The following is a 56,041-nucleotide window of genomic DNA, read 5'->3' on the forward strand; positions in this document are numbered from 1 at the left end:
ATTTAGGCAGAAACACAATCACCATTTCTGAAGTTAATGAAGAAGAATGGGCGACAGCTTGGAAAAAGTATTATCATCCGGTGAAAATTTCTGAAAAATTCACGATCGTACCCACATGGGAAACGTACACACCCGTGAATACCGATGAACTGATTATCGAAATGGATCCGGGCATGGCATTCGGAACGGGAACGCATCCGACAACCGTTCTGTGCATTCAGGCGCTTGAGCGTATCGTTCAAAAAGGCGACCGTGTCATTGATGTCGGCACCGGTTCAGGAATTTTAAGCATCGCGGCCGCCATGCTTGAGGCCGAATCGGTTCATGCGTATGACCTTGATCCGGTCGCTGTTGAAAGCGCGCGTCTGAATCTAAAATTGAACAAAGTGAGTGATACGGCCGAAGTGAAGCAGAACAATTTGTTAGACGGCATCACGGGCGAACATGATGTCATTGTCGCAAATATTCTGGCGGAAGTGATTCTCCGCTTTACATCACAGGCGTATGACCTGCTCAAAGACGGAGGCCATTTTATTACTTCAGGCATTATCGGCCAGAAAAAACAGGAAGTAAAAGAAGCGTTGGAAAAAGCCGGCTTTACCATCACAGAAATTCTGTCTATGGAAGATTGGGTCAGCATCATCGCGAAAAAATAACAGTTAGTAGGTGTCACAGCGTATGCAACGATATTTTATCGAGCTCACGAAGCAGGAGATGGACGAAACTCCCGATTTTCAAATTACGGGGGAAGACGTCCACCATATAGCGAACGTCATGAGAATGAGTGCGGGAGACCGGATAATCTGCTGTTCGAAAGACGGCCATGAAGCGTTATGCCTGCTCAAAGCGGTTTCTAAAGATCATATATCATGCAGCATTGCTGAATGGACGGGTGAAAACCGTGAACTGCCGTTAAAAATCAGGATTGCCAGCGGCCTTCCGAAAGGCGATAAGCTTGAATGGATTATCCAAAAAGGGACCGAGCTGGGGGCTAGTATGTTCATCCCCTTTCAGGGCGCCAGATCCGTCGTTAAGCTAGACGACAAAAAGGCAAAGAAAAAGCGGGAGAGATGGGCGAAAATCGCGAAGGAAGCGGCGGAGCAATCGTACCGCAATGAAATTCCCGAAGTGAAAACCGTTCATACGTTCCGGCAGCTGCTTGAAATGGCGGAGAATGTCGATAAATGTGTCGTTGCATACGAGGAGTCATCAAAGCAGGGAGAAACGGGCGCTTTCGCCGCGGAGCTTAAAAGCCTTCCGCAAGGTTCGTCTCTTTTAATCGTATTCGGCCCTGAAGGCGGTCTGACTGAGTCTGAAGTTCATCAGCTTTCAGAAAAAGGCGCCGTCTTATGCGGCCTCGGACCGAGAATTTTACGGACTGAAACTGCGCCTCTTTACGCGTTAAGCGCAGTTTCCTATCATACAGAGTTATTAAGAGGTGATCAGTAATGGCAACTGTTGCTTTTCATACCCTTGGCTGCAAGGTCAATCATTATGAAACAGAAGCAATCTGGCAGCTGTTTAAAGATGCGGGTTATGAACGAAAAGAATTCGAACAGACAGCAGATGTATATGTCATTAATACATGTACGGTAACAAACACGGGAGATAAAAAAAGCCGTCAAGTCATCAGACGGGCGATCCGCCAAAATCCTGACGGCGTCATCTGCGTAACAGGGTGCTATGCGCAAACCTCTCCGGCAGAAATTATGGCCATCCCGGGTGTTGACATCGTCGTCGGCACGCAGGATCGTGAAAAAATGCTCGGTTACATTGAGCAGTACAGGGAAGAGCGTCAGCCGATCAACGGCGTCGGCAATATTATGAAAGCACGCGTGTTTGAAGAGCTGGATGTTCCCGCTTTTACTGACCGCACAAGAGCGTCGTTAAAAATCCAAGAGGGCTGCAACAACTTCTGTACGTTCTGCATTATCCCTTGGGCGCGCGGCCTGCTTCGTTCCCGCGATCCGGAAGAAGTCATTAAACAGGCGCAGCAGCTGGTGGATGCCGGCTATAAAGAAATCGTCCTGACGGGGATTCATACGGGCGGCTACGGCGAAGATATGAAAGATTATAATTTCGCCAAGCTTCTCCGCGAGCTTGATACACGTGTAGAAGGACTGAAGCGGATCAGAATTTCATCTATTGAAGCAAGTCAAATCACTGATGAAGTGATTGAAGTGCTGGATGCGTCTGATAAAATCGTCCGCCACCTTCATATCCCGATTCAGTCAGGATCAAACACCGTTCTGAAACGGATGAGACGCAAATATACGATGGAATTTTTCGCGGACCGTTTAAATAAGCTGAAAGAAGCGCTGCCGGGTCTTGCCGTCACATCTGATGTCATCGTCGGTTTCCCGGGTGAAACGGAAGAAGAATTTATGGAAACATACCGGTTCATTAAAGAACATAAGTTTTCAGAGCTTCACGTATTCCCTTACAGCAAACGCACCGGAACACCTGCGGCCAGAATGGAAGACCAGGTTGACGAAAACGTGAAAAACGAACGGGTGCATAAGCTGATTGCGCTGTCTGACCAGCTTGCCAAAGAATACGCCTCCGATTATGAAGGAGAGGTTCTGGAAATCATTCCGGAAGAGGCGTTTAAAGAGTCTGATGAGGACGGCATGTTCGTCGGCTATACGGACAATTACATGAAAGTCGTCTTCAAAGGCACGGAAGATGTAATCGGCAAACTTGTCAAAGTCAAAATTCAAAAAGCGGGCTATCCGTATAACGAAGGACAATTCGTCCGCGTCGTTGAGGATGAAATGACCCGAAACATGCGCATGTCTTCATAACAGATAAAAAAACCGGTGCCTTCCCGCATCGGTTTTTTTACGGTTTCGGAGGAATCAGCCTGTCAATCAGCCGGTAAAACAAATGTGTGAACGGCAGAAACAATAAGGCGGTGACTACGTTAAATAACAGGCTGAAATGCGCAATCATCTGCGCGGGATCATCAGACAGGCGCTCCGTAATACCTGCTGATGCAGACAGGAAGGGAAAGACGAGCAGCACGCCGAGAATATTAAACACTACGTGAGCACCGGCGGTCTGTCTGGCGGCATAACCGCCTGAAACAGCAGCCATGACGGCCGTGACGCATGTCCCGATATTAGATCCCAGAACGACGCTGACCGCTTGTTCAATGCCGATCACCCCTTCGTTCATAAAACTCATCAAAATGCCGATGCAGACGGAGCTTGAATGAATGATTGCCGTCAATATCATGCCGATAAAAAGAGCGGACCAGCTCGAATCATTCACATGGCGCAAAACCTCCGCCCCCGCCTTCATTTCTGTCAGCGGAACGGCAAGCCGGCTGAAGCATGTGATGCAAAAAAAGATGATGCCGAGACCGAGGAAGCTTATACCGATCTGCCTGAACGGATATTTACGGATGAGGATAAACACAAGGCCTCCGATAAAAAGCACCCAAATGAGCACATCCATCTTTATGGCTAAAAACTCCGTCGTAAACGTGGAGCCGACATTCGTGCCGAGAATCATCGGAATGGTCCGTTTAAAAGATAAAGCGCCTGCGCTGACAAAGCCGATGACAATGACCATGAAGGCTGAGCTGCTCTGAAGAAAACCGGTGAATACGATGCTTATGAGAAAAGCTTTCAAAGGGTGGTCGGTAAATAAGAGCAGGCTTTTCTCAATTTTTGAATACGTTAATGCGATCAGGCCCTGCCTGAGCAGGCTCATTCCGAGTAAAAAAACCAGGATAAGTGCGGTAAAGAGAATCAGTATTATCAAACGAAACACCCCTTTCCATCATTATATAGACAAGCAGCCTTATTCATGACGGAAAAGTGAGCTCGCTTAGTTGACCTGACTGATGGCTTATATTATAATGTCAAAGTACATGTTTATATATGTATCTTTTTAAAGGTAGTCGATTGGTGTATTCGGAGGGAGGGAAAGAGAATGTCAAAAACGGTCGTTAGAAAAAACGAATCGCTTGAAGATGCTCTTCGTCGCTTCAAACGCAGTGTATCAAAGACAGGTACTTTGCAAGAAGCAAGAAAGCGCGAATTTTATGAAAAACCTAGCGTAAAGCGCAAGAAAAAGTCAGAAGCTGCTAGAAAACGCAAATTCTAAAAGAGGGTGGATTTATGAGTCTTCTTGAGCGACTTAACCAAGATATGAAGCTGTATATGAAAAGCCGTGAGAAAGACAAACTGACTGTCGTTCGAATGGTGAAAGCTTCACTTCAAAACGAAGCAATTAAGCTTAAGAAAGACAGTTTGACCGAGGATGAGGAACTTACTGTCCTATCTCGTGAACTTAAGCAACGTAAAGACTCCCTCCATGAATTTTCAAACGCTGATCGTTTAGATTTAGTAGATAAAGTTCAAAAAGAGCTGGACATTTTAGAAATTTATTTACCGAAGCAGCTTTCTGAAGAAGAGCTGCAGACAATTGTAAATGAAACCATCGCTGAAGTCGGTGCGAGCTCCAAAGCGGACATGGGCAAAGTGATGAGTGCTATTATGCCTAAAGTAAAAGGTAAAGCTGACGGCAGTGTAATTAACAGACTTGTCAGCAGTCAATTATCTTAATTGACAAGAAAAAAGACATCTTTCCTAGAGAGATGTCTTTTTTTATACATAAAAAAATGAAACTAAAGTACATTTGTTACGTATATAAAGAAGAACGAAACGGGAAGGAGGGTATATTTGCCTTGTTCCGAAAAAAAAACGGAATTGCTGTTGCTCTATTGGGCTTATTTGTATTATCTTTATTAGGGGTTCAATTGAACGCGAAAGCTGATCACCCATCGGTTTATGTCATCCCGGTTGAGAAAAATGTCGAACAGGGGCTCGCCTCGTTTTTATCGCGTTCTTTCAAAGAAGCGAAGGAGTCCGGCGCGTCACACATTATTCTTGACATCAATACACCGGGAGGCGCCGTTCAATCAGCCTTGGATATTGCGGATATCATCGGCCGCGCGGATGTGCCTGTTACCGCTTACGTTAATAAACGGGCGCTTTCTGCCGGAGCGTATATAGCGCTTCAGGCAGATGAAATCTATATGGCGCCGGGCGGAAAAATGGGTGCCGCAGCCATCATCGACGGAAAAGGAAACGCGGCGGACAAAAAGGCTCAATCACTGTGGCATGCAGAAATGGAGGACGCAGCGGTTAAAAACAACCGAAATCCGAAATACGCCCTGGCCATGGCAGATCCCGCCATCAATGCAAAGGAAGCGGGCGCCCCAAAGGGAAAACTGCTGACACTGACAGCTGAAAAAGCCAAGGAAGTCGGATATTCGGAGGGCACGGTTTCAGACCTTGATGCTTTATATACAAAGCTCGGTTTTGACAAAGCGGATGTTCACCATGCAAAAGAAGGTTTTGTCGGCAAATTGGGCAGATGGCTGACAAATCCGTTTGTTGTCCCCGTCTTATTAACGCTTGCTTTGCTTGGTTTGACCATTGAATTGTTCTCGCCGGGCCTCGGAATACCGGGTGCCGTCGGACTGACGGCCATGCTGCTGTTTTTCACCGGGCATATCGCTGCCGGATTCGCCGGCTATGACAGCGTATTCTTATTTTGCGCGGGCTTGGTTTTTATCCTTTTAGAGATATTTCTGCCCGGAGGCATAATCGGTCTTATCGGTATTGCAGGCGTCATCGCGAGCCTCTTTCTCGCTGCGGGCAGCTTTACCGTAATGGCGGCTTCTCTCTTGATCGCCATTGCTGTGTCTATTACAGCCTTTATCATATTAACAAGGGTGTTGGGGAAACGAATGAAATTCTTTAAAAAATTAATATTAACTGATTCAACAAGCACGGAGAGCGGTTATGTTTCAAATCAGAACCGGACGGAGCTGTTGGGGAAAGTCGGCATTACCGCTACAGCCCTCAGACCGTCAGGCACCGTCATTATTGATGATGAACGTCTGGATGTCGTCTCGGAAGGATCATTCACTGAAAAAGACAGACAGGTGAAAGTAGTGAAAGCGGAAGGCTCACGCATTGTCGTGAGAGAAATATAGATGATAACCTTGAGGAGGAATTAGATGGAACTGTCAAGTTTGGCGATTTTAGCAATAGTTGCAGCTGCCATAATCGTGTTAGCCATATTCTTCACCTTTGTACCGGTGATGCTATGGATTTCGGCGCTTGCGGCAGGAGTCAGAATCAGCATTTTCACTTTGGTCGGAATGAGGCTGCGGCGCGTCATACCAAGTCGCGTTGTCAATCCGTTAATTAAAGCGCACAAAGCCGGCCTATCCGCAACAACAAATCAGCTCGAAAGCCATTATCTGGCCGGTGGTAATGTTGACAGGGTGGTCAATGCCCTGATTGCGGCACAGCGCGCCAATATTGAGCTGACATTTGAACGCTGCGCAGCCATTGACCTGGCCGGGCGTGACGTATTGGAAGCCGTGCAGATGAGCGTCAATCCGAAGGTCATTGAAACACCGTTTATCGCGGGTGTCGCCATGGACGGAATTGAAGTAAAAGCAAAAGCCAGAATCACCGTAAGAGCCAATATCGAGCGCCTTGTCGGAGGAGCGGGAGAAGAGACGGTTGTCGCCCGTGTCGGAGAAGGGATTGTCTCGACAATCGGTTCCTCGGGTAATCATAAAAAAGTGCTTGAAAACCCTGATATGATTTCGCAGACCGTACTTGGCAAAGGGCTGGATTCAGGCACCGCCTTTGAAATTCTTTCGATTGACATCGCCGACGTTGATATCGGCAAAAACATCGGAGCGATTCTTCAAACGGATCAAGCAGAAGCAGACAAAAACATTGCGCAGGCCAAAGCCGAAGAGCGCCGCGCCATGGCGGTCGCCCAAGAGCAGGAAATGCGCGCTCGCGTAGAAGAAATGCGTGCAAAAGTCGTGGAAGCAGAAGCCGAAGTGCCGCTTGCGATGGCAGAAGCGCTGCGTGAAGGAAACATCGGCGTCATGGACTATATGAACATAAAAAATATCGACGCGGATACGGACATGAGGGATTCTATCGGCAAGCTGACGAATGACCAGCAAGATGAAGACCAACAATAACCTCTCTATTAAGGAGGGAGCCGCTATATGCACGAGATTCTGACAAATCCGCTCGTCATTGCCGCCGTCATCGGCATTATATCGGCAATATTCGGCAAGAAAAACAAAGATGAAAAACGGCCGCCGGGTACACGCCCCGAAAATCAGACAAAAAAGCAGGATCAAAAACAGCCGCAGAAAGAGCATAAGCCGGAAGCGGAAGAATTGCCTGCCGTTTCAGAAGAGAACCCTTTTGAGCAAAAAAGAAGGGAAGCTGAAAAGCGCCTAGCGGAGACGGAGCAGATGTTTAACGGGCTTGAACATAAGCTGACATCTCAACGCGCACGAAACGCGTCTCTGAAGAAATCAGCCCTCAAAATAAATAAAGAAACTGCGGTTCAAGGCATTATATTCAGTGAGGTTTTGGGTCCGCCCCGTGCAAAAAAACCGCACCGGACCATGCGGAGCATCGGTAAAAAATAAAGTGTTAGAACCCCTTTTCAAATCATACATATGAGATGAAAGGGGGTTCTTTTTTTATGGGGCAAAGAAAGAATCGTGTAAAGGCATGGCTGACAAGAGCATTGGAAATTCCCCCGGACGTTATGATGGATCTGCCTCGGATTACGATGGTCGGCAGACTTCATATCTACATAGAGAATCACAGAGGCCTCCTGCTGTTCAGCGAAGAAGAAGTCAGGCTGATGCTCAAGCAGGGGCAATGTATCATATCAGGAAAAAACTTGGTCATTAAGGCAATCCTTCCTGAAGAAATTCTTTTGGAAGGCACGATAGATCACGTACGATATGTCGATTCATAAAGCCGGGGGGAAATAATGTGAAAAACAAATGGCTGTCATTTTTTTCGGGTAAAGTCCAAATGGAAGTCAAAGGAAAAGGGATTGAACGGCTGCTGAATGAATGCACGAGAAACGGAATCGCCATCTTTGCGGTGAAAAAAAAGCAAGACTGTGTTCTGCTGATGATTCAGCTTCAAGATGTACATGCTTTCAGAAGAGTCATCAGAAAACATGAATGCAAAGCAAGCTTTACAAAAAGAAAGGGTCTTCCCTTTCTGCTTCTCAAATCAAAATTAAACCTGGGCTTCACTGCGGGATTTGTGATGTTTTTCGTTATATTGTTTCTTTTGTCCAACATGATTTGGGACATTGATATTAAAGGGGCCAAGCCCGAAACCGAGCATCAGATGGTAAAGCACCTTGAAGAAATCGGTGTGAAAAAAGGACGTTTGCAATTTTTAATGATGACGCCGGAGAAAATTCAAAAATCATTAACAAACGGCATTGATAATATTACGTGGGTCGGTGTGGAATTGAACGGGACAGCCCTTCATATGAAAGTGGTCGAAAAAAACGAACCGACAAAAGAAAAGTACGTGAGCCCCCGCCATATCGTTGCCAAAAAGAAGGCGGTCATCAAAAGGATGTTCGTGCAAAAGGGGCAGCCGATGGCTTTTGTGAACGATCATGTTGACAAAGGACAGCTTCTCGTCTCAGGACTGATCGGAAATGAAGATCGGAAAGTCGCCTCAAAAGCGGAAATTTACGGAGAAACATGGTACAAGTCAGAAGTAACCGTGCCTCTTGAAACATCATTTACGCTATATACGGGTAAAGTAAGGACGAAGCACAAGCTGTCTTTCGGATCATGGGGCGTGCCTTTTTGGGGCTTTGAATTTAATGAGGAGCCGCTGAAACATCCGAAAACAGAGGAAGAAAAGCACCCGTTTCAATTTCTGGGGATGAAGCTTCCGATTTCTTACGTTCAAGAACAGACAAGAGAAAGTGAAACAACCGTGCGGACTTATACGAAAGGCGAAGCGGTTCAGGCCGGTATCAAAATGGGAAGACAAGATGTAGAAAAGCGATTAAACGGCAGCGGAGAGGTGGAAAGTGAAAAAGTTTTGCACCAATCCGTTGAGAATGGTAAAGTAAAGTTGATTATTCTCTACCAAGTTATAGAAGATATCGTTCAAACCACACCTATTGTTCAGGGAGACTAAAGAATGGCAGAACATTTACTTGCGATTAATCACAAACTGAAAAGCCCGGACGAAGCACTTTCTTTGTTCGGCAGCCAAGATGCCTTTTTACATTTAATGGAGAAGGATCTGGGCATTAGCCTCATCACGCGCGGTGAAACCATTTACGTTTCCGGGAATGATGAAACATTTGAGATCGCTGACAGATTATTGGGCTCGCTCCTTACTTTAATTCGCAAGGGGATCGAGATTTCGGAACGTGATGTGCTGTATGCCGTGAAAATGGCAAAAAAAGATGAACTGGACTATTTTGAAAGCATGTATGAAGAGGAAATAACGAAAACGGCAAAAGGCAAACCGATCCGTGTCAAAACCCTCGGCCAAAGAGAATATGTGGCGGCGATGAAGAAAAACGACATGGTGTTCGGCATCGGGCCGGCGGGAACCGGCAAAACTTATTTGGCGGTCGTAAAAGCGGTGCATGCTTTAAAAAACGGCCACATTAAAAAAATCATTTTAACAAGACCCGCTGTGGAAGCCGGCGAGAGCCTCGGCTTTCTGCCCGGAGATTTAAAGGAAAAAGTAGATCCTTATCTGCGCCCGCTGTATGACGCGCTCCATGATGTGCTCGGAAGCGACCATACGGAGCGTCTTATGGAAAGAGGGGTTATTGAAATCGCCCCGCTTGCCTATATGAGAGGGCGGACGCTTGACGACGCGTATGTGATTCTTGATGAAGCCCAGAATACCACTCCCGCTCAAATGAAAATGTTTTTGACGAGATTGGGTTTTGGCTCTAAAATGATCATTACGGGCGACGTAAGCCAAATTGACCTGCCGAAAGGCGTCACATCGGGACTTGCAGTAGCGAAGGATATGCTGAAGGACATAAACGGCATCTCCGTGATTGAACTTGACCAGACAGATGTGGTCAGGCATCCGCTTGTTGCAAAAATTATTGAAGCTTATGATAAGCAAAAGTAATGCAAAAATGACCCGATCTCCCGTTATCGGGTCATTTTTATATGATGTGTTCCTGATGTTTCAGGGAGGAGGTTCTTGTTTTGAAAAAGAAGGAAAAGGGCAAAAGCGCCCGGGAACGGTTCCGCAGTTTCAGACATGCCCGCTCAGCCCATGTGCTGCTGTACCTGCTGCTTTCAGCGATCATGTTTGGTTTGCTCTTTATTCATGTAAAACCTGAATCACTTAATTTGGATTTGTTTTCAGTCAGTGATAAGACGATTTACGCGCCCGCCACAGTGGAAGATCAGCAGGCGACGGAATCGAAAAAACAGGCGGCCGAAGATGCGGTGGAAGATCAATACACCCTGAAAAAAGGCTATACCGACAACCGGCTTGACCTGATCACTTCCATTTTTGACAGCATCGGCGAAGTGAAAAAAGATGCGGAAAAAGACAAAAAGTCACCTTCGGAAAAATCATTGGTCAAATCGGTGAAAAACAAGCTGACACAGGATGTCAATGAATCCGTCTCGGAAGATGCCATTAAATCGCTTCTCCATGCAAACAATGAAGATTTCTCATTTGTGAGGGATTCCGTCATTACCGCGGTGAATACGGTGATGAGCAGTGAAATTCCTTCTGAAAAGCTTGCCGAAGCGAAGGATAAGGTCGCAAAAGAGCTGAAAAGCGCTTCTGTGCCGTCAAAATATTTAGCGGCTGCGACTGAAATCGGAAAATACGCGGTCATTCCGAATTACGTATTTGATCCGAAAGCGACGGATGAAAAACGCCAGGAAGCGTCAGACAGCGTCCAGCCGGTACAGATCAAACAGGGACAGGTTCTCGTGGAAGAGAATGACCTGATCGACCGGGAAGTATACAGGAAGCTTGAACTGACGGGGCTTTTGAATAATTCCAACCTGTTAAAGCCGATCAGCGGTCTGCTTCTGATGATCGGGCTGTTTATCGCCACGCTTGTCTACTATTTTGAGAAACAGCAGCAGGAGCTTAAGCTGAAAAATAAATCTCTTTTGCTGTTTTCTATCATTACAACGCTTATTCTCGTCATTATGGAAGTCGTCAGTCTCTTTCAGAAGATTGAATACACCAATATCGGCTATCTTGTGCCGATCGCCGCCGGCGCGATTTTAATCAGGCTGCTGCTCAATGAAAGGCTCGCCATTTTAGGAAGCATCATTCTGGCGATCTGCGGCAGTATGATGTTTAATCAGGGTGTGACGGGAACATTTAATTACGTCATCGGCATTTACTATTTAATCAGCAGCATTTCAGGCATTCTGTTTTTGGGGAAACACAATGCGAGATCAAAAATATTGCAGGCGGGACTGTTCGTCTCATTTATTAATATGATTATCGTGCTGTCGCTTTTATTAATACAAAATACGGCGCTGTCACCTGTTGAAATCGGAACGCTGATGCTGATGGGGGTCGTCTCGGGACTTGCTTCATCCGTTTTGATTATCGGTCTGATGCCGTTTTTTGAGACGGGATTCGGCATTCTTTCAACGATGAGGCTGATTGAACTGTCTAATCCGAATCATCCCCTGCTTCGAAAGATTTTAACGGAAACACCCGGTACATATCATCACAGCGTCATGGTGGCAAATCTGTCGGAAGCGGCTTGTGAAGCCGTAGGGGCAAACGGTCTTTTAGCACGGGTCGGAGCGTATTATCACGATCTCGGCAAAACGAAACGTCCGCAATATTTTATTGAAAATCAGATGAATATGGATAATCCGCATGACAAGCTGTCTCCTCAGCTCAGCAAAAATATCATTATCGCACATACGACAGACGGTGCGAATATGCTCAGAAGCTATAAGTTTCCGAAAGAGCTTGTGGATATCGCGGAGCAGCATCACGGAACGTCCCTTTTAAAATTCTTTTATTATAAAGCGAAAGAAAAGGGCGACCAGATTACAGAGAAAGAGTTCCGCTACCCGGGGCCGAAGCCGCAATCGAAAGAAGCGGCTATTATCTCAGTGGCCGACAGCGTTGAAGCCGCCGTCCGTTCCATGCATAATCCCAATCCCGAGCGGATCGAAAAACTGGTGCGGGGAATTATATCCGATAAGCTTCAGGACGGACAATTCTCAGAATGTGATCTCACGTTCCGAGAACTGGATACGATCGCCAAAACACTATGTGCGACTTTAAAAGGAATTTTCCACTCCCGGATTGAATATCCGGAGGCTACGAAGAAGGTGAAATAAATGGGTTTACTCATAGATATTGTTGATGAAACGAACAGCGTCTCAGCTGATGCGCTCCAAGAAGTGGAGAAGCTGCTCCAATTCGCGGCGGAAAAAGAAGGCGTTCAGGATCAGGCTGAAGTATCGGTCACGATTGTGACAAATGAAGAAATCAGAGAAATCAACAGAGACTACCGGGGAAAAGACACTCCGACTGACGTCATTTCGTTTGCGCTTGAAGAAGAAGGCGAAGACGAGGTGGAAATCGTAGGCGCCGACATGCCGCCTGTTTTAGGAGATATTATCATCAGCGCAGACAGAACGAAAGAGCAGGCGGAAGAGTACGGCCATTCGTTTATGAGAGAGCTCGGTTTTCTGGCCGTGCACGGCTTTTTGCATTTGCTTGGCTATGATCACTTGACAAAAGAAGAAGAGGAAGAAATGTTTTCAAAGCAAAAGGATTTGCTGGATGAGTATGGACTCACGAGATCATAAAAACGAGTGGAGCAGGTTCCTGAAGAGCTTTGTCCATGCATGGAGGGGAATCTGGAAAACGGCGCGGTCAGAGCGGAATTTTCAATTTCATATTACCGCGGCCTGCGCCGTTATCGTTTGCGGTTTTCTTACCGGGCTGAGCACAGCCGAATGGGCCGTTGTTTTGGTGCTGATCGGAGGGATGCTTGCTTTGGAGCTTTTAAATACGGCGATAGAGCATGTTGTGGATTTAGTTACTGATCAGTATCACCCGCTCGCAAAAGCGGCAAAGGACGCGGCCGCCGGAGCCGTTTGCGTCTTTGCCGTGATATCGTGTATCATTGGTTTACTCATCTTCCTGCCGAAGATATGTTAGCAGAAGATTCTTACAATTATTTTACATTGCCAAAAATGGGCGTGAAAAACCGATCGTAATTATGTAAAATAAAAGTGACAGCGGTATCATACAGGATAAAGGTAAGAGAGGAATTAAGTACACATGAACAGACAAGAATTGATTGCAGAAGCATTAAAAGCACGGGACACAGCGTATGTGCCGTATTCAAATTTCAGAGTGGGAGCCGCTCTTCTTACCAAAGACGGAAAAGTGTACAGAGGCTGCAACATTGAAAATGCGGCATACAGCATGTGCAACTGTGCTGAACGCACGGCGATATTCAAAGCTGTTTCCGAGGGGGATACGGAATTTGCGATGCTCGCCGTGGCTGCGGATACTCCGGGACCGGTTTCGCCGTGCGGAGCCTGCAGACAAGTAATTTCCGAGCTGTGCTCAAAGGATATGCTTGTTATTCTGACCAACTTACAAGGACAAATAAAAGAAATGACTGCGGAAGAATTATTGCCGGGCGCATTTTCATCGGAGGATTTACATGACGAACGAAAGCTTTAAATCAGGATTTGTATCTATCATCGGAAGACCGAACGTAGGAAAGTCTACCTTTTTAAACAGGGTCATCGGTCAAAAGATCGCCATCATGAGCGACAAACCCCAGACGACAAGAAATAAAGTCCAAGGGGTGCTGACAACCGGCACGTCGCAGACTATTTTTATTGATACACCGGGCATTCACAAACCAAAGCACAAGCTTGGCGACTTTATGATGAAAGTGGCGCAGAATACGCTGAAAGAAGTTGACTTGGTGTTATTTATGATCAACGCCGAAGAAGGGTACGGAAAGGGCGACGAGTTTATCATTGAAAAGCTCGGACAGACGTCCACGCCGGTCTTTCTGATCGTAAACAAAATTGATAAGATCCACCCTGACCAGCTGCTTCTTTTAATTGATGAGTACCGTGCGCGCTATCCGTTTAAAGAAATCGTGCCGATCTCAGCTTTGGAAGGGAACAACGTCGAAACCCTTCTCGCGCAGGTTGAAGCGTATTTACCGGAAGGGCCTCAGTTCTATCCGAGCGATCAGGTGACTGACCATCCCGAGCGGTTCATTATTTCTGAACTGATCAGGGAAAAGGTGCTCCATCTGACAAGGGAAGAAGTACCGCACAGCATCGCTGTCGCTATCGAGTCCATTAAAGGGCAGGAAAACGGCTCCGTCCATGTCGCCGCCACCATTGTGGTCGAGCGGGATTCTCAAAAAGGCATCGTCATCGGGAAAAAAGGAGCGCTTCTGAAAGAAGTCGGCAAAAGAGCACGGGCTGATATTGAAGCGCTGCTGGGTTCACGCGTTTACCTCGAATTATGGGTGAAAGTGCAGAAGGACTGGCGGAATAAAATGTCTCAGCTGCGTGATTTCGGCTTCAAAGAGGATGAATATTAATTCATCTGAAGCGCATGCCTGATGTGTGGGATTACCTCACAGAAACAGGGTTTCGTTAGCAAAATTTGTTTAACATGAAAAGGAGGACATCAGGTCAAGATAAGGGTAAGAATTTGGATTGGCAAGCTAGTTTAATGATGAAAGGTGGGTTTTTTGTGTTGAATTTTACCTGGAACGTATTTTCTCAAACAGGAAGTGTTGATACGTACCTTCTTTTTAAAGAACTGGAAAAAGAGAACCTGGAAAGACCCGAAGAACCGGAAGATGAGCTAGCCCGAATCGATTTTCCAATTTTGTAAACCTCTTGGCCCCTCCCGTTGTTGGAAGGTGCGGAAATGCTGACTAAATGTGAAGGAATCGTGCTCCGTACGAATGACTACGGGGAGACGAATAAAATCGTGACATTGCTGACGAGGGAACACGGCAAAATCGGCGTCATGGCAAGGGGCGCCAGGAAGTCAGCCAGCCGGCTGTCAGCAGTCAGCCAGCCGTTTTTGTACGGGTCATTTTTAATGCAAAGAACATCCGGACTCGGCACGCTCCAGCAGGGTGAAATGATTCTCAGCATGAGAACGATCAGAGAAGATTTATTTTTGACGGCGTATGCCGCTTTTATCGCTGAACTCACTGACAAAGGAACGGAAGAGAAGAAACCGAACCCCTATTTATTCGAATTGATTCTCGAATCCTTTAAGAGGCTGAATGACGGGACTGACCCGGACGTGATCACCTTCATCGTGCAGATGAAAATGCTCGGCGTCATGGGGCTGTATCCGGAGCTGAATCATTGTGTCCACTGCAAAAGCGGGGAAGGGACGTTTCATTTTTCGATAAGAGATAACGGTTTTATCTGCCACCGCTGCTTTGAAAAGGATCCGTACAGAGTTCCGATTTCGCCGCAAACGGCAAGGCTGCTAAGGCTTTTTTATTACTTTGATATCGGAAGGCTCGGCAGCGTCTCGTTAAAACAGGAAACCAAAAACGAAATTAAACAGGTCATTGATCTGTATTACGAGGAATATTCAGGACTTTATTTAAAGTCAAAACGGTTTTTAGACCAGATGGAAAGCATGAAGAACCTTTTGGATGAAAACAAAAGTTGACATTCTGCCCATCTTTTTATATGATCATTTATTATAAAATATGTTGCAGTGACAGAAAGAAGTACTTGCGTCCAACTCATACAAGCGACCTTAGGACAGTGTAAGCTAAGGATGAGCGCGCAACGAAAGGCATTCTCGAGCAACCCTTTAAAAAGAGGCTGAGTGATTCACATCCTCAGCAACTAGGGTGGAACCGCGGGAGAACTCTCGTCCCTATGTTTGCGGCCGGCAAGCATAGAGACGGGAGTTTTTTGGTTGCCGCCGCACTTGTAAAAGAATGGAGAAAGTGGAGGTGCTTGAAATGAACATTCAAGATATGATTTTAACCTTGCAGAAGCACTGGTCGAATGAAGGCTGTGTGCTCATGCAGTCGTATGATGTGGAGAAAGGCGCAGGCACAATGAGCCCGTATACATTTTTACGAAGCATCGGGCCGGAGCCGTGGAGAGTGGCTTACGTTGAGCCGTCCAGACGGCCTGCGGACGGACGGTACGGTGAAAACCCGAACAGGCTCTATCAGCATCACCAATTCCAAGTCATTATTAAGCCGTCGCCTGATAACATTCAAGAGCTTTACCTTGATTCATTGCGTGCGCTCGGCATTGACCCGCTTGAACATGATATCCGTTTCGTAGAAGACAACTGGGAAAACCCGTCTTTAGGCTGTGCAGGTCTCGGCTGGGAAGTATGGCTTGACGGGATGGAAATTACTCAGTTTACATATTTCCAGCAGGTGGGCGGAATTGAATGTAAACCGGTGTCCGTTGAGATCACATATGGTATTGAACGTCTCGCGTCATATATTCAGGATAAAGAAAACGTCTTTGATCTTGAATGGACGTCAGGATTTACTGTGAAAGATTTATTTATGATGGCTGAATATGAGCATTCCGTTTATACTTTCGAAACATCTGACGTGGATATGCTTTTCCATTTGTTCAGCACCTATGAAAAAGAAGCGATCAGACAAATGGATAACGGGCTTGTGCATCCGGCCTATGATTATGTGCTGAAATGCTCTCACACATTTAATCTGCTTGATGCAAAAGGCGCGATCTCTGTGACAGAGCGGACGGGTTATATCGGCCGTGTCCGCAACTTAGCGAGAAAAGTGGCAAAAACGTATTATGAAGAACGGGAAAAATTAGGGTTCCCAATGCTTAAAGAGGAGGGCTCTTCCCATGAGTAAACAAGACTTGCTTTTAGAGATCGGACTCGAGGAAATGCCGGCGCGGTTTTTACATGACAGCATGGTGCAGCTCGGTGAAAAGCTGACCGGCTGGCTTGCTGAAAAAAATATCGCCCACGGCGAAGTGAAACTTTTTAATACGCCGAGACGTCTGGCAGTATATATAAAAGACGTAGCAGAAAAACAGGCTGATATTCAGGAAGAAGCAAAAGGCCCTGCGAAAAAAATCGCTCTGGATGCTGACGGAAACTGGACAAAAGCCGCTATCGGATTTTCAAAAGGCCAAGGCGCCGGAGTGGATGACCTGTATATAAAAGATGTAAACGGCACGGAATATGTCTTCGTTCAAAAATTCCAGGCGGGACAAGAGACGAAGACACTTTTACCGCAGCTGGAAAATTTGATTGCCGGAATGCATTTTCCGAAAAACATGCGCTGGGGCACGCAGGATCTGCGCTATATCCGTCCGATCAAATGGATTGCCGCCCTCTTTGGAAAAGACGTCATTCCGTTTGAAATCACAAATGTCAAGACGGGCCGGAACACGCAGGGACACCGCTTTCTCGGCCAAGAAGTATCTGTTGATGCGCCGTCATCATATGAAAAGCTGCTGAAAGAACAAAGCGTCATTGCTGACCCGAAAGAACGCAAACAAATGATCCAAAGCCAGCTGGATGCGCTTGCGGCCAAGAAGAAATGGAACATTCCGGTCGATGAGGATCTGCTGAACGAAGTCAACCATCTGGTGGAATATCCGACGGCGCTTTACGGATCTTTTGAATCCGAGTTTCTTTCTATCCCTGAAGAAGTGCTTGTGACAACAATGAAAGAGCATCAGCGCTACTTCCCGGTAAAAGATGAAAACGGGAATTTGCTTCCTCATTTTATTACGGTGCGAAACGGGAACAGCCATGCAATTGAAAATGTTGCCCGCGGAAACGAGAAAGTGCTGAGAGCAAGGCTTTCAGATGCTGCGTTCTTCTACAAAGAAGATCAAAAGCTGAACATTGATGAAAACGTGAAGAAATTGGAAAATATCGTTTTCCATGAAGAGCTCGGCTCCCTTGGAGATAAAGTAAGAAGAGCGGTCACCATTGCGGGCAAACTTGCCGTCCGCCTGAAAGCGGATGAACAGACGCAAAAACTTGTGAAGCGCGCCGCAGAGATTTCTAAATTTGACCTGGTTACACATATGATCTATGAGTTCCCAGAGCTTCAAGGCGTGATGGGAGAAAAATATGCGCGCATGCTCGGTGAAGATGATGCCGTCGCTGCCGCTGTCAATGAGCACTATATGCCGAGAGCGGCCGGGGGAGAAGTGCCTTCAACCTTTATCGGCGCGGTCGTGGCGTTAGCTGATAAACTGGACACGATTGCTTCCTTCTTCAGCATTGACGTAATTCCGACAGGTTCTCAGGATCCGTACGGATTGCGCCGTCAGGCAAGCGGCATTGTTTCCATTCTGATCGACCGCAACTGGGGCATTTCTTTTAAAGAACTGCTGTCGTTGACAGAAACGGAAAAAGAGAATGAGCTCCTCGATTTCTTTACACAGCGTCTGAAATACGTCTTAAACGCCGAAGACATCCGTCATGACGTTATTGAAGCCGTTCTGGACAGCACAGAGCTTGAGCCGTATGCAGCCGTTCATAAGGCAAGAGTGCTTGAGAAGCACCTCGGCACACCCGGCTTTAAAGAAACGGCTGAATCACTCGGCCGGGTTATCTCCATCAGTAAAAAAGGCGAGAGCCGCGATATCAAGCCGGATCTGTTTGAAAATGAACAGGAGAAAAAGCTGTTTGACGCTTATGAAAAAACAAAAGACAGTGTCGCGGAAAGCTTTGCCTCCAAAAACTATGAACAGGCGCTTGCCGTGCTCAGCGGATTAAAAGAGCCGATCGAAGATTACTTTAATCACACGATGGTAAATGCGGACGATGAAGCATTAAAAACCAACCGTTTAGCGCAAATGACCGCTCTTGCAGATGTGATCAAGTCTTTTGCTAATATGAATCATCTTATTGTAAAATAAAGAAAAAGACGGTTGCTGTGTGATCGGCAATCGTCTTTTCCCCTTTTACATAAACATCACAGAATGAAAACATAGATAAAGAAACCCTTCCATAAAGGTGGTGAGTACGATCGAATTAAATAAACGGCAAGAACAAATTTTACAGATTGTAAAGGAAAACGGCCCGATTACCGGAGAGCATATCGCAGAACAGCTCAATTTAACGAGGGCCACGCTGCGGCCGGACTTGGCCATACTCACCATGTCAGGCTTCTTAGAGGCCCGTCCGCGGGTCGGTTATTTTTATACGGGGAAAACGGGAAATCAGCTGCTTGCGGATAAATTGAAAAAGCTGCAAGTGAAAGATTTTCAATCGATCCCTGTTGTCATCAATGAAAATGTCTCGGTATACGATGCCATCTGCACCATGTTTTTAGAAGATGTCGGCACGTTATTTGTCGTAGATCGTGATGCTGTCTTAGTCGGTGTGCTGTCACGCAAAGATTTGCTGCGGGCGAGCATCGGCCAGCAGGAACTTGCCTCAATACCGGTTCATATTATCATGACAAGAATGCCGAATATCGCCGTCTGCCGGCGTGATGATTATGTGATGGACATCGCCAAGTATTTAATTGAAAAACAGATCGATGCCCTGCCCGTTATTAAAGATACGGATAAAGGCTTTGAGGTCATCGGCCGGTTTACCAAAACGAATATGACTAAGATACTTGTCAGTTTATCAGAAAATGAAATCATATAAGCTTGAAAACTAACGGGGGGATAACATGGACAATCGCATCATTTATGTAGTATCAGACTCAGTCGGAGAAACCGCCGAACTCGTTGTAAAAGCCTCGCTCAGCCAGTTTAACGGCTCAGCCGATGATACGCATATCAGAAGAATACCTTATGTGGAAGATATCGGCACCATTAATGAAGTCGTGTCTCTCGCCAAAGCGGACGGCGGCATTATTTGTTTTACGCTCGTTGTTCCTGAAATGCGCAAATACCTGGTTGAACAAGCGGAAAAAGCGAATGTGCTGTATTACGATATTATCGGTCCGCTCATCGATAAAATGGAATCGGCTTACGGTTTGACCGCCAAATATGAACCGGGCCGCGTCCGGCAGCTTGATGAAGATTATTTCAAAAAGGTCGAGGCGATCGAGTTTGCCGTCAAATATGACGATGGCAGGGATCCAAGAGGCATTTTAAAAGCCGATATCATCCTGCTCGGAGTATCCAGAACGTCTAAAACCCCATTATCACAATATCTTGCCCATAAGCGTCTGAAAGTGGCCAATGTGCCGATCGTTCCTGAGGTCGACCCGCCGGAAGAACTGTTCAGCGTTGATCCGAAAAAATGCATCGGCTTAAAAATCAGCCCTGATAAACTGAACCATATACGTAAAGAACGGTTAAAATCTCTCGGCTTAAATGACAAAGCTATTTACGCCAATATCAACAGAATTAAAGAAGAGCTGGAGTATTTTGAGAAAATCGTGGACCGGATCGGCTGCCAAGTCGTTGACGTTTCGAATAAAGCAGTCGAAGAAACAGCGAACATCATTCATCATCTCAAAACAAAGGGCCGATAACTCAGGACGCTTTATCCTGGGTTTTTGGGTATGCAAATAGGGAATAAACAAAAAGGATGGCATCTTCGCGAAGTTTGTATTATAATAAAAAATTGTGATAAAATGTTTATTTTTAGGTTTAAGCTTCGTGTGATACGAATAAACTATTATGGGTAAGATGTCAAGAATAACTCCCGGAAATTTTTCGACAAAGCTCAAAATAGATCCGCAGTCATGGAGCATATGCGATTTCGCTTGTTTTTATGCAGGAGATTGATGGAGGGATGGAGAATTAGTCTTCTAAATGAAAAAGAAAAGACGATTTTTGTCGATGCAGACGCATGCCCCGTAAAAGAGGAAATAATGCTCATTGCATCGCAATTCAGCGTTCGGGTTATTTTCGTCGCATCATTTGAACACTACCAGCTTTCCAGAAGCAAAGACGAGAACTGGGTATACGTTGATCCTCATAAAGAAGCGGCAGATTTATATATCGCAAACCATGTGAGATCGGGAGACGTCGTAGTCACGCAGGATATCGGTTTAGCATCTCTTTTGCTGAACAGAAATATTGCCGTCTTATCGGAAAGGGGCCGTTCTTATACTGAAGACACGATTGACTTCGCTCTGATGAGCCGTCATATGTCAGGCAAAATGAGAAGAAGCGGCATTCATTCCAAAGGACCTAAAAAATTAAATAAAGAAGATCGGAATCGATTTGTTACCCTGCTTAAAAAAATCCTGTCGAATGATGAAGGGATTTCAAATCAAAACATCGAATAATGTACGACGGAGTGTTATAAGATGGGAAACCGCATACCAGATGAAGTAGTTAATCAGGTGCAGCAGTCAGCAGACATTGTTGAAGTCATAGGTGATTATGTCCAATTGAAAAAGCAAGGCCGCAACTACTTTGGGCTCTGTCCGTTTCACGGGGAAAACACGCCCTCGTTTTCCGTCTCCAGCGATAAGCAGATCTTTCATTGCTTCGGATGCGGAGCGGGCGGGAACGTTTTCTCTTTCTTACGGCAGATGGAAGGCTATTCATTTACGGAAGCTGTTTCTCACCTTGCGGATAAATATCAGATTGATTTCCCTGATGATATAACGATTCACTCTGCATCCAGGCCTGAATCTTCCGGAGAGCAGAAGATGGCGGAAGCCCACGAGCTTCTGAAGAAATTTTACCATCATTTGCTAATAAATACAAAGGAAGGCCAGGAAGCGTTAGATTACCTTTTATCAAGGGGTTTTACGAAAGAGCTCATAGATGAGTTTGAAATCGGCTACGCGCTGGATTCCTGGGATTTCATGACGAAATTCTTGAAAAAGCGCGGTTTTGAGGAAGAAATGATGGAAAAAGCGGGTCTGCTGATCAGAAGGGAAGACGGCAGCGGGTATTTTGACCGTTTCAGAAACAGAATTATGTTTCCCATTCATGATCACCACGGAGCCGTGGCGGCTTTTTCAGGAAGGGCGCTCGGAAGCCAGCAGCCGAAGTATATGAACAGCCCGGAAACGCCGCTGTTTCATAAATCTAAGCTGCTGTATAACTTTCATAAGGCGCGCCTGCCGATCAGGAAAGAGGAGAGAGCCGTTCTGTTTGAAGGCTTCGCTGACGTCATATCCGCCGTCAGCTCAGGCGTAAAAGAAAGTATCGCCACAATGGGGACGTCGCTCACCGAAGAGCATGTGAAAATTCTCAGAAGAAATGTTCAGGAGGTCATTCTCTGCTACGATTCGGATAAAGCCGGGTACGAAGCTACGCTGAAAGCGGCCGGCCTGCTCCAGAAAGCCGATTGTAAGGTAAGAGTAAGCATGCTGCCTGACGGGCTTGATCCTGATGATTATATCAGAACCCGGGGCGGAGAAAAATTCCGGACCGATATCATTGATGCAAGCGTTACGGTCATGGCTTTTAAAATGCAATATTTCCGCAAAGGGAAAAACTTATCTGACGAAGGAGACCGGCTCGCTTATATGAAAGAAGTGCTGAAAGAAATCAGCGCTCTTTCCGGGTCGCTTGAGCAGGAAATGTATGTGAAGCAGCTCGCCTCAGAATTTTCTCTTTCGGTAGAATCTTTGACGGAACAGCTTTCCATCTACGCCAGACAAAACGCCCCCGGCGACAAAAACGCCGAACCGCAGACAAGACGGGCCCGGGTGACGACAAAAGCGAAACGGCGCCGTCTCCGTCCCGCCTATGAGAACGCGGAAAGACTTCTGCTCGCTCATATGCTGAGAGACCGAAACGTCATCAAGAAAGTGATTGAGCGTGTCGGCTTTGAATTTAACATTGACGGACATCGTGCGCTGGCAGCATACCTGTACGCTGTTTATGAAGAGGGTGCTGACATGACGCCGCAGCATCTTATGGCGAGAATGCAGGATGAGGAAATCAGCCAGCTGCTTTCAGATATAGGGATGCTCCAAGTAAACGAGGAGCTCTCAGAGGCCGAGTTATCCGATTACGTAAAAAAAGTGTTGGATCACCGAAAATGGTCAATGATAAAGGAAAAAGAAGCAGAAAGAGCAGATGCGGAGAGGCAGAAAGACTTCGTGAAAGCTGCGTCTCTGGCTCAAGAAATTGTTGCATTGAACCGATCATTAAAGTAACAACAAATAGAGGCTTGCGTTCTGATTGGCAATGATTCCTTGCGGAGGAGCAAATAGATCGCTTAACCTCATCATGAATTGTCATTATTATCCGCAGCCCTGCATGCTGAAAAAGAGAGAAGGCTCGGGTCGGATAAGAAACATACCGCTTTTAGAATTCGTTGCAAGCTTTGGAAGGAGGGATCCATAATGGCTGATAAACAAACCCACGAAACAGAAACAGAACTTACATTAGACCAGGTAAAAGAGCAGCTTACTGAAACTGGAAAAAAACGTGGCGTTTTAACATATGAAGAAATTGCTGAACGCATGTCCAGCTTTGAAATTGAATCAGACCAAATGGATGAGTATTATGAATTTTTAGGAGAACAAGGTGTTGAATTAATTAGTGAAAATGAAGAAACGGAAGATCCTAATATTCAACAGCTTGCCAAAGCCGAAGAAGAATTTGACCTTAATGACCTCAGCGTACCGCCTGGCGTAAAGATCAATGATCCAGTCCGCATGTACCTTAAGGAAATCGGACGGGTAAATCTTCTTTCTGCTAAAGAAGAAATCACCTACGCTCAAAAAATTGAAGAGGGTGACGAGGAATCTAAACGCAGACTGGCTGAAGCAAACCTTCGTTTAGTTGTCAGCATTGCTAAACGGTATGTCGGCCGCGGCATGCTTTTCTTAGACTTGATCCAAGAAGGAAACATGGGTCTCATGAAAGCCGTCGAGAAGTTTGACTACCGTAAAGGATATAAATTCAGTACGTATGCGACTTGGTGGATCAGACAGGCGATTACACGCGCCATCGCTGACCAGGCGAGAACAATCCGTATCCCGGTTCACATGGTGGAAACCATTAATAAATTAATCCGGGTGCAGCGTCAGCTTCTTCAGGATCTTGGCAGAGAGCCGACACCGGAAGAGATTGCTGAAGACATGGATCTTACGCCTGAAAAAGTCCGTGAAATATTAAAAATTGCTCAAGAGCCAGTTTCTTTAGAAACACCGATCGGTGAAGAAGACGACTCACATCTCGGTGATTTTATCGAAGACCAGGAAGCGACATCTCCGTCGGATCATGCGGCATATGAGCTTTTAAAAGAACAGCTGGAAGATGTGCTGGATACGTTGACAGATCGTGAAGAAAACGTGCTGCGTCTCCGTTTCGGTCTGGATGACGGACGCACAAGAACTTTGGAAGAAGTCGGCAAAGTGTTTGGAGTAACGAGAGAGCGTATTCGCCAAATTGAAGCAAAAGCGCTTCGCAAATTGAGACATCCGAGCAGAAGCAAACGTCTGAAGGATTTTCTCGAATAGAATGGAACGGGTCTTTTTGATCCGTTCTTTTTTATGTATAAGATATATGGATAATATACCTTTATTTTACTGGATAAGCATATGTTTTGCAAATGAGTTTGGAAAAAATGCGGCATGTCCTGAAAGGGGGAAAATGAGACAAGTTTATTTATATTCTTTATTGTAAGCGTATACAATTCATTATACAATAGAATAAAGATAATTTTGTGGTAAGCAAAACAGTTATTTTTGCTTTTTGTATAAATTGTGAAATCAATAAAATTGCTGAGCAAGACCATTTACTTTTTGTAAAAATAAGTTAGAATTAGAAGTGTTTACATAGGGGGAGAATGAAAAAGGGGGATGGAGATATGAAGTGGAATCCGCTGATTCCTTTTTTGCTCATTGCAGTGCTGGGAATAGGGCTGACTTTCTTTTTAGCTGTAAAAGGCAATGGAGATGCGCATCAGATCGCAAGCGGCGGTGAAAGCAAAAATGCCGAGAAGGAAACTGCAAACGCTTCACCTGAAGAGATTTATAAAGCGAACTGCATCACCTGTCACGGAGAAAACTATGAAGGTGTGTCAGGGCCGAACTTAAAAGGCGTCGGCAAAAGAAAAGATGTCGCTGAGATTAAAACAAAAATTGAAAAAGGCGGCAACGGGATGCCTGCGGGCCTTGTGCCGGCCGAAAAGCTGGATGACATGGCAAAATGGGTTTCTGACATTAAATAAAGCTTTACCGGTCCCTATATAAAAGACATATGAAAAACTCTATCCGCCGCTTGGATTCCGGGCGGTTTTTTTATATGATAGTAAAGGAAAAAGAACCTGAGAAAAGTTGTGATATTGTGAATGAAATGAAGTTATCGAAAAGATTGCAGTCTGTGGCGGAATATATCCCTCCGGGTGCCCTGGTTGCTGATATCGGGTCAGACCACGCGTATCTTCCTTGCTATGCCGTTTTGAATCATTTGGCAAGCCGGGCAATCGCCGGTGAAATTACAGACGGACCGTTTCTATCCGCCAAACAGCAGGTGGAAAAACTAGACTTAAGCACTCTTATCTCCGTAAGGAAAGGTGACGGGCTGAGCGTCCTTGAAAAAGGAGAAGCCGGCGCCATTACGATCGCTGGCATGGGCGGAGCGCTGATCGCTCATATTTTGGAGTCGGGAAAAACGAAATTGACAGGGCGTGAACGGCTGATTCTGCAGCCGAATATTCATGCCGTTCATATAAGAGAGTGGCTGTATCAGGAAGGCTATGAACTGCTTGATGAAGTGATTCTCGAAGAAGACGGAAAGTGTTATGAAATCCTCGTTGCGGAAACTGGCGACCGTGATGCGCCTTATCGGGATGTGCCGATGGCTGCCGGAATGCTTGCGGGTCCGTTTTTGTTAAAAGAGAGGAATGAAGTGTTTCTTCGGAAATGGAGCCAGGAACTTAAGCATACTGAACAAATTTATGAACAGATCAGCCGCAGCGCAAAGCATGAAAATCATGAAAAATTAGCTGAATTGAAAGAGCGGATTTCTCTGCTGAAGGAGGTAATCGGACATGCCTAAACATGTGAACGGACAGGAAATCATCCAGCTGTTTGAACAATTTTCACCGAAGGCTTATGCGGTGGAAGGAGATAAAATCGGACTGCAGATCGGTACATTGAATAAGCCGGTGAAAAATGTCATGGTGACACTGGATGTTTTGGAACAAACGGTAGATGAAGCCATTGAGAAAAAAGTTGACTTAATTATCGCCCACCATCCGCCGATTTTTCGGCCGCTTAAACAGATCACCACTGATCAGCCGGGCGGAAGACTGATTGAGAAATGTATAAAGCATGATATTGCCGTATATGCGGCTCATACGAATCTTGATGTAGCGGACGGCGGTGTTAACGATCTGCTTGCCGAAGCTCTTGGCCTGACAGACACTGAAGTGCTCGTCCCGACATATTCGGACCCGATGAAAAAACTTGCCGTATATGTTCCGAAAGACTATGAAGAAGCTGTAAGAACCGCACTCGGCAACGCCGGAGCGGGACATATCGGCAATTACAGCCATTGCGCGTTCTCTTCTGAGGGAATCGGGAGCTTTAAGCCGCTGGACGGGGCAGACCCGTTTATCGGACAGACGGGAGAGCTGGAACTCGTCCATGAAGTGAGACTTGAGACCGTTTTTCCGGCAAGTACGGAGAAAACCGTCGTAAAAGCGCTGAAAAAAAGCCATCCGTATGAAGAGGTGGCGTATGATATTTATCCGGTGGAGCAGTCTCCGCTTGAAAAAGGCCTCGGCCGGATCGGAAAACTTCAGCAGGACATGACGCTTGAAGAGTTTGCTCTGTTTGTGAAAGAAAAGTTTGACGTTAACGGAGTCCGGATGGTCGGAGAGCGAAACAGCAAGGTGAAAAAGGTCGCGGTTCTTGGCGGCGACGGAAATAAATATATCTATCAGGCAAAGCGGAAAGGTGCAGATGTTTACGTGACGGGCGACCTTTATTTTCATGTAGCGCATGATGCGATGATGATGGGATTAAATGTCGTGGACCCGGGGCATTATGCTGAAAAGATCATGAGAAAAGGCACGGCTGAGAAGCTTAAGGCAATGGCCGGAGAGAAAAACTATGACGTGCGCATTTTCGCTTCCGAAACAGAAACAAACCCATTTACCTTCTTATAAAAAAACTGAGGCCCCGGGCCTCAGTTTTTTATTTTTACTTTCGGAAGGATTTTTTTGAGCGGCACACTGTGTTCAAGCTGCCATGTCGATTCATCGTTGTGGTCAAACTGTTCTAAAAAGCGGATGACTTCTTTTGTAATCGGTGTCGGTGTTGATGCGCCTGCGGTAACGGCGACGGTATTGACGTCTTTCAGCCATTCGAGCTTCAGTTCACTGATGTCTCCGATTCGGTAGGCTTTTGTTCCGGCGATTTCTTCTGACACTTGAGCCAGCCTGTTGGAGTTATTGCTTTTCGGATCGCCGACAACAATGGTTAAGTCCGCTTTTTTTGCCTGCTCTGATACAGCTTCTTGACGAACCTGTGTGGCCAGGCAGATTTCCTGATGGTATTCCACGTGCGGGTACTTTTCTTTGACTGATTCCATAATATCGTGGACGTCCCACTGGGACATTGTCGTTTGGTTTGTAACAATTAATTTCTCAGCCTGAATATCGAGATTTCTGACGTCTTCTTCTGTTTCAACGAGATGAACGATTTCAGGAGCGACGCCGACGGCTCCTTCAGGCTCGGGGTGGCCTTTTTTGCCGATGTATATGACGTGATAGCCTTCAGCTTTTACTTTTCGGATTAAGTCATGTGTTTTCGTGACGTCCGGGCATGTGGCGTCAATCGTAACAAGCCCTTTTTCCTCAGCGGCTTTTCTTACTTCCGGAGATACCCCGTGAGCCGTGAAAATAACGGTTCCTTTTTCCACCTGCTTTAAAATCTCCAGACGGTTTGTGCCGTCAAGCGTGTAAATGCCGTCTTCCTCAAACGCATCTGTGACATGCTTATTATGAACAATCATTCCGAGTATATATATAGGTCTTGGCAGTGTTTTATCGAGTGACGCGTTTTTGGCTATGACCATGGCATCAACAACGCCGTAACAGTAGCCGCGCGGCGATATTTTGATAACGTCCAATGTAGATGTCCTCCTATCAAAAGTGAGTGTAGAGGCAATATAAAAAGCCGTAGTTAAACGGCTCAAATCTTGCATTCTTCTGATCTCATTATAGCTAATCTTTCGTGAGATATCAAAGAATGTTAAATATATAATTTCGGCTTTGATCTGCCCGATGTTCTTTTTGGACGCGGCTGTTCCGCTGAGTCTGCCTGTGCGGCGTCTTTTTCTTTTGAAGCGGATGCTTTTTCAGACGTCTTCTTTGATGTGTTGGATGAGGCGTCTGATTTGTTTTCATCTTCTGTTTCATCTGTTTTTTCAGCTTCATCCTTTTTATCCTGTTCGTCTGTTTCTTTTGTCTCGTCAGATTCATTCTCATCATCGCTGCTGCTTAATTGGCTGTAAAGCTTCATCATGGCGGGCAGACTCCGTACTAAGGGACCGTACTGCTGAATCATCGGTGTAACCTGCTGCGCCACGCCGAGCACCTTCTGAACGTTGCCGAGCATGCTCGACAGGGATGCCGGACTTGCCAGGTTCTGTATTCCCTGCAGTCCTGCACCTGCTCCTCCGCTGGCCGCCGCCGGTGCCGACGCGGCAGCGCTTCCTCCTCCTGAACCGGGTAAAAAACGGGAAAGCATCCCTTTTAAGCCCCCTCCGCCGCCCGTGCCTGCGTTTCTCAGGCCGGCTCCGGCAATCTGCTGCTGAGGGAAAAGCTGCCGGCCCTGCTGCATCAGCTGCCGGCCCGGCAATGACGGTCTTCCTCCCATCATCATACGCGGATTCATCAACGGCCGGCCCTGCTGCGCCATATTTCTCATCGGCTGCTGTGGAAACATACTTGTACCTCCTTTCTGTCTCTCTGCTATTACAATATGCATCGGAGGGGGCATTTGCTTTTCTGTCTCGAAAACAGGATTCCCCCAAGACATGGTGTTTTTAAGTAAAATCGGTTATAATGTGATGATGGACACAGAATGTGCCGCTTTAAGGAGCTGGGAAAAATGAAAGAAACTAAATTTGATGGATACAACTTAAAACCGTTTATTATAGATGCAGTTCACCGCCTTGGTTTTTATGAACCGACAGATATTCAAAAGCGGCTGATACCCGCCGTACTGAAAAACGAAAGCGTGATCGGGCAGTCCCAGACGGGGACGGGGAAAACCCACGCCTATTTATTGCCAATTTTGAATCGGATTGATCCGGGTTCTGATACGGTGCAGGCTGTTATCACGGCGCCGACGAGAGAGCTTGCCAATCAGATTCATCAGGAAGCGCTCAAAATCACACAGGGTGCGGAAGATGAGCCGATCCGGACAAAATGCTTCATCGGAGGGACGGACAAGCAAAAATCAATTGATAAGCTGAAAACACAGCCTCATCTCGTCGTCGGAACGCCGGGCCGGATCGCGGATCTGATTAAGGCGCAGGCATTGAACGTCTATAAAGCGCAGTCTCTCGTCATTGACGAAGCAGATCTGATGCTTGACATGGGCTTTTTAGAAGATGTTGATTATATCGGATCGCGGATGCCGGAAGAACTTCAGATGCTTGTGTTCTCAGCTACGATTCCGGAAAAGCTGAAGCCGTTTTTGAAAAAGTATATGGAAAATCCGAAGTACGCGCATGTTGAGCCGAAAAGAATCACAGCCGAAAAGATTGAACATGTTTTGGTTCCTTCTAAACAGCGTGATAAAGACAAGCTGCTTTTTGATATGATGTCTCATCTGAATCCTTATCTGGGCATTGTGTTTGCCAATACGAAAAACACGGCTGACCATATTGCGAAATACCTGACTGAAAAGGGCATGAGGATCGGTCTTCTGCATGGGGGATTAACGCCGCGTGAGCGTAAGAAGGTAATGAAACAGATTAATGATCTGGAATTCACTTATGTCATTGCGACAGACCTTGCGGCAAGAGGAATTGACATTAAAGGCGTAAGCCACGTCATCAACTATGAGCTTCCGGACGATCTGGATTTTTATGTTCACCGCGTCGGGAGAACCGCACGCGCCGGTTCATCAGGCCAAGCACTGACCATTTATGAGCTTTCTGACGAAGATGCGCTCGTAAGACTCGAAAAGATGGGTATTGTGTTTGACTATGCGGAGCTTGTAAACGGCGAATGGAAGAAAGGCGATGACCGCCATCGCCGCAAAAAACGCAAAAAATCGGAGAATGAGGCCGACCAAATGGCGAAGCGCCTCGTGAAAAAACCGAAAAAAGTGAAGCCGGGCTATAAAAAGAAAATGAGCTACGAAATGGAAAAGATAAAAAGAAAGCAGAGAAGAAACAAATCTAATAAAGGAAAGTAGGGGACTCGGGTTGCTGAAAATAGGTTCACACGTCTCAATGAGCGGAAAACATATGCTCCTTGCCGCAAGCAAGGAAGCTGTTTCGTACGGGGCGAATACATTTATGATCTATACGGGCGCTCCCCAAAACACGCGCCGCAAAAAAATTGAAGACTTGAATATCGAAGCGGGCCGCGCCCATATGAAAGAAAACGGCATCGATGAGATTGTCGTGCATGCGCCGTACATCATTAACATCGGAAATACGACAAATCCGGCAACGTTTGAGCTGGGTGTTGATTTTCTGCGTTCTGAAATTGAAAGAACGGCAGCGATCGGCGCGAAACAGATCGTACTTCATCCGGGAGCGCATGTCGGAGCCGGGGCTGAGACGGGCATCAAAAAAATCATTGAAGGTCTAAACGAAGTGATTGTTCCCGGTCAAAACGTGCAGATTGCGCTGGAGACAATGGCGGGCAAAGGATCAGAATGCGGAAGAAGCTTTGAAGAGCTGGCCGAGATCATTTCGGGGGTTACGCATAATGAACATCTATCCGTCTGCTTTGACACTTGCCACACCCATGACGCCGGGTATGATGTCGCCAATGATTTTGACGGTGTTCTTAACGAGTTTGATAAAATCGTCGGCATCGCTCGGATAAAAGTCCTTCATGTGAATGACAGTAAAAATATTAAAGGCGCCCGGAAAGACCGCCATGAAAATATCGGGTTCGGAGAGATCGGTTTTGACGCTCTGCAGTACATCGTTCATCACGAGCAGCTTGCCGATATTCCGAAAATCCTCGAAACACCGTATGTAGGCGAAGACAAGAAAAATAAGAAGCCGCCGTACCGTTTTGAAATCGAAATGCTGAAAGAAAAGCAGTTTGATCAGGAGCTTCTTGAAAAAATATCAGCTCAATAAAAAAGGAGGGGGAATTGCCCCTCCTTTTTTACCCCGAGAATTGATTGAAAAGTTCGTCAACTTTCCGAGCCGTTTCTTTTGAGGTTATCGTTTCCACTTTTTTCAGCAGGCGAAGCCGCTCCTGTTCATCAAAAATATTGATGTTTTTTCCGTGCATCAGAGCCGCTACCTCAGCCGCTTGACTTCTCGTAATGCTGATTCCGTATTGCTTGGAATATTTCAGAAGATCGTCCGCAGTGACTTGATTGAGCCGCTGCAAAATAATTCTTTGTATTAAAATCATCGATACTTTCACCTCTTTAGACATAATGTATTGAGCAAATCATTAAAATGTTACGGCTTTTAATGGTAAAATGAAGTTGCTTACTGTTTAAAATAGTTATTACAGGAAAGGAGATTTTATGACCCCAAATAAACAGCATAAAAGAGAGTCATTTTTACACTTTATCTTCAGGGTCATTATGATTCTGATCGGGGCGGGTTCAGCCGCTGTAAGTATTGAATTGTTTCTGGTCCCTAATAATTTTATCGACGGAGGCATTATCGGTGTTTCATTAATTTTAGACCACCTCTTTATGTCCAATCCCCTCCTCAATTTCGCCTTATTCGTTGTGTTACTCAACATTCCATTTATGATTTTCGGATATAAATATATCGGAAAAACATTTCTCATCTCTACTGTTATCGGAATTGTCGGTTTAGCGCTGATTGAATCCTCCTTGCACCATGTGGAGGCCATTACGACCCAGCCTATTTTGGCGACGGTATTCGGCGGGCTTTTGCTCGGTTTCGGGGTAGGCCTTGTCATCCGAAACGGAGGCTCGATGGACGGTACTGAAATACTCGGTATCCTTCTCACAAAAAAGCTGCCCTTCTCAGTTGGAGAATTCGTTATGCTCATCAATGTGTTTATTTTTATTTGGGCCGGTTTTGTGTTCGGTCCGGAGCAGGCGATGTATTCTTTCATGACTTATTATATTGCCATGAAAACGATTGACGCCGTCATCCAGGGGCTTGATGAAACAAAAGCGGTCATTATTGTGGCAGATCAGTATGCGGAAATTTCAGACGCAATCTTGCATCGGCTTGGAAGGGGAACCACCAAGCTTCAGGGAAAAGGCGGATATACGGATGAATCCAAAGAAGTCATTTACGCGGTCGTGACAAGGCTTGAAGTGACTAAATTGAAATCCATTGTGTTTGAAATTGATAAAAACGCCTTTATTACGATCATGAATACCCATGAAACGAGGGGCGGTAAGTTCAAAACCGCGATTCACTAGGCTTTCATTTACTTTTCATCATTTTATAGGTATAATTTGATACATCATAAGAAAATGGCCTGCTGTTCAGACAGCTGCCATTTTCTTTTTGGAGCGATACCGTGTTGTAAAGGGGAGGTCCTCATGAACGTACAAGAAGCGTTGAACCTGCTGAAAGAAAAAGGGTATAAATATACGAGTAAGCGAGAAGACATGCTGCAGCTTTTTGCTGATTCTGATAAATATCTGACCGCCAAAAACGTGCTTGCCGCATTAAATGACGACTATCCGGGACTGAGTTTTGATACCATATACAGAAATCTTTCGTTATATGAAGAACTCGGCATTTTGGAAACGACGGAGCTTTCCGGAGAAAAACTGTTCCGTTTTACATGCTCTTATACCCATCATCATCACCATTTTATCTGTTTAACCTGCGGGAAAACGAAGGAAATTGAGTCCTGTCCGATGGATAAGCTGCACGATGATTTGGAAGGGTATGAAATCAGCGGCCATAAGTTTGAAATTTACGGCACCTGTCCGGCGTGCCGATAAAAAACCTCCTGCTATATACAGGAGGTTTTTTTCAGCTTTTAACATGCTGAAAGCTGTGTTTGTTTTTATTAATCCAGGCGACGGCTTCAAGCCAATTCTGCACCCTGATAATATTGGAATCGATGGGGAGCTGATTATATGGGGAGTTAAAAAGGATAACCGGAATGCCTGCTTCTTTTGCGATCATTGTCGCGTTGCCGTGGTGATCTTCGAAAAATAAATCAATGCCGTGTTTTTTGACAGCTTCCACTTTGTGATGGCCTCCGACAAGCTCAATGTGATCGTAATGAATGTCCCGGTTTGCAAACCAGTCCAGCGTAACATCTTCTAAGTGGCCGCGTCTTGCCGTAATGTAGATAAGACGGTGCTCTTCTTTCAGTCCGTCCAGTGCCTGCTTGGCAAATTCCGCGAGCTTCGCTTCTTTATATATGGCTGCTTCATGAACGTTCATCCATTCCCAAAATTCCTCGTCTGTAATGTTCAAAAGCTTCGTCAGATCATAATCAGTCATATCATCCAAGGTAATGGAAAGATGAAATGAGCGGTTTAAATAAGGGACAAATGTATCCTGTGCCGTAACTGTGCCGTCAATATCTATACCTAACCGTAACATGTCCACACTCCTATAAATTCATCCCTTCAAGTGTAACATAAACAATTAACAATACCAGAAAAGTTTAGCAAACATGAATCCGTAAAAAACGCGGAAACTAAAAAAGCTCCTTTCATAAAAGAAAAAGGGGGAATTGAAGGTGGCATACGATTACGAAAATCGAAAAGGCAACGACTATTACGTGGATCATGGATCGGAAGGAACCGATATCACGCGTGATGTTTATTCAGAAGAAACAGCGGCCGAAATCTCAGAGCCATATCGTGCTTCTGACCGGGCAGCAGACCGTGATGATAATCGGGACGGAGTAAGTGAAGGCCGGGGGATAGGGTATGCAGCATTGGCTATTTCTATCATTTCCCTGTTTGTGCTCCCTGTTTTATTAGGGGCATGCGGCATTATCGTCGGCTATATCGCCAGAAGAAGAGGAGCAGGCGCTTTAGGCGGATGGGCGATGGGAATCGGTATTGTTTCCCTTGTGCTTGGCATCTTCATTACACCGTTTTTTTAACACAACGCAAAAAAAAAGCTTGGCGGAATATCCGTCAAGCTTTTTGTGTTTCTTGTTCTGCTTTTGCTTTTTCTGCTTCAAGCTTTGCATAGTGTTCTTCTGCCAGCTTGTCGATTTCTTTTTTGAGCTCTTCGACCATTGTTTCTTCAGGGACTTTGCGGACGATTTGGCCTTTGCGGAAAAGAAGTCCTTCGCCGCGTGCGCCGGCAATCCCGATATCAGCTTCTCTTGCTTCGCCCGGTCCGTTAACGGCACATCCGAGAACCGCTACTTTAATCGGCGCTTTGACTTTAGAAATGTATTCTTCCACTTCATTTGCGATGCTGATGAGATCAATTTCGATCCGTCCGCATGTCGGGCATGAAATAAGCGTAGCCGCGTTTGAAGCAAGACCGAATGATTTCAGCAGTTCTCTGGCTACTTTTACTTCTTCAACAGGATCGGCGCTCAGAGAGATCCGGAGCGTGTTACCGATTCCTTTGCTTAAAATCGCTCCGAGTCCGGCCGCGCTTTTTACCGTTCCGGCAAACAGCGTGCCCGATTCTGTAATTCCGAGGTGAAGCGGATAATCAAATGCTTTTGACGCTTTTTCGTATGCTTCTATGGCGAGATTGACGTCAGACGCTTTCATACTGACGATGATGTCATGAAAGTCAAGGTCTTCCAGGATTTTGATATGATGAAGCGCACTCTCAACCATTCCGTCAGCAGTCGGATAGCCGTATTTTTCTAAAATGCGCTTTTCCAAAGATCCCGCGTTTACGCCGATCCGGATCGGAATTCCTTTTTCTTTCGCCGCTTTTACGACGGCTTCCACTTTTTCGCGACGGCCGATGTTTCCCGGATTGATTCTGATTTTGTCGGCCCCGCCCTCAATTGCTTTTAATGCAAGCTTGTAGTCAAAATGAATATCGACAACGAGAGGGATGGAAATTTGTTTTTTGATGTCGGCAATCGCGTTAGCGGCGCGTTCGTCCGGACATGCCACCCGGACAATTTGGCAGCCGGCTTCGGCTAAACGGTTGATTTCCGCAACTGTTGCTTCTACGTCGTGTGTTTTGGTCGTCGTCATACTCTGAATGACGACTTCGTTATTTCCGCCTATTGTTAAAGGTCCCACTTTGACGGGACGCGTTTTTGTACGATGTGTGATTTCACTCACTTGTCAATCGCTCCTTAATTGTAGTTACCGCTTTTGCAGGCTGAGCCTTTTACATGTCAGGCAACTTCTATTTACATGTTATATTGTAACAGTGTATTTGCCGAACTGACAAGAAATTAACGTTTAATTGCGGTAGACGGGGAATTTATAAGCGGTGCCTGCCTGAATGGCGTTTGCTTTTACATTCGGATTCAGCGCTTCAAAATCTTGTGCAATATCATCTGGCGCTTTACGTGCGCCGACTATCGACATCACCGTATCGCCTTTTTTGACCGTAACCGTTCTGTATGAAGCTTCCTGTTGGGCTGGCTGTGCCGCCGCTGCGTATGCTGGAAGGTCTTGAGAAGGGATCGTGCCGATTTTAAGATCGTAAAAGATAATGAATATCACAAATAAACTGCCGAATACAAAAGTAAGCCGCTTCATTCCAACCGCCTCCCGCATACATTTTTACTTCATTGTATGCTTGTCCCATTTTGTTCATGACAAAAAAGAAGACCGCCGGGGGCAGTCTTTGTTACACAGCTGTTTTTCTTGGCGGAATCTCTTTTAAGACGAGGAAAAGGATGATAAAGTTTACAAACCAATTCACTAAAAATTCACTCGGCACCGTAATAACAAGCGCGCGCATGATCGTAAAGAATACGGTCGAAAGTGTAATGGAATAAGCCGAAAGCTTCCAGAGCTGCTGGTAATTCAATGTCTTTCTTTGCGCATTTTTCAATATCAGGCCGATGACGGCGAGAAATGATACTTCAATGAATTTGCCTGCCGCTGTCATGATGAACAGCAAAACGGACAGGACGGTGACGATCATTGTTTTATTTTGGTTTAATGCTGATATGATTTCTTTTTTTGTGATATCGGCAGGCATCAGCGAATAATTCATTTCTGTCGCTTGTCCGTCTACAGCAAGCACCATTTTATTTTTCAAAATGCCGATCGCATTTTGTTTCGCCGCTATTTGTTTCGCGCCGTAAGCATCTGTGGGATCAAAGACGATGACGAACCCGTTCGCTTCCGTTTCCTTAGAGGCGGACGCTTTCGTCTGCAATTCTCCGTTTGAAATGCTGAAATCAGGGAAATCTTTCTTTAACACGGTTTTGAAACCGTTCATTGAGTTTACGGTGCCGGAGCAAAGGTAATAAGCGCTTGGCAGCGTAAAAAGGACAGACAGCAAAAATACATAAAGGATCGCTTTTCCTATCCCCTGAAACCGTGTTTTTGCAATATCTGCCGGAGAGTATGTACTTTTCAATAAAGCCGTAAATATGTTCAACATCTTCACTTCCTAGCCTAAACTGGTATATGTTGCTTATTGTATCGTTCACAGGGGATGAACACAAGTGAGAGTATTTAAAGCGGTGATAAGGAATCATACATAATAAGATAAAGCGGGAAGCGGTGATCGCCCGCAAAACAAAGGAGGGTGTTTTTGTCATGAGTGTTTTGTATTGGCTGATTATCATTGCGGTCTTCATCATTGCTTTTATCGGGCTTGTATATCCGGTGATTCCAAGCGTTATTTTTATTGTGGCCGGTTTTCTTCTCTACGGATTTTTGTTTTCCTTCAGTCCTTATTCTTACCTGTTTTGGCTCATTGAGGCGGTATTTGCGGCCGTTTTATTCGCAGCTGATTATGTGTCAAATTTACTTGGCGTTAAAAGGTACGGAGGAAGCAGGGCGGCAATCTGGGGAAGCACGATCGGATTATTGATCGGGCCCTTCGTTATTCCCGTGGCAGGCATTATATTAGGGCCGTTTATCGGTGCTGTCTGCGCTGAGGTGTTTGTTCATCAAAAGGATATCAAGTCCGCGGCAAAAGTGGGGCTCGGCTCGTTAATCGGTTTTTTAACAAGCGTGGCGGCAAAAGGCGTCATTCAGCTCTTTATGATCGGATATTTCTTATGGACGGTGCTTTAGAAAGGTTTAATTTCGGCAGGGAACGGATAAAGTGTAATATGTCTGCTGGAATCGCCGGATTGTGAGCTTTTTCATTGATTACCATGCTTTCTTTTGTTACATTGAGATTAGAAAAGTTCGCGTTAAGCGGCATTTCAGTACATATATTTAAAGGAGGAAAAAAATTATGGCTTACAAACTTCCAGAATTGCCTTACGCTTATGATGCTTTAGAACCTCATATCGATAAGGAAACGATGACGATTCATCATACGAAGCACCATAACACATACGTGACAAACCTCAACAAAGCGATCGAAGGATCAGCGCTTGCAGAGAAATCTGTAGATGAGCTTGTTGCTGATTTGAACGCAGTGCCGGAGGACATCCGCACAGCTGTCCGCAACAATGGCGGCGGACATGCCAACCACTCTTTATTCTGGACTCTTTTATCTCCGAACGGCGGAGGCGAACCGACTGGTGAGCTTGCTGAAGAGATCAAAAACACGTTCGGAAGCTTCGATCAATTTAAAGAAAAATTCGCCGCCGCAGCTGCCGGCCGTTTCGGTTCAGGCTGGGCTTGGCTTGTTGTAAACAACGGCAAACTTGAAATTACAAGCACGCCAAACCAAGATTCACCGCTTTCAGAGGGTAAAACACCTGTCCTCGGTCTTGATGTTTGGGAGCATGCGTACTACCTGAACTACCAAAACCGCCGTCCTGATTACATTTCAGCTTTCTGGAATGTTGTGAACTGGGATGAAGTTGCCCGTCTTTACAGCGAAGCAAAATAAATAGTTCGATCAAACAAGGTCTCCCGCGGGAGGCCTTGTTTTTTTATTGACTTTGAATCCTTTTACATATCTCAGTTTGAGTGAGACAAACTAATGTGTAGTAAAGGGGAGTCAATGATGAGCAAAATAAAAAAAATTATCGGCGACATCGAAATAAATAAAGGGCTGCTGCTGTTATTGACGATTGGCGGCCTTTACTCATTGGGCATCGCGCTGTCAAATACATTTGTCAACGTGTATTTGTGGAAGCAGTCGGGAAAATTTATTGATTTGGCCATATACAATTTGTCGGTCGTAACGATGCAGCCGGTTACCTTTCTTCTGGCGGGCCGGCTGGCTAAAAAAATCGACAGGGTGTTTATTCTCAGGTTCGGCGTTATCTTTTTGGCCGCTTTTTATTTAAGTGTGCTGCTTGCCGGAGAAACTGCGGCTTCCCGTCTCGTTTTGATAGGGGCCGTGCTCGGAGTTGGATACGGCTTTTACTGGCTGGCTTTTAATGTGCTGACGTTCGAAATTACGGAACCGGAAACGAGAGATTTTTTTAACGGGTTTTTAGGCATTTTGTCTTCATCGGCGGGCATGATCGGTCCGATTGTGGCCGGATATGTCATTTCAAGACTTGAAAACAATACGGGTTATACAATCATTTTCAGCCTGTCGCTCGGCTTATTTGCCCTTGCCGTGGTCATGAGCTTTTTTCTGAAGCGGAGGGAGTCGAAAGGCCGGTTTATGCTGAAAAAAGTTTTTGATGAGCGCCACACGAATCTGAATTGGCGCCGGATTACCAACGCGCACTTTTTTCAAGGCTTGAGAGAGGGGATTTTTGTTTTTTTAATCAGCGTTTTTGTATTCATTGCGACAAACAGTGAGCTGGCGCTCGGAACATTCGGTCTCGTCAATTCCGCGGTTTCTTTTTTTGCCTATTATTTTGCATCAAGGCTCATCAAAAAAAGAGCTCGGAAAAAGGCGATTCTTATCGGCGGATTGATCTTGTACGGCGCCCTGTTTCTTATCATTTTTAAAATGAGCTTCACGACGCTCCTTTTGTACGGAGTGTTTATTGCGATCGGCTATCCAGTTCTGCTCGTGCCGTATGTCTCGCTTACATATGATGTGATAGGCCGGGCGCGGCTTGCCAGAAAAGCCAGAATTGAATACATTGTGCTCAGGGAGTTATTTTTAAATGCGGGCCGGATCGTTTCCATCCTTTGTTTCCTTGTAATCGTTACATTATTCAAGGAAAAAGTGGGAATACCGGCGGCGCTCGTGCTGCTCGGAGCCGGCCATCCGCTGATTTATTACTTTATAAAAGACATCAGACTGGATACGGAAACTTCTGATGAAACAGTAGAAGAAGACCGACAAAAACAGGCGGCGGAACCGAATTTTATAAAAGGAGAAAGATAAAAGGGTTATCTGTAGAAAAATATCGAAAAAACCTTTAGAATGAAAAATGGCACCTGAACAGAAGGTGTCATTTCTTTCTGTAAATAAGAAAAGGTGATGTCATGAGGAGAAATAAAAAGAAAATAGCTGTAAACAAAGAAAAGAAAAAATCACTGCCGATCCGGCTTAATTTTTTGTTTTTGGCCGCGTTTCTTATTTTCACTTGGATTATCGTCGAGCTTGGCATCAAGCAGATCGTTCAGGGTGATGATTATAAAAACGCCGCTAATAAGCAGGAGGAGTCTGATGTCAGCACGGCGGTTCCGAGAGGGAAAATATACGACCGGAACCTAAATCCCATCGTAACGAATAAAGCATTAAATGCGATTACATATACACGTTCAGCCTCAACCACCCAGGCGCAGCGTTTAAAAATCGCAAAAAAACTGTCGGGTATGATTAAGGTAAGCACCAAAAAGGTGACTGAGCGGGATAAAAAAGACTATTGGATGTTAACGAGGCCTGATGAAGCGAAAAAACTGATTACGGCCGAAGAAAAGCAAAAAGCTGAAGACAAAAAACTGTCTGAAGATGATTTATATCAGCTTCAGCTGAAACGTATCACAGACAAACAGCTGAATGAGCTCACTTCAAAAGATATGCAGATCCTTGCGATCAAAAGGCAGATGGATTCAGGCTACTCACTGACGCCTCAATACATCAAAAATGAAGGGGTGTCTGCAAAAGAAATGGCCGTCGTCAGCGAACATTTAGATGAACTGCCGGGAGTTGACGTGACGTCTGACTGGGAACGGTCTTATCCAAATAAAGGGTTGTTAAAATCAGTTCTCGGCAGTGTCTCGAGCTCCAATGAGGGACTCCCTTCAAATCTTCTTGAGCATTATTTGTCCCTCGGTTACAGCAGGAATGACAGAGTAGGAAAAAGTTATTTAGAGTATCAATATGAAAATCTGCTTCAGGGCCAAAAAGAAAAAGTGAGAAATGTGACAGATTCCTCTGGAAACGTAACAGATACAGAAACGGTTTCAAAAGGTAAAGCCGGGGATGATTTAGTACTCACTATAGATACCGAATTGCAAAAAGACGTTGAAAAAATTATTGAGAAAAATTTAAGGGCTGCAAAGGCAAGACCGAGTACACAGTTGCTTGACAGAGCATTTGTCGTAATGATGGATCCCCGTAATGGAGAAGTGCTTACAATGGCGGGTAAACAGATTAAACAAGTAGACGGCAAATATAAAATTGATGATTATGCACTAGGAACAATGACTTCCTCTTATAACATGGGCTCAGCTGTAAAAGGGGCAACATTGTTAACAGGTTATCAAACAGGTGCTATAAAAATCGGAAATATATTTACGGATGAAGTTTTAAATATTAAAGACTCTCCTCCTAAAAAATCGGTAAGTGTAATGGGGCCGATAAATGATTTAACTGCACTTGAGCGTTCATCTAACGTTTATATGTTTAAAACTGCGATTGCAATTGGTAAGGGTAAATATATATCAGGACATCCACTGCCGCTTGATTACAGCGCATTTGATAAATTTCGTTATTACTTCAGTGAATTCGGTTTAGGGGTAAAAACAGGAATTGATCTGCCTAACGAAGCTACAGGATATGTGGGAACTAAAAGACAGTCAGGTTTCTTGCTTGATTTTGCGATTGGACAATATGACACATACACTCCGCTTCAAATGGCTCAGTATGTATCGACCATTGCTAATGGCGGCTATCGTATGAAGCCCCAAGTCGTGAAAGAAGTAAGAAAACCTTCAAAAAAAGGTATCGGGGCCGTCGTTGAATCTGTTAATCCGGAAGTGATGAACCGTCTTGATATGACTGAAAGTGAAATTAAACGTGTTCAACAAGGTTTTAAACTTGTTATGAATGGAGCTCAAGGGACTGCGAGAGCAAATTTTGCTAATAAAAGTTATCACCCTGCCGGTAAAACTGGAACAGCACAAGCTTTCTATGATGGACCTATAAAATCAAGAACTGGTGCTTCTACTTATAACACAACTTTGGTGGCTTATGCTCCTGCAGATCATCCTGAAGTTGCTATTTCGGTAGTGGTTCCATGGGCTTATGAAAATTACAATGACAGGTATTCAATAACTAATGACATCGGGGAAGCAGCTCTGGACAAATACTTTGAGCTGAAAAAGAAACAAGAAGATAATAATACGAAGCAGAAAAACGAAGATAAAATTCAGGAAGACGCTGAAAACGGCAATACAAGCAACTAACAGAAAAACGCTCACAACCTGTGAGCGTTTTTTTTATACAAAAAAAAATCCGGATTTACAAAACCTTAACACTTGATTTATACGCATTTTACAAGAACCCTTTACTCTATACGTGTAGGACAAATTACACATTAAATGCAGGGGGAATTCAGGAAATGAAAAAAAACAAATGGATGCTTACGCTTCTGATGGCTGCTGTTATGATTGTTGCTGCAGCATGCGGAAATGCAAAGGAAAGCGGCAAGACAGACAGTCAATCTGCAAGTGAGGATAAAAAAGCATCAGGTTCTTTAACCATTTCTGGTTCATCAGCCATGCAGCCGTTAGTACTGGCAGCGGCGGAAAAGTTTATGGAAAAACATCCGGATGCTGATGTGCAGGTGCAAGCGGGAGGTTCAGGAACAGGACTTTCGCAAGTGTCTGAAGGGGCAGTGCAAATCGGCAACTCAGATGTCTTCGCTGAAGAAAAAGAAGGCATTGATGCGAAAGCCCTAAAAGACCACCGAGTAGCGGTAGTGGCGATGGCGGCTGCGGTCAACCCCGGTGCGGGCGTAAAGGATATAACCAAAAAACAGCTGACAGACGTCTTTACAGGTAAAATTAAAAACTGGAAAGAGCTTGGCGGTAAAGATCAAAAAATTACACTCGTGAACCGTCCTGATTCATCTGGAACACGCGCTACGTTCGTCAAATATGCTCTTGACGGAGCAGAGCCTGCAGAGGGCATTACAGAGGATTCCTCCAATACAGTCAAAAAAATCATTGCGGAAACGCCGGGAGCAATCGGTTATCTGGCATTCTCTTATATAAACGATGACAAAGTAACGCCTTTATCGATCGGAGGCATCAAACCGGAAGAGAAAAACGTCGTCACAGGCGAGTATCCGATTTGGGCTTACGAGCACTCTTATACGAAAGGTGAAGCGTCAGGCCTTACAAAAACGTTTCTTGACTATATGAACAGCGATGAAGTACAGAAAAGTATCGTAAAAGATCAGGGCTACATTCCGATCTCTGATATGAAAGTCACACGTGACGCAAACGGCAAGCAAAGCTGAGGGGAGGGCGGGCTCCCCGCCTCTTCTTCTTTATAGGAGTGTAAACAAATGATAAATCACAGAGAAAAAGAGTCTGTAAGCGAACGCTTAATAAGCTCAAAACAAAACAGGCAATTGGATGAAGTCCGCGGAAGGGTGATTGTGTCTGTGTGTGCCGCGATTATCATTGCGGCATCAGCGGCGATCACAATTTTCCTCGGCATAAAGGGGCTGCAATCTTTTTTTGTAAATGGTGTAAGCCCGATTGAGTTCTTAACAAGTCTGAATTGGAATCCAACCCAGGCAAAACCTGAGTTCGGCGCGCTGCCTTTTATTTTCGGATCATTTGCGGTCACGATTCTGTCCGCTCTGATCGCAGCGCCCCTCGGTATTGCGGGTGCCGTGTTTATGACGGAAATTGCGCCGACTTGGGGAAAAAAGGTGCTGCAGCCGGTAATTGAGCTGCTTGTCGGCATTCCGTCCGTCGTTTATGGATTCATAGGTCTTACAGTATTGGTTCCGTTTATCGGCTCTTTTAAATCAAGCGGAACGGGTCACAGCCTTCTGGCGGGGACGATCGTACTCTCGGTAATGATTCTGCCGACTGTTACATCGATTTCCGCTGATGCGCTTGCGTCACTTCCGAAACACCTTCGCGACGGTTCATATGCGCTTGGTGCGACGAGGTGGCAGACAATCAGAAAGGTGCTTATCCCGGCGGCGTTTCCGACATTGCTGACCGCTGTCGTGCTCGGGATGGCAAGAGCGTTCGGAGAAGCACTCGCCGTACAGATGGTTATCGGAAATACAAAGCTTCTGCCGGAAAGCCTGCTTGATACGGCGGGAACATTAACGACGATTATCACGTTAAACATGGGCCATACCACATACGGCAGTATTGAAAATAATACGTTATGGTCTATGGGGCTTGTTCTTCTCATCATGTCGTTTCTGTTTATATTGCTCATACGCTACTTGTCATCTAGGAGGAAAGTGTAATGAACCGGAAAATAACGGATAAATTGGCCACCGGTGTATTCGGGTTATGCGCCGCTGTAATCGCGGCGATTTTGGCAGGATTGTTTTTGTACATTCTTATTCACGGCGTCTCTGAAATCTCCTTGCGTTTTCTTACGTCAAAATCAAGCGCCATTGCCTCAGGCGGCGGAATACGGGATCAGCTTTTTAACTCTTTTTACATTCTGTTTATCACCATGCTGATCACGATACCGCTTGGTGTGGGGGGCGGCGTCTTTATGGCTGAATATGCGCCCCAAAATAAAATCACTGATTTTATCAGAACGTGTATTGAGGTGCTGTCTTCGCTTCCGTCCATTGTCATCGGGATGTTCGGCATGCTGATGTTTGTAAACCTGACCGGATGGGGCTACACGATTATCGGGGGCGCGCTCGCATTAACGGTCTTTAACCTTCCCGTTATGGTCCGGGTGACAGAAGGCGCGCTCACTGCAGTCCCTAAGGAGCTGAAAGAAGCTTCTCTCGCTTTAGGCGTATCGAGATGGCATACCGTCAAAACGGTGCTGATTCCGAGTGCGATTCCTTCAATTTTAACCGGAGCCATTCTGGCATCAGGAAGAGTATTCGGAGAAGCGGCCGCATTGTTATTTACAGCGGGGCTGACAACGCCGCGGCTGAACTTTACGGATTTGAACCCGTTTTCTGAATCATCTCCTTTCAACATTTTCAGGCCGGCTGAGACGCTGGCGGTTCATATATGGAGTGTCAATACGCAGGGAATCATCCCTGACGCCGAAGCGATTGCAAACGGCGGCTCGGCGGTGCTGGTGATTTCGGTTCTCTTGTTTAACCTTTCTGCGAGATGGCTCGGGTCTGTCATTTATAAAAAGCTTACGGCAAATTAATCGGAAAGAGGCGAAAACATGATCGATCACATCATCAGGGAACAAGCGGAACAGACAAAGCGTTTGCCGGAGTCTTCGATTTTGGAAGTGAAGCATTTATCAATTTATTACGGTGACAAACAAGCGGTAAAAGATGTAAACATGAATATTGAAAAACATGCGGTGACGGCTCTGATCGGTCCGTCCGGCTGCGGGAAATCAACATTTTTGAGACAGATTAACAGAATGAACGATGCCATTGCTTCGGCGAGAAGTGAGGGAGAAATCCTTTATGAAGGGCTGAATATTTTGGGTGAAGCGATTAATGTCGTGTCTCTCAGACGGGAGATCGGTATGGTGTTTCAAAAACCGAATCCGTTCCCGAAATCCATTTACAATAACATCACACATGCGCTGAAGTATGCGGGGGAACGCAGAAAAGCCGTTTTGGATGAGGCGGTCGAGGAAAGCTTAACGAAGGCGGCGCTTTGGGATGAAGTCAAAGACCGGCTTCATTCATCGGCTCTGTCGTTATCAGGCGGCCAGCAGCAGCGCCTTTGTATCGCCCGTACGCTGGCGATGAAACCTGCCGTGCTTCTTTTAGATGAACCGGCTTCAGCTCTGGACCCTATTTCAAACGCCAGAATCGAGACGCTTTTGACAGAACTGAAAAAAGATTATTCGATTATTATCGTTACGCATAACATGCAGCAGGCGCTGAGGGTGTCTGACCGAACGGCTTTCTTTTTAAACGGGGAAGTGGTGGAATACGGGCAGACAGAACAAATTTTCACGAGTCCTAAAGCGCAAAAGACAGATGACTACATTAACGGAAAGTTCGGATAGGGGGAAGGACTGTGAGCCTTGTGAAGGAAGCGGTGCACACACAGAATTTATTTGATATTCACGGCATGAACGTATGGTACGGAGCCCATCAGGCTTTAAAAGACATTACGATCGGTTTTGAGGAGCGGAAGGTAACTGCGATCATCGGTCCGTCCGGCTGCGGGAAATCCACTTTTATTAAAACATTAAACTTAATGCTGCAAATGGCCCCGAATGTCAAAGTGACAGGCGACATGATCTATAACGGGCGCAATCTGCTGAAGGAAAAGACGGATGCGGCAGAATTAAGAAAACAGATCGGTATGGTGTTTCAAAAAGGAAATCCGTTTCCCCAGTCAATATTTGAGAATGTCGTGTACGGTCCGAGAATTCACGGCGAAAAAAATAAAAAGAAACTGCTTGAAATCGCCGAGGAATCTTTAAAAGCAGCTGCGCTCTGGGATGAAGTGAAGGATCGCCTTCACCAACAGGCGCTTTCACTGTCAGGCGGTCAGCAGCAGCGGCTGTGCATCGCAAGAGCGCTCGCCACCAAACCGGACGTCCTTCTGATGGATGAACCGACGTCCGCTCTTGATCCCGTGTCCACGCGGAAAATAGAAGAGCTGATTTTGACATTGAAAGAAAAGTATACAATCGTCATTGTGACTCATAACATGCAGCAGGCTGCGAGGGTCTCTGATCAAACCGCGTTTTTCTATATGGGCGAACTGGTGGAGTGGGGCGATACGGGCAAAATATTTTCTCAGCCAGATCATCAAAAAACACATGATTATATCACCGGAAAATTCGGATGAAAAAAACGGGCCCGGCCATTAACCGGGTCCGTTTTATATGTCTATTAAAAAAGCCTGCCGGCCGTATCCATCTGAATGGACGATGCCTGCAAGCTTTTTTAGCGGGTTAATGTTTTGACGATTTTTTTAAAGCTCATATCTGAATCGACTTTGAAATGGCCGGCGCGGATTTCTTTGTGGTAGCCTGCGTCAATGACGTAATCATTGAAGTCTTTCGCTGAAGGAATAATCCCTTCTTTTTCAAGAATGGATGACACATCAGCAGTGCTCATTCCGTCTTTAATCGTCAGTTTGTATGTTACTTTTTTCTTTTTGGCGTCTGTGTTTTGGTCGTTGTTTAACGATTTTTCTTTAGAATCAAGCAGTTTTTGATAGTCATCCCGGTTGACGGAGACTTTGTGCTGATCGTCGAGGTAGCTGTTTACTTCTTTTTCTGTCAATGCTGTTTTTTCGGTTTTAACGGCGGCTGCCTGGTCATGGTCAGTCAAATAGAAGACAGCGGCGAGAACGGCCGTCGCTAAAATCATGCCTGCTGCAAAAGCCTGAATGCCCCGTTTTGTCATACGAGCACCTTCTCATTATCTTTAATAATGGTATTGACGTCCTCGACAGACACGTGCTCCGCTTTTGCGATGGCTTCCGCAGACATTCCGTTGTTATATTTTGAAATGATTTGTTTGGCGATTTTTTGGTTAATGCCGCTGCTTTTGGCTTTGCGGATCACGAGGTTGGTTTCCAGCAATTCTTCTTCAAGCACCGTCATTTTCTTTTTCAACTTGTAAATTTCCTGCATGGCGGAAAGCTGAAGCGTTTCTAGCTCCTGTTCCACGTCTTTCATCGGATCTCTTTGAGAATATGAGAATGCAATAAGCGCTATACTGACGATAAACAACGCAATAATAGCAATTTCCACGTTTCATCACCTTCTATTATTAATTTGCCCTTCTTTTTTATACCATAAAACGCCGCCATTCTAAAGGAAATAGAGAAAAAAACGGAATTTTGTCGGAAAATCTTTTTTACTCGGGGAGCAAACGGTTATTTCTCTATAGATTTCGTATCAGAAAGCCCTTTTTTGTCCTGTTTCGTCATATTTTGCCTTCTTCTGACGCAAGCTCATTCAGAGGATCAGAAGCGTAAACTGATGTTTTCTGCACTTAAACAACATTTCATGTAAATCAGCTCTAGCATTCTGTCCATTATAGTGGTATTATATATAAGTCTGAATAAGTAAATGATATTTAGTTTGGAGGGAAAATAATGCGCGTTAATATTACTTTGGCTTGCACTGAATGTGGTGAGCGTAACTATATTTCTAAAAAGAACAAACGCAACAATCCGGACCGCGTTGAATTTAAAAAATATTGCCCACGTGATAAAAAATCTACGTTACACCGTGAAACAAAATAAGCTGTTTAACACAGCGGAAAAAGCTGGAGCTTTCAATAAAGTTCTGGCTTTTTTGTCTTTCAGGGAGGTTTGAGAAACGTGAAAGCACAAATCAGAACCGATATAAAAGCAAAGCTTTCTGACATGACAGAAAGTGAATGGGAGAAAAAATGCCGCAGCATGCGTGAAACGCTGTTTTCTTTAAAAGAATGGAAACAGGCCCGCGTGATCGCCGTTACCATCTCGACACGCCTGGAAATTCCGACACGGCCGATTATTGAACAGGCCTGGCAAGAGAAAAAACAAGTCTGTATCCCAAAATGCTTTCCGCAGACGGGAGCAATGGAGTTCCGTACATTTTCTGCGTATGATCAGCTGGAAACCGTATATGCGGGCCTCAGTGAACCGATCGAGAGTCTGACGGAAAAAGCCGCCCAAAATGACATTGACCTTGTGATTGTGCCCGGCGTGGCTTTTGACCGGGAAGGCTTCAGAATCGGATACGGCGGAGGATATTATGATCGGTACCTGTCCGGTTATAAAGGCCGTACCGTGTCGCTTCTCTTTGACTGCCAGCTGACAGACCGCATTCCCCGCATGCCCCACGATATTCCGGTCGATATGATCGTGACTGAATCCGAAACCATCGCTTAATCGCATAAAAAACTTTTTGCACCGGAATAATTCTCGCTGTTTGACAAACGATAGGGGCAGGAGGGATAAGATGAAAAAATTGTTGATCTACTCATTATGCGCCGTATCTGTTTTAGCCGTTTACCAAAACCGCTACCGTCTGATGAACAGCGTGCTCAGCCAGCCGGGGATCAGACGGACATTCATTCATTTCTTTTTAAAAATACCGTTTATCAGAAACAAATTCATTCAGCAGGCATTTTAAACAAATCCCGTTTTTTAAGCGGGATTTTTTGCATAAGAAAACCTGCCGGTAAAAAACGGCAGGTTTTCTCGTATTGTCAGCTTTTTTTCAGGAAACCGAGCAGAATTGAGATCATAGGAGAAATGTACAGGAAAAAGGTAAACGGCAGGTAGTCGACGACGGAAACCCCTAATGCGCTTGCCATAAAAGCGCCGCTTACTCCCCAGGGAATCAGCGGGTTGATCAATGTTCCGCCGTCCTCAAGCGACCGCGCAAGGTGAATCCGCTTAATGCCGAGCTTGTCATATAAAGGTTTATAAGATTGACCCGGAATTAAGATCGACAAATACTGCTCACCTGTCGCAAGGTTTACGCCTATACTTGAGAAGACGGTCGCCATGACAAGACGTCCTTTCGTATGCACGCCTTTTATCAATCCTTGAAGCAGCGCCGCGATCAGGCCCGTTTTTTCCATCAGGCCGCCGAGCGCAAAGGCGATCATAATCAGAGAGACTGATCCCATCATCGATTGGAGCCCGCCTCTGTTGATAATGCTGGCCACAGCCTGGTCGCCGGTTTTAAACGCCGTCCCGCTTTGCAGGGCGGATATAAATCCTTGAATGCTGCTGTCAGGAATAAAAACAGCAGTCAGAAGCCCTGCGGAAATAATACCGGCGGTAAGCACCGGAATCACGGAAACCCGTCTCACAGCTAAAATGATCACCAACAGAGGTGAAAGAAGCGACCAAGGCGTAACGTGCACGGCCTCTTTTATTCCGGAAATGACCGCCTCAATATTTTGCGTTGAAGCGGCATTTATTGAAACAGATGAACCGAGAATATAAAAAAGAACGATCGTGATCAGCAGTGCCGGAACGGTAGTGCCCATCATATGGCGAATATGCTTAAAAATCGGAATTTCGCCGATTCCGGCGGCAAAATTCGTCGTGTCGGACATCGGTGACATTTTATCACCGAAACAAGCTCCGCAAATGACTGCTCCCGCCGTCCATTCGAGCGGAACTCCCGCCGCGCTTGCTACCCCTAACAGCGCGACGCCGATTGTACTGACAGTTGTCAGACTTGAGCCGACAAGCGTGCTGATAATCATGCAGGAAAATAATGCGGTCAAAAGCAGCTGACTCGGCTGTATAATTGACAGAGCGTAAACGGTGACGGTGGGAATGGCGCCGCTGTACATCCAGGCGCCGATCAGCACACCGATCAAAGCCAGCACGATAATCGGCTGCACACCGTTTTTCAATCCGCTGACAATTCCTTTTTCAAGACTGTCCCACGAGAAACCGAGCCATAAACCTGCCAGAGACAGAATAATGACGCAAAAGAACAGCGGCATATGCGGCTCTGTATGAAAGAAAAACAGGCAGGAAATAATGACTGCTAACATCAAGACAAATAAACTGATGGCTGAGATGAACGTCAGCCTTTTTTCTTGTTTCAAAACAACACCCCATCAAACTTTAATCCTTTTGTGCTTTTGGGCACGAAAGTATTGTAACAGAAAAACGCATAAATGAGTGTTTTTTTACAATTGTGAATATACAATTTATGAAAATAATACAAGGATATTTTCTCCAATCGTTTTTTGCTTGACGCCCGGATCAGTGATGAAATACGCTTATACTAAGAAGAATAGAAATGGTGAAGAAGATGAATTCATTTTATGACGTGCAGCAGCTGTTTAAGTCATTCGGACATATCGTTTATTTCGGTGACAGACAAGCCGAAATTGACTTTATGAAAGATGAATTAAAGGAAATGTACTTGTCAAACGTGATTGAAAGAGAATTATGGCAAAAAGCCGCCGGAGTTCTTCAGAGAGAATCGGAGCGGATCAAAGACAGATAACACAGCAGGATTTTAAATAAGAAAAGGAGATTATTATGGAAGATACATGGTTTGCGGGGATTGATCTTGGCGGAACAACCATCAAGCTGGCCTTTATCAACATGTACGGTGAAATTCAGCATAAATGGGAAGTTCCGACCGATAAATCAGGAAACACAATTACGGTCACGATCGCCAAAGCGCTTGATCAGAAGCTGGAAGAACTGAACAAGCCGAAACGGATCGTAAAATGGATCGGAATGGGAGCGCCCGGACCCGTGGAAATGGCGACAGGAATGGTCTATGAGACGACAAATATGGGGTGGAAAAACTATCCGCTGAAAGACCATCTCGAGGCGGAAACGGGTATTCCGGCCGTCATTGAAAACGATGCCAATATCGCGGCGCTCGGAGAAATGTGGAAGGGTGCAGGTGACGGGGCCAAAGATGTCATTTTAGTGACGCTTGGAACCGGAGTCGGCGGAGGCATCATCGTCAACGGAGAAATCGTTCACGGTAAAAACGGGGCCGGCGGAGAAATCGGTCATATTTGCAGTATTCCGGAAGGAGGAGCTCCGTGCAATTGCGGAAAATCCGGCTGCATCGAAACGATTGCGTCCGCAACCGGCATCGTCCGCATCGCGAAAGAAAAGCTTGCGGCGGTTTCCGACTCTTCGCTCTTACAAGTGCGCGATCTGACGGCACGTGACGTGTTCGAAGCGGCTAAACAGCAGGATAAGACCGCGCTTGAAGTCGTCGATTATGTCGCAAAACATTTAGGCCTCGTGCTCGGAAATCTGGCAAGCGCCATGAATCCGACGAAAATCGTGCTCGGCGGAGGCGTGTCTAAAGCGGGGGAAATCCTGCGGTCAAAAGTGGAAGAGACCTTCAAAATCACCGCGTTCCCGCGTTCTGCGGAAGCGGCCGATATTTCGATTGCGGCACTTGGAAATGACGCCGGAGTCATCGGCGGGGCGTGGATTGCCAAAAATGAATGGCTCAAACATCAAAACTGCTGAAGAAAGTCTGCCTGCCCATATCGCGGGCGGCTTTCTTTTTTTATCTCCCCTGTCATATAGTTTTTAAAAAAGGGGGATGAACATGGCGGGAATTCGTGTCAAACCTGAATTGAAACAGCATATGAAAGATATTGCAAAGGTGCTTTCAATTGATGAAAAACTGTTGAAAGCCGCTGATAAAACGGCGGAAAGCGATGAATTATTTTGTCCCGGCTTTGCCGTGAGCGGGCAGTCAGAGGGTCCGCCGCTTGAGACGCTGAGCGGGCTTTCGCGATACATCCGGCACTGTGAAAGCGTTCTTTCCGCTGATCAATGGGTGAAGGAAGAAAAGGTGTACGGCTCCGAATCGGTTTATGAAGAAATTGAGAAAATAACGGATGTCTTTCCGTTTGTCACATGCCGTAAAATCGGCAGTTCCGTATTGGGAAAGCCGCTTTATGAGCTGAAAATAGGTGCGGATACGGCCGAAAGAAAAGTCCATGTAAACGCCTCATTTCATGCCAATGAATGGATCACCACCTCGGTCGCGCTTAAATGGTGTAAAGAATATTGCGCGGCATTATGCGAAAATAAAACCGTTTTCGGGCAGTCTGTGCTTGATATATTCAGCCGGACATCATTGTCATTCGTTCCGCTCGTAAATCCCGACGGTGTTGATCTCGTACTTTACGGATGTGAAGATTTATCAGAAAAAAATGAATTCCTCAACGAATTAAATGAGCGCCGCCCGGATTTCCGCGAATGGAAGGCGAATATAAACGGTGTGGATTTAAATAAACATTTCCCATCCAATTGGGATATTGAACAAAGGCGCAAACCGAAAGCCCCTTCATACCGTGATTTTCCGGGAACGGCGCCGCTCACTGAACCGGAGGCGCAGGCGATGCACCGGCTGATAACGGAACAGCCGCCTGACCGGCTGATCGCGCTTCATACGCAGGGAGAAGAGATTTACTGGGGATACGAAGGATGTGAATCGGAGCAATCATCCCAGATGATTCGGGAGTTTGAAGCGATAAGCGGAAACCGCTATCAAGGCGTTAAAACCATTGACAGCCATGCCGGTTTTAGGGATTGGTTTATACAGCAGTATGGAAAAGAGGGCTATACCATTGAGCTCGGGAAGGGAAAAAACCCTTTGCCTTTTCATCAGTTTGCTGATATTTATCAAGCGACGGAAGGTATTTTGTGGAGGTCGCTTGTTTTTTGAGACATCTGTGAAATTTCTCATTTGTTTACATAAACAAATATGGGACAATAGAAAAGAATGGAGGGAAGGCTGATGAGATACTTGGTTTGTGTTCTGCTGTCCGCATTCGTTCTGTGTTTAGCGGCCTGTGAACCATCTCATCAGCAGCAAGACACAGGCGTTTCGGCAAAATCGGCAGAACAGAAAATCGTTCCGCTCAGTAAAAAGGAAGCGGAAAAAACGGAAGGATGGCTGGATAACAGAACAATTCTGTATACAGCACATCATCAGCTGATGAAATATGATCTTTTCAGCGGAAAATCCGAACGGCTCTATGAAACAAAGGGCAATATTGTCAATGTAAAGATCAGCCGGAAAAAACAGCTGATTCTCGTACAGGTGACAAGCAGCGGTCAGACTGAGCTTGTGCTTATGAACAAGCAGGGGAAAAGACTTTATCACAAAGCCTTTAACTCTTATGAGCTGGAGACGGCTTGGAATCCGTATGACCCGTATCAAATGATGATTACCGTTTTTACTGAAACATGGGACTTCACAGCCTATACGGCCGATATGAACAACGGCATTTTAAAAAAGAGTCCCGTTCAGGCCCCTTTTGTCCATTGGACCTCCACTGATGAATTCCAATATATCAAGCAAGGAAAAACGGAGGAAGAGGGTCCTTTATATTCTTATGACTTGCAGACGAAAAAAGAAAAAAGAGTGCTTCATCACGTCATCTGGACTGATTCCCGCCCGGGCATGACGATTGCCGTCAGACCAACGGATCAATCGGACGGAGACGGCGAGTTCCTTTTCCAAAAGCCGGCATCCGTGACACACCGCTTTCCTCTCCAAAAAAAGTATGAGAGCTTCGCGCCGATGGAATATGATTACGATCAGACACACAAGCGGTTTTACATATTTAAGCCTGAAGGCCGCTCTTACAATCTGATCAGCTTTGACTTAGGAGACGAACGGGAGCGGACGGTGCTCAAAAACACGGAAATGGAGCCGATTCAGATCTCTCCGAACGGGGAATACGCTTTATACGGCTTTACGTATGACCGTCTGATATCACTGAAAACAGGCATGACAGAACCAATCATAACAAATGAAAAAGGAGTTTGAACCAAATGGCAATTGCAGATGTCACAATCATTCCGATCGGAACAAAAACACCGAGCGTCAGTGAGTATGTAGCGGATGTGCAAAACATTTTGGAGGGTTACAAAGCTGCCGGCAAAATCAAATTTCAGCTCACGCCGATGAACACGTTGATTGAAGGTGAGCTGAGCGACTTATTCGCAGTCATTCAGGATATTCACGAAGCCCCGTTCCAAAAAGGGCTGCACAGAGTGGCGACAAATATCCGCATTGATGACAGACGTGATAAAGAAACGACGCTGGAGAGCAAAATCAAAAGTGTCAGCAAACATTTGCAGCAATAAAAAATAAGCCTGTATCCATTGGATACAGGCTTTTAATGTGCAGTCGGATAGCCGCTGGTTACAACGGTCATTACGGTAAACCAGCCAAACACACCCAGGGTGGCGGCGGCTAACAAAAATCCCAGGATATTTCTCTGTCTGACAGCCCGCAGGACTCCTAATACAGCTAATAATGCGACAAGGCCGAAGATTATAACAAGTAACATCATGCTCCTCCTTTGTCATTGGAACCTGAAAATCTTTCCATTTCATTTTAACCGTTTTCATTTTGTTTGTCGATAGCGTTTTCCCGGCCGCATTCATTGAATCTTCCGCAGAAAACCTTCATAATAAGGGCATATACATAAAGAGGTGATGAAAGTGAAATGGAGACGAATGCCGGCCGGGCCGATTCAGGCAAACGCGTATTTTCTTGTCAGTGAGGATCAGTCCTGTCTTATTTTTGATCCGGGCGGGGAAGCGGACAAAATCAACAATTACATAAAAGAAAACAATCTGAAGCCGCTGGCCATCTTACTGACGCACGCCCATTTTGACCATATCGGCGCACTTGACGAAGTAAGAGACAGATGGGATGTTCCCGTCTATCTTCACAAAAAGGAAGAAAAGTGGCTGGAGGACTCTTCCTTAAACGGATCAGGCATATTGCGGGGCATCGCCGTAACGGCACGGCCCGCCGAACGGCTCATCGAAGGCGACGGCATTTTGGACATCGGGCCTTTCCATTTGGAGACATTGTTTACGCCGGGACATTCACCGGGAAGCGTTTCTTATTATGTGAAGGACGCGGATCTGGTGATTTCAGGTGATGTGCTCTTTCAGGGAGGCATCGGCCGAACTGATTTACACGGCGGAAGTCAGGACGTATTGCTTGATTCCATTCATCAAAAACTGCTCACGCTTCCCGGACATACACTTGTATTAAGCGGGCACGGGCCGGAAACGGACATCCAGACAGAGCAGGAGCGAAACCCGTTTATCAATGGTTTTTCACTGTAAATGAAAAAAGACAGACCATAATCGGTCTGTCTTTTTCTGTTCAGTGGGTTCCGCCGCCCGGTGTCATAATAAAAATAGAGTAGTATGTAAATCCGGCGAAAAATACGGTTAAGTAAGCTCCGAAAATATAAATATACATCCGCTCAGTCAGATTCAAATAAGAAAGAAATACGAAAAAGATCGTCTGTCCAAAAAACAAAAGAGAAGCGTCTTTCATGCCCCCTAGAAAAAACATGACTGCAAATATCCCCGTCCAAAATCCTAACACCCGGAACATGCGATTCATTCCTTATCCCCTCCCGAGAGTCTATCTGAAGTTTATTATAATAGATCGGCACTCAAAATGTAAACATTTTCATGATTATATTTATTGTGGAATTTATGTCTTTCCCTGTGTTTTATATCTTATGCCGTTCTCTAAAAAAGATCCGAAAAATCTTTTTGAAATACGTTTAGGGAAAAAAAGTTCAGGGTACTTATGTTAACAAAGAGACGGATTATCCGAGGGAGGAATTTTTAAAAATGAAAGAACTTATTTTTTATTCATACCCGAGCTGCACATCATGCCGAAAAACGAAACATTGGTTAAAAGCCCACAATGTTGACTTTCAAGAGCGACATCTATTCCGGGAGACACCGACAATTGATGAATTGAAACAGATCTTATCATTAACGACCGAAGGAATTGATGAAATATTGGCGACGAGAAGCCAAACATTTAAAAACCTTAACCTCAACATTGAAGAAATGACTGTAAATGAAGTGCTGAAGCTTTTGACTGAGAAGCCGAAACTGCTGCGGCGTCCGATTCTGATCGATCGCAATAAGCTCGTTATCGGATACAATCCGGGAGAACTGATGAAGCTGACGAAGAAAAAAACGGTACATCAATCTGTATCATAAGAGAAAAACGAAGATCCGCTGATCAAATTTATCAGCTAATCTTCGTTTTTTGCGGTTGCGGGACTGGGCTAGCTGGATTCGAACCAACGATCACGGAGTCAAAGTCCATTGCCTTACCGCTTGGCTATAGCCCATCAGATGTAATTACAGTATGTGCGTCCGGCGCCGATTTATACATACAAAGTAATTTGAATGGAGGAGACCCGTGAAACATTTGAATGAAACATTATCTCGAACCTTAATTGAAGAATCAGGTGAAATCACACGCCAGTGGCTGCTCATA

Annotated in this window: 65 protein-coding genes, 1 tRNA gene and 1 pseudogene (2 of these 67 running past the window's edge); 53 read left to right on the plus strand and 14 right to left on the minus strand. The window is 45.5% G+C overall.

All coding sequences use genetic code 11. From position 1 onward, the window contains the following. The 3 genes in view from prmA to mtaB are tightly spaced (at most 22 nt apart) and all read left to right on the plus strand, a layout consistent with a single transcriptional unit that may run on beyond the window. Window positions 1–656 carry the 3' portion of a 50S ribosomal protein L11 methyltransferase gene (prmA, locus tag AC2CGA_RS13835; protein WP_003152897.1) on the plus strand. It extends 280 nt beyond the left edge of the window, so the window shows 656 of its 936 coding nt (coding positions 281–936); its start codon lies beyond the left edge, outside the window; it ends in the stop codon at window positions 654–656. A gap of 22 nt (window positions 657–678) precedes the next feature. After that, window positions 679–1,449: a 16S rRNA (uracil(1498)-N(3))-methyltransferase gene (locus tag AC2CGA_RS13840; protein WP_003152900.1), complete on the plus strand. Its 771-nt coding sequence runs from the start codon at window positions 679–681 to the stop codon at window positions 1,447–1,449. Beyond that, a complete protein-coding gene (gene mtaB, locus AC2CGA_RS13845) occupies window positions 1,449–2,804 on the plus strand; it encodes a tRNA (N(6)-L-threonylcarbamoyladenosine(37)-C(2))-methylthiotransferase MtaB (RefSeq protein ID WP_014305444.1) in 1,356 nt (451 codons plus the stop codon). The genes AC2CGA_RS13840 and mtaB overlap by 1 nt, the downstream gene beginning before the upstream one ends. A gap of 37 nt (window positions 2,805–2,841) precedes the next feature. Here the strand turns inward: mtaB and AC2CGA_RS13850 are convergent, their stop codons facing one another. Continuing rightward, complete coding sequence (locus tag AC2CGA_RS13850; RefSeq protein WP_032856881.1) at window positions 2,842–3,768, minus strand: Na/Pi symporter; 927 nt, start codon at window positions 3,766–3,768, stop codon at window positions 2,842–2,844. Between the two features lie 171 nt (window positions 3,769–3,939). On the opposite strand from AC2CGA_RS13850, the gene rpsU reads away from it, so the two are divergent. From rpsU to AC2CGA_RS13975, 25 genes and pseudogenes are all read left to right on the plus strand, one after another. Next, window positions 3,940–4,113, plus strand: a complete 174-nt coding sequence (gene rpsU / locus AC2CGA_RS13855) for a 30S ribosomal protein S21 (RefSeq protein WP_003152957.1) — start codon at window positions 3,940–3,942, stop codon at window positions 4,111–4,113. 14 nt (window positions 4,114–4,127) lie between these two features. After that, window positions 4,128–4,574: a GatB/YqeY domain-containing protein gene (locus tag AC2CGA_RS13860; protein ID WP_003152958.1), complete on the plus strand. Its 447-nt coding sequence runs from the start codon at window positions 4,128–4,130 to the stop codon at window positions 4,572–4,574. Between the two features lie 122 nt (window positions 4,575–4,696). Further along, entirely contained in the window at window positions 4,697–6,013 is a 1,317-nt protein-coding gene (locus AC2CGA_RS13865) for an NfeD family protein (RefSeq protein ID WP_139885322.1), read from the plus strand. 24 nt (window positions 6,014–6,037) lie between these two features. Then, window positions 6,038–7,030, plus strand: a complete 993-nt coding sequence (gene floA, locus AC2CGA_RS13870; RefSeq protein ID WP_003152961.1) for a flotillin-like protein FloA — start codon at window positions 6,038–6,040, stop codon at window positions 7,028–7,030. Between the two features lie 27 nt (window positions 7,031–7,057). After that, window positions 7,058–7,492, plus strand: a complete 435-nt coding sequence (locus tag AC2CGA_RS13875) for a hypothetical protein (RefSeq protein ID WP_046559883.1) — start codon at window positions 7,058–7,060, stop codon at window positions 7,490–7,492. Window positions 7,493–7,548: 56 nt separating this feature from the next. Beyond that, window positions 7,549–7,830 (plus strand): sporulation protein YqfC, encoded by a 282-nt coding sequence (gene yqfC / locus AC2CGA_RS13880; RefSeq protein ID WP_003152966.1) that lies wholly within the window; start codon window positions 7,549–7,551, stop codon window positions 7,828–7,830. A gap of 17 nt (window positions 7,831–7,847) precedes the next feature. Beyond that, a pseudogene (gene yqfD / locus AC2CGA_RS13885) lies at window positions 7,848–9,072 on the plus strand (sporulation protein YqfD). Continuing rightward, the gene (locus AC2CGA_RS13890) at window positions 9,036–9,995 is read left to right on the plus strand and encodes a PhoH family protein (RefSeq protein WP_003152970.1); all 960 of its coding nucleotides are present in this window, start codon (window positions 9,036–9,038) and stop codon (window positions 9,993–9,995) included. Before yqfD ends, AC2CGA_RS13890 begins: the two are co-directional and overlap by 37 nt. 80 nt (window positions 9,996–10,075) lie before the next feature. Continuing rightward, on the plus strand, window positions 10,076–12,208 hold the full coding sequence (locus tag AC2CGA_RS13895) for an HD family phosphohydrolase (protein ID WP_003152972.1): 2,133 nt from the start codon (window positions 10,076–10,078) through the stop codon (window positions 12,206–12,208). Further along, a complete protein-coding gene (gene ybeY / locus AC2CGA_RS13900; RefSeq protein WP_015387991.1) occupies window positions 12,209–12,682 on the plus strand; it encodes an rRNA maturation RNase YbeY in 474 nt (157 codons plus the stop codon). Next, window positions 12,663–13,037: a diacylglycerol kinase family protein gene (locus AC2CGA_RS13905; RefSeq protein ID WP_003152974.1), complete on the plus strand. Its 375-nt coding sequence runs from the start codon at window positions 12,663–12,665 to the stop codon at window positions 13,035–13,037. The genes ybeY and AC2CGA_RS13905 overlap by 20 nt, the downstream gene beginning before the upstream one ends. A gap of 123 nt (window positions 13,038–13,160) precedes the next feature. Continuing rightward, window positions 13,161–13,571: a cytidine deaminase gene (locus tag AC2CGA_RS13910; RefSeq protein ID WP_003152976.1), complete on the plus strand. Its 411-nt coding sequence runs from the start codon at window positions 13,161–13,163 to the stop codon at window positions 13,569–13,571. Continuing rightward, on the plus strand, window positions 13,552–14,457 hold the full coding sequence (era, locus tag AC2CGA_RS13915) for a GTPase Era (protein WP_003152978.1): 906 nt from the start codon (window positions 13,552–13,554) through the stop codon (window positions 14,455–14,457). Before AC2CGA_RS13910 ends, era begins: the two co-directional genes overlap by 20 nt. 155 nt (window positions 14,458–14,612) lie before the next feature. Continuing rightward, a complete protein-coding gene (locus AC2CGA_RS13920; RefSeq protein ID WP_007408286.1) occupies window positions 14,613–14,756 on the plus strand; it encodes a YqzL family protein in 144 nt (47 codons plus the stop codon). Window positions 14,757–14,792: 36 nt separating this feature from the next. Then, entirely contained in the window at window positions 14,793–15,560 is a 768-nt protein-coding gene (gene recO / locus AC2CGA_RS13925) for a DNA repair protein RecO (protein WP_003152982.1), read from the plus strand. Window positions 15,561–15,861: 301 nt separating this feature from the next. Continuing rightward, entirely contained in the window at window positions 15,862–16,749 is an 888-nt protein-coding gene (glyQ, locus tag AC2CGA_RS13930) for a glycine--tRNA ligase subunit alpha (protein ID WP_003152984.1), read from the plus strand. Beyond that, window positions 16,742–18,781: a glycine--tRNA ligase subunit beta gene (glyS, locus tag AC2CGA_RS13935; RefSeq protein ID WP_025852962.1), complete on the plus strand. Its 2,040-nt coding sequence runs from the start codon at window positions 16,742–16,744 to the stop codon at window positions 18,779–18,781. The genes glyQ and glyS overlap by 8 nt, the downstream gene beginning before the upstream one ends. A gap of 100 nt (window positions 18,782–18,881) precedes the next feature. Then, window positions 18,882–19,520, plus strand: a complete 639-nt coding sequence (gene ccpN / locus AC2CGA_RS13940) for a transcriptional regulator CcpN (RefSeq protein WP_003152989.1) — start codon at window positions 18,882–18,884, stop codon at window positions 19,518–19,520. Window positions 19,521–19,545: 25 nt separating this feature from the next. Continuing rightward, the gene (locus AC2CGA_RS13945) at window positions 19,546–20,358 is read left to right on the plus strand and encodes a pyruvate, water dikinase regulatory protein (protein ID WP_003152991.1); all 813 of its coding nucleotides are present in this window, start codon (window positions 19,546–19,548) and stop codon (window positions 20,356–20,358) included. Window positions 20,359–20,613: 255 nt separating this feature from the next. After that, window positions 20,614–21,120: a YaiI/YqxD family protein gene (locus AC2CGA_RS13950; RefSeq protein ID WP_014418404.1), complete on the plus strand. Its 507-nt coding sequence runs from the start codon at window positions 20,614–20,616 to the stop codon at window positions 21,118–21,120. Between the two features lie 21 nt (window positions 21,121–21,141). After that, window positions 21,142–22,953, plus strand: a complete 1,812-nt coding sequence (gene dnaG / locus AC2CGA_RS13955) for a DNA primase (protein WP_003152996.1) — start codon at window positions 21,142–21,144, stop codon at window positions 22,951–22,953. A 189-nt stretch (window positions 22,954–23,142) separates the two neighbouring features. Further along, complete coding sequence (gene rpoD / locus AC2CGA_RS13960) at window positions 23,143–24,264, plus strand: RNA polymerase sigma factor RpoD (protein ID WP_003152998.1); 1,122 nt, start codon at window positions 23,143–23,145, stop codon at window positions 24,262–24,264. 350 nt (window positions 24,265–24,614) lie between these two features. After that, window positions 24,615–24,977 carry a cytochrome c550 gene (cccA, locus tag AC2CGA_RS13965; RefSeq protein WP_003152999.1) on the plus strand — a complete coding sequence of 121 codons (363 nt, stop codon included), beginning with the start codon at window positions 24,615–24,617 and terminating at the stop codon, window positions 24,975–24,977. Window positions 24,978–25,102: 125 nt separating this feature from the next. Next, window positions 25,103–25,807 carry a tRNA (adenine(22)-N(1))-methyltransferase gene (locus tag AC2CGA_RS13970; protein WP_032860295.1) on the plus strand — a complete coding sequence of 235 codons (705 nt, stop codon included), beginning with the start codon at window positions 25,103–25,105 and terminating at the stop codon, window positions 25,805–25,807. Next, on the plus strand, window positions 25,800–26,921 hold the full coding sequence (locus AC2CGA_RS13975; RefSeq protein ID WP_052586292.1) for a Nif3-like dinuclear metal center hexameric protein: 1,122 nt from the start codon (window positions 25,800–25,802) through the stop codon (window positions 26,919–26,921). Before AC2CGA_RS13970 ends, AC2CGA_RS13975 begins: the two co-directional genes overlap by 8 nt. Before the next feature lie 20 nt (window positions 26,922–26,941). Here AC2CGA_RS13975 and AC2CGA_RS13980 read toward each other — a convergent pair whose 3' ends face one another. Next, a complete protein-coding gene (locus AC2CGA_RS13980) occupies window positions 26,942–27,886 on the minus strand; it encodes a 4-hydroxy-3-methylbut-2-enyl diphosphate reductase (RefSeq protein ID WP_003153006.1) in 945 nt (314 codons plus the stop codon). A 122-nt stretch (window positions 27,887–28,008) separates the two neighbouring features. Next, a complete protein-coding gene (gene vrrA, locus AC2CGA_RS13985) occupies window positions 28,009–28,704 on the minus strand; it encodes a VrrA/YqfQ family protein (protein ID WP_014305436.1) in 696 nt (231 codons plus the stop codon). Window positions 28,705–28,869: 165 nt separating this feature from the next. Between vrrA and AC2CGA_RS13990 the strand changes: the two genes are divergently transcribed. Together AC2CGA_RS13990 and AC2CGA_RS13995 are read left to right on the plus strand one after the other, a co-directional pair. Then, complete coding sequence (locus AC2CGA_RS13990; protein ID WP_003153010.1) at window positions 28,870–30,186, plus strand: DEAD/DEAH box helicase; 1,317 nt, start codon at window positions 28,870–28,872, stop codon at window positions 30,184–30,186. A gap of 10 nt (window positions 30,187–30,196) precedes the next feature. Continuing rightward, on the plus strand, window positions 30,197–31,090 hold the full coding sequence (locus tag AC2CGA_RS13995) for a deoxyribonuclease IV (protein ID WP_139885320.1): 894 nt from the start codon (window positions 30,197–30,199) through the stop codon (window positions 31,088–31,090). Window positions 31,091–31,118: 28 nt separating this feature from the next. Here AC2CGA_RS13995 and AC2CGA_RS14000 read toward each other — a convergent pair whose 3' ends face one another. Then, entirely contained in the window at window positions 31,119–31,373 is a 255-nt protein-coding gene (locus tag AC2CGA_RS14000) for a DUF2624 domain-containing protein (RefSeq protein WP_003153013.1), read from the minus strand. A gap of 118 nt (window positions 31,374–31,491) precedes the next feature. On the opposite strand from AC2CGA_RS14000, the gene AC2CGA_RS14005 reads away from it, so the two are divergent. Together AC2CGA_RS14005 and zur are read left to right on the plus strand one after the other, a co-directional pair. After that, entirely contained in the window at window positions 31,492–32,373 is an 882-nt protein-coding gene (locus tag AC2CGA_RS14005) for a YitT family protein (protein ID WP_003153016.1), read from the plus strand. Between the two features lie 123 nt (window positions 32,374–32,496). Then, on the plus strand, window positions 32,497–32,907 hold the full coding sequence (gene zur / locus AC2CGA_RS14010) for a zinc uptake transcriptional repressor Zur (protein WP_003153018.1): 411 nt from the start codon (window positions 32,497–32,499) through the stop codon (window positions 32,905–32,907). 31 nt (window positions 32,908–32,938) lie between these two features. On the opposite strand, the gene AC2CGA_RS14015 is transcribed toward zur, so the two are convergent. Further along, complete coding sequence (locus AC2CGA_RS14015) at window positions 32,939–33,520, minus strand: nucleotidase (RefSeq protein ID WP_007408297.1); 582 nt, start codon at window positions 33,518–33,520, stop codon at window positions 32,939–32,941. A 133-nt stretch (window positions 33,521–33,653) separates the two neighbouring features. Between AC2CGA_RS14015 and AC2CGA_RS14020 the strand changes: the two genes are divergently transcribed. Continuing rightward, entirely contained in the window at window positions 33,654–34,031 is a 378-nt protein-coding gene (locus AC2CGA_RS14020) for a DUF308 domain-containing protein (protein WP_087920773.1), read from the plus strand. A gap of 34 nt (window positions 34,032–34,065) precedes the next feature. Here the strand turns inward: AC2CGA_RS14020 and ispG are convergent, their stop codons facing one another. The 3 genes from ispG to AC2CGA_RS14035 form a co-directional block, all read right to left on the minus strand. Further along, entirely contained in the window at window positions 34,066–35,184 is a 1,119-nt protein-coding gene (gene ispG / locus AC2CGA_RS14025; RefSeq protein WP_169510269.1) for a flavodoxin-dependent (E)-4-hydroxy-3-methylbut-2-enyl-diphosphate synthase, read from the minus strand. Between the two features lie 132 nt (window positions 35,185–35,316). Further along, window positions 35,317–35,619 carry a LysM peptidoglycan-binding domain-containing protein gene (locus AC2CGA_RS14030; RefSeq protein ID WP_043867293.1) on the minus strand — a complete coding sequence of 101 codons (303 nt, stop codon included), beginning with the start codon at window positions 35,617–35,619 and terminating at the stop codon, window positions 35,317–35,319. A gap of 91 nt (window positions 35,620–35,710) precedes the next feature. Then, a complete protein-coding gene (locus tag AC2CGA_RS14035; RefSeq protein WP_044053471.1) occupies window positions 35,711–36,475 on the minus strand; it encodes a DUF1189 domain-containing protein in 765 nt (254 codons plus the stop codon). A 158-nt stretch (window positions 36,476–36,633) separates the two neighbouring features. Between AC2CGA_RS14035 and AC2CGA_RS14040 the strand changes: the two genes are divergently transcribed. The 9 genes from AC2CGA_RS14040 (at window position 36,634) to pstB (AC2CGA_RS14080) (ending at window position 46,083) form a co-directional block, all read left to right on the plus strand. Further along, complete coding sequence (locus AC2CGA_RS14040) at window positions 36,634–37,116, plus strand: DUF456 domain-containing protein (protein ID WP_014305430.1); 483 nt, start codon at window positions 36,634–36,636, stop codon at window positions 37,114–37,116. 166 nt (window positions 37,117–37,282) lie between these two features. Then, window positions 37,283–37,888: a superoxide dismutase SodA gene (gene sodA, locus AC2CGA_RS14045; RefSeq protein WP_024085608.1), complete on the plus strand. Its 606-nt coding sequence runs from the start codon at window positions 37,283–37,285 to the stop codon at window positions 37,886–37,888. A gap of 117 nt (window positions 37,889–38,005) precedes the next feature. After that, complete coding sequence (locus tag AC2CGA_RS14050) at window positions 38,006–39,295, plus strand: MFS transporter (RefSeq protein WP_014305429.1); 1,290 nt, start codon at window positions 38,006–38,008, stop codon at window positions 39,293–39,295. Between the two features lie 101 nt (window positions 39,296–39,396). Next, entirely contained in the window at window positions 39,397–41,544 is a 2,148-nt protein-coding gene (locus AC2CGA_RS14055; RefSeq protein ID WP_003153029.1) for a peptidoglycan D,D-transpeptidase FtsI family protein, read from the plus strand. A 155-nt stretch (window positions 41,545–41,699) separates the two neighbouring features. Continuing rightward, window positions 41,700–42,602 carry a phosphate ABC transporter substrate-binding protein gene (locus AC2CGA_RS14060; protein ID WP_003153032.1) on the plus strand — a complete coding sequence of 301 codons (903 nt, stop codon included), beginning with the start codon at window positions 41,700–41,702 and terminating at the stop codon, window positions 42,600–42,602. 48 nt (window positions 42,603–42,650) lie between these two features. After that, on the plus strand, window positions 42,651–43,580 hold the full coding sequence (gene pstC / locus AC2CGA_RS14065) for a phosphate ABC transporter permease subunit PstC (RefSeq protein ID WP_003153034.1): 930 nt from the start codon (window positions 42,651–42,653) through the stop codon (window positions 43,578–43,580). Further along, window positions 43,580–44,464, plus strand: coding sequence for a phosphate ABC transporter permease PstA (gene pstA / locus AC2CGA_RS14070; protein WP_003153036.1), 885 nt, complete (start codon window positions 43,580–43,582; stop codon window positions 44,462–44,464). The genes pstC and pstA overlap by 1 nt, the downstream gene beginning before the upstream one ends. Window positions 44,465–44,482: 18 nt before the next feature. Then, complete coding sequence (gene pstB, locus AC2CGA_RS14075; protein WP_003153038.1) at window positions 44,483–45,289, plus strand: phosphate ABC transporter ATP-binding protein PstB; 807 nt, start codon at window positions 44,483–44,485, stop codon at window positions 45,287–45,289. An 11-nt stretch (window positions 45,290–45,300) separates the two neighbouring features. Next, complete coding sequence (gene pstB, locus AC2CGA_RS14080; protein WP_003153040.1) at window positions 45,301–46,083, plus strand: phosphate ABC transporter ATP-binding protein PstB; 783 nt, start codon at window positions 45,301–45,303, stop codon at window positions 46,081–46,083. A 98-nt stretch (window positions 46,084–46,181) separates the two neighbouring features. Here the strand turns inward: pstB (AC2CGA_RS14080) and AC2CGA_RS14085 are convergent, their stop codons facing one another. Both AC2CGA_RS14085 and AC2CGA_RS14090 read right to left on the minus strand, forming a co-directional pair. Then, a complete protein-coding gene (locus AC2CGA_RS14085; RefSeq protein WP_003153042.1) occupies window positions 46,182–46,646 on the minus strand; it encodes an endolytic transglycosylase MltG in 465 nt (154 codons plus the stop codon). Further along, a complete protein-coding gene (locus AC2CGA_RS14090) occupies window positions 46,643–46,996 on the minus strand; it encodes a hypothetical protein (RefSeq protein WP_003153047.1) in 354 nt (117 codons plus the stop codon). Before AC2CGA_RS14090 ends, AC2CGA_RS14085 begins: the two co-directional genes overlap by 4 nt. 347 nt (window positions 46,997–47,343) lie before the next feature. Between AC2CGA_RS14090 and rpmG the strand changes: the two genes are divergently transcribed. The 3 genes from rpmG to AC2CGA_RS14105 all read left to right on the plus strand — a co-directional run bounded on the left by rpmG (window position 47,344) and on the right by AC2CGA_RS14105 (window position 48,370). Beyond that, window positions 47,344–47,493, plus strand: a complete 150-nt coding sequence (gene rpmG / locus AC2CGA_RS14095) for a 50S ribosomal protein L33 (RefSeq protein WP_003153056.1) — start codon at window positions 47,344–47,346, stop codon at window positions 47,491–47,493. A 78-nt stretch (window positions 47,494–47,571) separates the two neighbouring features. After that, a complete protein-coding gene (locus AC2CGA_RS14100) occupies window positions 47,572–48,126 on the plus strand; it encodes a 5-formyltetrahydrofolate cyclo-ligase (RefSeq protein ID WP_015387997.1) in 555 nt (184 codons plus the stop codon). A 70-nt stretch (window positions 48,127–48,196) separates the two neighbouring features. Continuing rightward, window positions 48,197–48,370: a hypothetical protein gene (locus AC2CGA_RS14105; protein ID WP_003153061.1), complete on the plus strand. Its 174-nt coding sequence runs from the start codon at window positions 48,197–48,199 to the stop codon at window positions 48,368–48,370. A 76-nt stretch (window positions 48,371–48,446) separates the two neighbouring features. Here AC2CGA_RS14105 and nhaC read toward each other — a convergent pair whose 3' ends face one another. After that, window positions 48,447–49,811, minus strand: a complete 1,365-nt coding sequence (nhaC, locus tag AC2CGA_RS14110; protein ID WP_003153063.1) for a Na+/H+ antiporter NhaC — start codon at window positions 49,809–49,811, stop codon at window positions 48,447–48,449. 197 nt (window positions 49,812–50,008) lie between these two features. On the opposite strand from nhaC, the gene AC2CGA_RS14115 reads away from it, so the two are divergent. From AC2CGA_RS14115 to AC2CGA_RS14135, 5 genes are all read left to right on the plus strand, one after another. Further along, on the plus strand, window positions 50,009–50,218 hold the full coding sequence (locus AC2CGA_RS14115) for a YqgQ family protein (RefSeq protein WP_025852938.1): 210 nt from the start codon (window positions 50,009–50,011) through the stop codon (window positions 50,216–50,218). Between the two features lie 35 nt (window positions 50,219–50,253). Further along, window positions 50,254–51,216 (plus strand): glucose kinase GlcK, encoded by a 963-nt coding sequence (glcK, locus tag AC2CGA_RS14120; protein WP_017418148.1) that lies wholly within the window; start codon window positions 50,254–50,256, stop codon window positions 51,214–51,216. An 82-nt stretch (window positions 51,217–51,298) separates the two neighbouring features. Then, window positions 51,299–52,426, plus strand: a complete 1,128-nt coding sequence (locus AC2CGA_RS14125) for a M14 family metallopeptidase (protein WP_139885319.1) — start codon at window positions 51,299–51,301, stop codon at window positions 52,424–52,426. Window positions 52,427–52,498: 72 nt separating this feature from the next. Then, window positions 52,499–53,536 (plus strand): YqgU-like beta propeller domain-containing protein, encoded by a 1,038-nt coding sequence (locus AC2CGA_RS14130; RefSeq protein WP_139885318.1) that lies wholly within the window; start codon window positions 52,499–52,501, stop codon window positions 53,534–53,536. A gap of 5 nt (window positions 53,537–53,541) precedes the next feature. Further along, window positions 53,542–53,856 carry an MTH1187 family thiamine-binding protein gene (locus tag AC2CGA_RS14135; protein ID WP_003153073.1) on the plus strand — a complete coding sequence of 105 codons (315 nt, stop codon included), beginning with the start codon at window positions 53,542–53,544 and terminating at the stop codon, window positions 53,854–53,856. Between the two features lie 32 nt (window positions 53,857–53,888). Here the strand turns inward: AC2CGA_RS14135 and AC2CGA_RS14140 are convergent, their stop codons facing one another. Further along, window positions 53,889–54,062, minus strand: coding sequence for a DUF2759 domain-containing protein (locus AC2CGA_RS14140; protein WP_076984120.1), 174 nt, complete (start codon window positions 54,060–54,062; stop codon window positions 53,889–53,891). Between the two features lie 154 nt (window positions 54,063–54,216). On the opposite strand from AC2CGA_RS14140, the gene AC2CGA_RS14145 reads away from it, so the two are divergent. Beyond that, window positions 54,217–54,855, plus strand: coding sequence for an MBL fold metallo-hydrolase (locus AC2CGA_RS14145; protein ID WP_025852931.1), 639 nt, complete (start codon window positions 54,217–54,219; stop codon window positions 54,853–54,855). A gap of 40 nt (window positions 54,856–54,895) precedes the next feature. On the opposite strand, the gene AC2CGA_RS14150 is transcribed toward AC2CGA_RS14145, so the two are convergent. Further along, window positions 54,896–55,141 carry a DUF2626 domain-containing protein gene (locus AC2CGA_RS14150; protein WP_003153078.1) on the minus strand — a complete coding sequence of 82 codons (246 nt, stop codon included), beginning with the start codon at window positions 55,139–55,141 and terminating at the stop codon, window positions 54,896–54,898. 236 nt (window positions 55,142–55,377) lie between these two features. Between AC2CGA_RS14150 and AC2CGA_RS14155 the strand changes: the two genes are divergently transcribed. Beyond that, the gene (locus AC2CGA_RS14155; protein ID WP_003153079.1) at window positions 55,378–55,758 is read left to right on the plus strand and encodes a Spx/MgsR family RNA polymerase-binding regulatory protein; all 381 of its coding nucleotides are present in this window, start codon (window positions 55,378–55,380) and stop codon (window positions 55,756–55,758) included. A 63-nt stretch (window positions 55,759–55,821) separates the two neighbouring features. Here the strand turns inward: AC2CGA_RS14155 and AC2CGA_RS14160 are convergent. Then, a tRNA-Gln gene (locus AC2CGA_RS14160) sits at window positions 55,822–55,892 on the minus strand. A gap of 71 nt (window positions 55,893–55,963) precedes the next feature. Here AC2CGA_RS14160 and AC2CGA_RS14165 point away from each other — a divergent pair. Beyond that, window positions 55,964–56,041, plus strand: the start of a protein-coding gene (locus AC2CGA_RS14165) for an STAS domain-containing protein (protein WP_032856863.1). Its footprint extends 753 nt past the window's final position; only the first 78 of its 831 coding nucleotides appear in the window; its start codon is at window positions 55,964–55,966; its stop codon lies off the right edge, out of view.

This window comes from Bacillus sp. SYZHCR11, assembly GCF_057196865.1.

Coding starts and splice junctions, on each gene's coding strand:
- AC2CGA_RS13840 (WP_003152900.1), top strand. CDS start 679: ATGCAACGATATTTTATCGAGCTCACGAAGCAGGAGATGGACGAAACT.
- mtaB (WP_014305444.1), top strand. CDS start 1,449: ATGGCAACTGTTGCTTTTCATACCCTTGGCTGCAAGGTCAATCATTAT.
- rpsU (WP_003152957.1), top strand. CDS start 3,940: ATGTCAAAAACGGTCGTTAGAAAAAACGAATCGCTTGAAGATGCTCTT.
- AC2CGA_RS13860 (WP_003152958.1), top strand. CDS start 4,128: ATGAGTCTTCTTGAGCGACTTAACCAAGATATGAAGCTGTATATGAAA.
- floA (WP_003152961.1), top strand. CDS start 6,038: ATGGAACTGTCAAGTTTGGCGATTTTAGCAATAGTTGCAGCTGCCATA.
- AC2CGA_RS13875 (WP_046559883.1), top strand. CDS start 7,058: ATGCACGAGATTCTGACAAATCCGCTCGTCATTGCCGCCGTCATCGGC.
- yqfC (WP_003152966.1), top strand. CDS start 7,549: ATGGGGCAAAGAAAGAATCGTGTAAAGGCATGGCTGACAAGAGCATTG.
- AC2CGA_RS13890 (WP_003152970.1), top strand. CDS start 9,036: ATGGCAGAACATTTACTTGCGATTAATCACAAACTGAAAAGCCCGGAC.
- ybeY (WP_015387991.1), top strand. CDS start 12,209: ATGGGTTTACTCATAGATATTGTTGATGAAACGAACAGCGTCTCAGCT.
- AC2CGA_RS13905 (WP_003152974.1), top strand. CDS start 12,663: ATGGACTCACGAGATCATAAAAACGAGTGGAGCAGGTTCCTGAAGAGC.
- AC2CGA_RS13910 (WP_003152976.1), top strand. CDS start 13,161: ATGAACAGACAAGAATTGATTGCAGAAGCATTAAAAGCACGGGACACA.
- era (WP_003152978.1), top strand. CDS start 13,552: ATGACGAACGAAAGCTTTAAATCAGGATTTGTATCTATCATCGGAAGA.
- recO (WP_003152982.1), top strand. CDS start 14,793: ATGCTGACTAAATGTGAAGGAATCGTGCTCCGTACGAATGACTACGGG.
- glyQ (WP_003152984.1), top strand. CDS start 15,862: ATGAACATTCAAGATATGATTTTAACCTTGCAGAAGCACTGGTCGAAT.
- glyS (WP_025852962.1), top strand. CDS start 16,742: ATGAGTAAACAAGACTTGCTTTTAGAGATCGGACTCGAGGAAATGCCG.
- AC2CGA_RS13945 (WP_003152991.1), top strand. CDS start 19,546: ATGGACAATCGCATCATTTATGTAGTATCAGACTCAGTCGGAGAAACC.
- AC2CGA_RS13950 (WP_014418404.1), top strand. CDS start 20,614: ATGGAGGGATGGAGAATTAGTCTTCTAAATGAAAAAGAAAAGACGATT.
- dnaG (WP_003152996.1), top strand. CDS start 21,142: ATGGGAAACCGCATACCAGATGAAGTAGTTAATCAGGTGCAGCAGTCA.
- rpoD (WP_003152998.1), top strand. CDS start 23,143: ATGGCTGATAAACAAACCCACGAAACAGAAACAGAACTTACATTAGAC.
- cccA (WP_003152999.1), top strand. CDS start 24,615: ATGAAGTGGAATCCGCTGATTCCTTTTTTGCTCATTGCAGTGCTGGGA.
- AC2CGA_RS13970 (WP_032860295.1), top strand. CDS start 25,103: ATGAAGTTATCGAAAAGATTGCAGTCTGTGGCGGAATATATCCCTCCG.
- AC2CGA_RS13975 (WP_052586292.1), top strand. CDS start 25,800: ATGCCTAAACATGTGAACGGACAGGAAATCATCCAGCTGTTTGAACAA.
- vrrA (WP_014305436.1), bottom strand. CDS start 28,704: ATGTTTCCACAGCAGCCGATGAGAAATATGGCGCAGCAGGGCCGGCCG.
- AC2CGA_RS13990 (WP_003153010.1), top strand. CDS start 28,870: ATGAAAGAAACTAAATTTGATGGATACAACTTAAAACCGTTTATTATA.
- AC2CGA_RS14000 (WP_003153013.1), bottom strand. CDS start 31,373: ATGATTTTAATACAAAGAATTATTTTGCAGCGGCTCAATCAAGTCACT.
- AC2CGA_RS14005 (WP_003153016.1), top strand. CDS start 31,492: ATGACCCCAAATAAACAGCATAAAAGAGAGTCATTTTTACACTTTATC.
- zur (WP_003153018.1), top strand. CDS start 32,497: ATGAACGTACAAGAAGCGTTGAACCTGCTGAAAGAAAAAGGGTATAAA.
- AC2CGA_RS14015 (WP_007408297.1), bottom strand. CDS start 33,520: ATGTTACGGTTAGGTATAGATATTGACGGCACAGTTACGGCACAGGAT.
- AC2CGA_RS14030 (WP_043867293.1), bottom strand. CDS start 35,619: ATGAAGCGGCTTACTTTTGTATTCGGCAGTTTATTTGTGATATTCATT.
- AC2CGA_RS14035 (WP_044053471.1), bottom strand. CDS start 36,475: ATGTTGAACATATTTACGGCTTTATTGAAAAGTACATACTCTCCGGCA.
- AC2CGA_RS14040 (WP_014305430.1), top strand. CDS start 36,634: ATGAGTGTTTTGTATTGGCTGATTATCATTGCGGTCTTCATCATTGCT.
- sodA (WP_024085608.1), top strand. CDS start 37,283: ATGGCTTACAAACTTCCAGAATTGCCTTACGCTTATGATGCTTTAGAA.
- AC2CGA_RS14050 (WP_014305429.1), top strand. CDS start 38,006: ATGAGCAAAATAAAAAAAATTATCGGCGACATCGAAATAAATAAAGGG.
- AC2CGA_RS14055 (WP_003153029.1), top strand. CDS start 39,397: ATGAGGAGAAATAAAAAGAAAATAGCTGTAAACAAAGAAAAGAAAAAA.
- AC2CGA_RS14060 (WP_003153032.1), top strand. CDS start 41,700: ATGAAAAAAAACAAATGGATGCTTACGCTTCTGATGGCTGCTGTTATG.
- pstC (WP_003153034.1), top strand. CDS start 42,651: ATGATAAATCACAGAGAAAAAGAGTCTGTAAGCGAACGCTTAATAAGC.
- pstA (WP_003153036.1), top strand. CDS start 43,580: ATGAACCGGAAAATAACGGATAAATTGGCCACCGGTGTATTCGGGTTA.
- pstB (WP_003153038.1), top strand. CDS start 44,483: ATGATCGATCACATCATCAGGGAACAAGCGGAACAGACAAAGCGTTTG.
- AC2CGA_RS14085 (WP_003153042.1), bottom strand. CDS start 46,646: ATGACAAAACGGGGCATTCAGGCTTTTGCAGCAGGCATGATTTTAGCG.
- rpmG (WP_003153056.1), top strand. CDS start 47,344: ATGCGCGTTAATATTACTTTGGCTTGCACTGAATGTGGTGAGCGTAAC.
- AC2CGA_RS14105 (WP_003153061.1), top strand. CDS start 48,197: ATGAAAAAATTGTTGATCTACTCATTATGCGCCGTATCTGTTTTAGCC.
- AC2CGA_RS14115 (WP_025852938.1), top strand. CDS start 50,009: ATGGTGAAGAAGATGAATTCATTTTATGACGTGCAGCAGCTGTTTAAG.
- glcK (WP_017418148.1), top strand. CDS start 50,254: ATGGAAGATACATGGTTTGCGGGGATTGATCTTGGCGGAACAACCATC.
- AC2CGA_RS14125 (WP_139885319.1), top strand. CDS start 51,299: ATGGCGGGAATTCGTGTCAAACCTGAATTGAAACAGCATATGAAAGAT.
- AC2CGA_RS14130 (WP_139885318.1), top strand. CDS start 52,499: ATGAGATACTTGGTTTGTGTTCTGCTGTCCGCATTCGTTCTGTGTTTA.
- AC2CGA_RS14135 (WP_003153073.1), top strand. CDS start 53,542: ATGGCAATTGCAGATGTCACAATCATTCCGATCGGAACAAAAACACCG.
- AC2CGA_RS14140 (WP_076984120.1), bottom strand. CDS start 54,062: ATGTTACTTGTTATAATCTTCGGCCTTGTCGCATTATTAGCTGTATTA.
- AC2CGA_RS14150 (WP_003153078.1), bottom strand. CDS start 55,141: ATGAATCGCATGTTCCGGGTGTTAGGATTTTGGACGGGGATATTTGCA.
- AC2CGA_RS14155 (WP_003153079.1), top strand. CDS start 55,378: ATGAAAGAACTTATTTTTTATTCATACCCGAGCTGCACATCATGCCGA.